Raw genomic sequence first — 55,108 nt, forward strand, 5'->3', positions numbered from 1 at the left:
CAGCCCTGACCAGGCATGGTCGACCTGCACGCCGGCCAGCTGCGGAAACCCCCGCCGCAGGTCCTTCATCAGCAGCTGCCGCACCGCGCGCGGCGATCGGTTGAGCACCGAGATGCGCCCGCCCCAGAGCAGCCGGGTATCCGGCAGCGCGCGGTAGTAATCGAACGCGAAGCGGCTGTCGTAGATCGCCGCGCGCGTATGCAGGCACTCGTCCAGGCGCCGGCCGAGCGGCTCGGTGACCATCACGTAGGTGGCGATCGGCAGGATCGCCCGGTCGACCGGCTTGCGCAGGCCTGCCAGGTAGCCGCCGCAGGCCAGCACCACCTGGTCGGCCAGCAGTTCGCCCTGCGCGGTGCGCACGCGCCACTGCAGGCCCTCGCGGGAGAGGCTGCGCACGCCGCTTTGCTCATGGATGCGCACGCCCTGCCCCGCCGCCGCCGCGGCCAGGCCGATCGCGTAGTTGAGCGGATGCAGGTGCAGCGCGTCGCGTTCGTACAGGCCATCGTGGTAACGCTCGCTGCGGACGAGTGCGCGCAGCTCGGTCTCCGGCAGCCACTGCCAGGAAGCGCCGTAATGCTCGGCCAGCAACTGCTGGCGCTGGCGCAGCACGGCGGGGTCGCGGAACCAGTTGGCCCAGATCACGCCTTCGTCGACCATGTCGCAGGCGATCGCGTAATCGGCAATGCGCCGGCGGATCCGCCCGACCGCCTCGGTGGTGAGCTTGAACAATACCCGCGCGCGCGCCTCGCCCAACTGGTCGAGCAACGACTGCTCGCCCAGCGAATAGCCGGCAAAGACGAAGCCGCCGTTGCGGCCGGACGCACCGAAGCCGACCTGTTCGCGCTCCAGCAGCACCACCTCGCGCACGCCGCGCTCGGCCAGCCCCAGGGCCGTGTTCAACCCGGCAAAGCCGCCGCCGATCACCGCGACGCGTGCGTGCGCGTTGCCCTGCAGCGGGGCGTAGGCGGCATATGGCGTGGCCGTGGCGCGGTAGTAGGAGATGGACGGTTTCATGTCACGACGGTGGCCAGTTCGATGCCCCGGGTCGGGCAGGCACGGGCCTCGAACGGGAACGCCGGCGGCACGCGGCTCATGCGGCGGGCCGGCATGAGCCGCGGCGGATTCAAAGCTGCCCGAGGAATGCGCGCACGGTGGGCGCGAGTTTCGGATCCTGCATCGCCATGTGCATGGTGGCGCGCACCAGGCCTGCCTTGTTGCCGCAGTCGAAACGGATGCCTTCGAAGCGGTAGGCCAGCACCTTGCCCCGTTCCTTCAGCAACGCGTCGATCGCATCGGTGAGCTGGATCTCGCCGCCTGCGCCCGGCGTGGTCTGCTCCAGCAGCTGGAAGATGCGCCCGGGCAGCACGTAGCGGCCCACCACGGCCAGGTTCGACGGTGCGTCGGCCGGCTTGGGCTTTTCCACCATGCTGCGGATCAGTGCGCTGCGGTCGTCGACCGGCGTGGCGTCGACGATGCCGTACTTGTCAGTCTCGTCGTGCGGCACTTCCTCGACGGCGATCACGCCGGCCTGCTGCGCATCGGCCAGTTCGGCCATCTGCCGCAGCGCGCCCTTGCCGGCACCTGCTCCCATCTGGCCGTTCCAGATCAGGTCATCGGGCAGCACCACGCCGAACGGCTCGTCGCCGACCACTGGTTTGGCGCACAGCACGGCATGGCCCAGGCCGAGCGCCTCCGGCTGGGTCACGAAGATCGCCCGCACGTGACGCGGCAGGGTGCCTTGCACCAGCGCCAGCAGTTCATCCTTGCCCTTCTCGTGCAGCTTCGATTCCAGCTCGTAGGCCTTGTCGAAATAGTCGGCGATCGCGTGTTTGTAGCGGTTGGTGACGAAGACCAGGGTATCGGCACCGGCATCGACCGCCTCGTCGACGGCATACTGGATCAGCGGCTTGTCGAGGACCGGCAGCATTTCCTTGGCGACCACCTTGGTCGCCGGCAGGAAGCGCGTGCCGAGCCCGGCCACGGGAAACACCACTTTGCGCAGGGGCTTGCTCACTCATTGATCTCCGGATTGGCGCGGCGGATCGACACCACGTTGTCCGGTTGCGCCGACTCGCTCCAGCGGAACGACGGCAGCAGACTGGACACGCAGCGGCGAAGCTCTTCTTCGTTGAAATCGTCGACCGCCTCGGCGGCCTTGGACAGCAGTGCCCGCAGCAGCTCCCACGACACCTCGCGGTGCTGCGCCAGGAAGATCTTGGCGTGGACGGTGGCGCTGTAGTTTTCCAGCGGATGGAACAGCTCCTCGAACAGTTTCTCGCCGGAGCGCAGGCCGGTGTAGACGATCGGGATCTCGCTGCCCGGCTTCTTGCCGGCGAGGCGGATCATCTGCTCGGCAAGGTCGCGGATCTTCACCGGTTCGCCCATGTCCAGCGCGTAGATCTCGCCACCCTTGCCGATGCTGGCGGTCTGCAGGATCAGCTGGCACGCCTCGGGGATCGTCATGAAGTAACGCGAGATCTCCGGGTGGGTCACGGTAACCGGGCCACCCTCGCGGATCTGCCGGCGGAACAGCGGTACCACCGAGCCGGCCGAATCCAGCACATTGCCGAACCGCACCGTCATGAAGCGCGTATCGGTGTGCGCGTCGAGATTCTGGCAGTAGATCTCGGCAACGCGCTTGCAGGCGCCCATCACGCTGGTCGGGTTGACCGCCTTGTCGGTGGAGATCAGCACGAAGCATTCGACCCCGCTCGCGCAGGCCGCATCGGCCACCGTGCGGGTGCCCAGCACGTTGTTGCGGAACGCCGCGCGCAGTTGCCCCTGCAGCATCGGCACATGCTTGTAGGCGGCGGCATGGAACACCACCTGCGGCCGTACCTCCGCGAACGCCTTTTCCATCGCGGTCTGGTCGCCGCAGTTGGCCAGGATGCCGTCGAAGACCATCTCGGGGAAATCCGCACGCAGTTCCTGGCCGATCCGGTACAGGTTGTATTCGCTCTGCTCCACCACGGTGAGCGATTGCGCGCCCAGGCGGGCAACCTGGCGGCACAGCTCCGAGCCGATCGAGCCGCCGCCGCCGGTGACCAGCACGCGGCGCCCGCTCAGGGTATCGCGGATCGCCGTCCAATCCAGTTCCACCGTGTCGCGGCCGAGCAGGTCCTCGATCGCCACCTCCTTGATCTGGTTGAACTGGGCGCGGCCGGCAACCACGTCCTCCAGCCGGGGCACGGTACGGTACGGCAAATCGGTGGTATCGCACAGCGCAACCACGCGGCGCATCTCGGCCGTCGTGGCCCCGGGCAAGGCGATCAGCAACATGTCGACGGCGGCCTCGCGGGCCACTTCGGGCAACTGGTCGAAACGTCCCAGTACCGGGTGCCCATTGATGATGGCGCCACGCAACCCGGGCTCGTCGTCGACGAAACCGACCACGGCGTAGCGGCTGTCGCGGCGCAGGTCGCGCGAAAGCACTTCGCCGGCCCGATCCGCCCCCACGATCAACACCCGCTTCGCGGACTGGTTGTGCAGCAGGTCGTTGCGGCTGTCCTTCCAATAGCGATAAGCCAGCCGGGGGACACCGAGCAGGGTCGCGAGCAGCACCGGATAAAGCACCAGCACCGAACGCGGCACGCCTTCGAGGCGGTTGTACAGGAACAACGCCACCCCGATGAGCAGCGTACCGATCGCCACGGCACGCACGATGTTCCAGAGGTCCGGCAGGCTGGCGAAGCGCCAGACGCTGCGGTACAGCCCGGTCCAGCGGAAGACCATGCCCTGCACCAGCAACACGATGGGGAATCCGAGCGCGCTGAAGTGGACGACCTCGTCCGGCTTCAGCGCATAGCGCAGCATCTTGGCGATCCACCAGGCAAGCGCCGTCATCACCAGGTCGTGCAGCACGACGGCGATGCGCGGATGGATGAAACCGACGAATCTACGCAGCGACATGACGCCCCTTGGGCTGGTGGCGTCGCAGGCAGCGACGTTTCAGCGACAGCCATGCGGCCGTCGCGCCGAGATAGACCGCTATGGTAATCGGCAGCGCCATGTGCAGATGACTCCGTGCCAACCAGGCCAGTGGTGCGGCGATCAGCAGGTTCCAGCCCAGATAGGCCGTCCCCGCGCCGGCATGCGTTCCCCCGCGACGCACCAGCCATTGGTACAGGTGTTCGCGGTGTGCAGTGTACCAGCGCCGCCCGTGGCGGATGCGTGTCAGCAAGGTCAGGCTGGCGTCCGCCACGAAGGCCGAGGACAGGATCAGCGCCGGCCACAGCAAGGCATGCTCCACCCGCCACAACATCGCGCTGAAGGCGAAGACCAGCAAGCCGAGGCTGCCGCTGCCGACGTCGCCCATGAAGATCCGCGCCGGCGGCCGGTTGAAGCACCAGAAGCCCAGCGCGGCAGCCGCCAGCAGCGCCGCCGCCAGCGCCAGCGCCGGCTGGGCCGCGGACCATGCCAGCAGGCCGAGGCCGGCGCCGACGAAGATCGCCTGCTGCGCCAGCAGGCCGTCGATGCCGTCCATGAAGTTGTGCAGGTTGACGCTCCAGGCGCCAGCGAGCAGCAGCAGCGGCAGCCACCACCACGTCAGGCCGGTTGCCAGCAGGGTCGACGAAAACAGGCCGACGCCCAGCAACTGGGCAGCCAGCCGCGGCAACGCCGGCAGCGAGCGGTGGTCGTCCCACCAACCGGCCAGCGCCACCAGCAGAAGTGCGCCGCACAGGCCCGCGATCACGTTTCCCGGCCACGCCGCCGGCAGACTCCACAGCACGCCCGGCAGGCAGATCAGCATCGCCACGACAATGCCGATGCCGCCGCCGCGGGGAGTCGGCAGGCGGTGCGAGCGCCGCTGTCCGGGCTGGTCGAGCATGCCGCGCCGGCGCGCGTAGACGACCGCGCCGCGTACCAGCAGCACGGTGATCGAGAAGCCGGCCAGCAACCATCCGATGGTCGTGTACATGCTCATGTCACTCGCTGGCGACGCCGTGGATCGGGCGGATCGTGCTCCAGTTCTTGCAGCTCGGGCATTGCCAGTGATGCGCCTTGGCGCCGAAGCCGCAACGGCTGCAGCGGTACATCGCCTGGCCCTCCAGCAGCTTGCGGGTCAGGTCGCGCAGGATCAGGAAATTCTCGCGCGCCTCGCCCTCGATCTTGTCCATGGTGGCGTCGATCAACGCCATCAGGCCGCGCACCGACGGCCGCAGCCGCAACTGCGCGGTGAGGAAATCGACGGCCGCGCGCTCGCCGTCGCGCTGCCGGTAGAGATGGGTCAGCGCCAGCACCGGCGAGACGCCGTGGTAGCGGCCGAGCATGTCGCGCAGGAAACCCTCGGCGCGCTCCATCTGCTGCGACCGGGCGTAGCTGTTGAGCAGCGGCGGCAGGATGTCCGGGGTGAACGCGATATCGGCATTGATCGCGGCTTCGTACGCGGTCACCGCCTCGGCATGCTGGCCGTCTTCGGACAGAAGGCGGCCGGTCAGCATGAACGCACGTACGCAATCCGGCTGGCATTCGAACGCCTGGCGCAGGTAGTCGCGGGCCTCGGCACGCGCACCATGCTGGCGCGAGCGGTCGGCCAGCTCGCAGTAGAACTGGGCGATCATCGGCGCCTCGTCCTCGCCGGTCATCACCTCGAGCCGGCGCGCGTGCTCGATCGCCTTGTGCCAGTCGCGCTCGTGCTGGTAGATCGCGATCAGGTGGCGCAGCGCCGACGGTGCATGCGCGTCCATCGCCACCAGGTCGGAGAACAGCGCCTCGGCGCGATCCAGCAAGCCGGCGCGCATGTAATCCTCGCCCAGTTCCAGCAGGGCCACCGTCTTCATCGCGTCGGTCAGGCCCGGCCGCGAGACCAGGTGCTGGTGCAGCCGGATCGCCCTGTCCACCTCGCCGCGGCGGCGGAACAGGTTGCCCAGCGCCAGGTGCGTCTCGACGGTGTCGCGGTTGTACTCGGCCAGCTTGAGGAAAACCTCGATCGCCTTGTCCTGCTCCTCGTTGAGCAGGTAGTTCAGGCCGCGGAAATAATCCGAGGACAGCTCGCTGACTTCGGCGCCGGAGCGGCGCACGCCGATCTGCCGGGAGGCCCACCAACCCAGGACGAACGCGACCGGAATCAGTGCGGCCAGGACATACAGGTGATTCATGGCGCGAGCGGCGACTTCTGGTCTGCGCGCAGCTGCCGGCGCTGGCGGCGTTGACGCATGCTGACGCCCACCCAGGCGGTAAGCCCGCCCAGCAGCCAGCCGATCACCATGGCACCCAGCAGGGCAGCCCCCTTGGGCAATTGCATCCGGGCGAACGCGAGGTCGTAGTCGACGAGATCGGCATTGAGCGCCCCGAGCACGAGGCCGGCGGCGACGAAGATCACGAGGATGACGATGGCGAGCGGGCGCATGGCGCGACTTTACCCGATTGATGGTGACAGGCACAGGCGGCGCAATCCGTCCATGCGGCAATGATTCATGCCGCCGCGGGCGACCGCGGATTCCGGGCAAAAAGAAGGCAGGACCGACTCGCATCGCCTGCCTTCGGTCTGGTCTGAGCGGTCGGTCAGCCGACCTCCTGCTCCAGATCCAGGTTGACCCGTTCGCGCAGCTCCTTGCCCGGCTTGAAGTGCGGCACATGCTTGCCGGGCAGCGCCACGGCCTCGCCCGTCTTGGGGTTGCGCCCCATGCGCGGCGGCCGGTAATGCAGCGCGAAGCTGCCGAACCCGCGCACCTCGATGCGTTCGCCGTGAGCCAGGGCATGGCTCATCTGCTCGATGACACTCTTGACCGCCATCTCGACATCGGCGAACGCGAGATGGGTCTGGCGCCTGGCGAGCGCTTCGATCAATTCGGATTTAGTCATGGGCCCCAATGTCCGTGACATGGAACGACGGGGCGGCGGTGGGCCGCCGCCCCGCGTCAGGCTGGTATCGACGATCAGTCGGCCTTGTTGAACTGCTCCTTGAGCAGCGCGCCAAGCTTGGTCGTGCCGCTGGCCGCGGACGAGTAATCCGCCGACGTGTCGGGAGCGTCTTCCTCGTCCTTGGCGCGGATCGAGAGCGCCAGCTGGCGCCCCTTGCGATCCATGCCGGTGAACTTGGCCTCGACCTTGTCGCCCACCTTCAGGTGCTGGGTGGCGTCGTCGATGCGCTCCTTGGCGATGTCGTTGGCGCGCAGGTAACCCTCCACGCCCTCGCCCAGGTCGATCACGGCGCCCTTCGCATCGACTTCCTTGACGGTGCCGTTGACGATGCTGCCACGCGGATTCGCCGCCATGAACTGGCCGAACGGATCCTGCTCCATCTGCTTGATGCCGAGGCTGATGCGCTCGCGCTCCGGATCCACCGCCAGCACCACGGCCTCGATCTCGTCGCCCTTCTTGAAGTTGCGCACGAGGTCTTCGCCGGACATCTGCCAGGAGATGTCGGACAGGTGCACCAGGCCGTCGATGCCGCCGTCCAGGCCGATGAACACGCCGAAGTCGGTGATCGACTTGATCTGGCCGGAGACCTTGTCGCCCTTCTTGTGCATGGCGGCGAACGCTTCCCACGGGTTGGAACGCGTCTGCTTGATGCCCAGCGAGATGCGGCGACGCTCTTCATCCACGTCAAGCACCATCACTTCGGTCTCGTCGCCGACCTGCACCACCTTGGCCGGGTTGACGTTCTTGTTGGTCCAGTCCATCTCGGACACGTGCACTAGGCCTTCCACGCCCGGCTCGATCTCGACGAAGCAGCCGTAATCGGTGACGTTGGAGACCTTGCCGAACAGGCGGCTGCCGACCGGGTAGCGGCGGGCGATGGCGACCCACGGGTCGTCGCCCAGCTGCTTCAGGCCCAGCGAAACGCGGTTGCGCTCCTTGTCGTACTTCAGCACGCGCACGTCCAGCTCGTCGCCGACATTGACCACTTCGGACGGATGGCGCACGCGCTTCCACGCCATGTCGGTAATGTGCAGCAGGCCGTCGATGCCGCCCAGGTCCACGAATGCGCCGTAGTCGGTGAGGTTCTTGACCGTGCCCTTGACCACCGCGCCCTCGGTCAGGCGCTCCAGCAGCTTCTCGCGCTCCTCGGAGAACTCGGTCTCGACGACGGCGCGGCGGCTGACCACCACGTTGTTGCGCTTGCGGTCCAGCTTGATGATCTTGAACTCGAGTTCCTTGCCCTCGAGGTAGGTCGGCTCGCGCACCGGGCGCACGTCGACCAGCGAGCCCGGCAGGAACGCGCGGACGTCCTTGATGTCGACGGTGAAGCCGCCCTTGACCTTGCCGGAGATCATGCCCTTGATCGTTTCTTCCTTGTCGAACGCCTGCTCCAGGTCGTCCCACACCATCGAGCGCTTGGCCTTCTCGCGCGACAGCTTGGTCTCGCCGAAACCGTCTTCCAGGGCTTCGAGGGCAACCTTCACCTCGTCGCCCACCTGCACCTCCAGCACGCCGTCCTCGCTCTTGAACTGCTCGATCGGGACGATGCCTTCGCTCTTCAGGCCGGCATTGATCACGACGACGTCGTTGCGGATTTCCACGACGATGCCGGTGACGATGGCGCCGGGCTTCAGCTTGGAGATGGCCTGCTGGCTCTGTTCAAACAGTTCGGCAAAACTTTCAGTCATGTTGATTCCATAGTGGGAAAAGACCTTGGGTCCGTTGCGCTGGGTTGGTGGTTGCGCACGAACTTCCCGGTCCACCGGTTGAGGGTGCCTTCAGGCGGTTCCGCAGAACCGGCCGTCGTCACCATTGGTCAAAACCCCTGCCGCGGCAGGGGCACAGAAACCGCCGCGCAATCCGCTCAGGACTGCACGACGGCAAGTACTTCCGCGACGACCTCGTCGATGCCCATCCCGGTGGTGTCCACCAGCACGGCATCTTCGGCAGGCTTGAGCGGCGCAACCGCACGTGATGCATCGCGGCTGTCACGCGCCTCAATTTCTCGCTGAAGGCCGGCAAGTGTAACGCTGAGTCCCTTTTCCTTCAACTGCTTATAGCGCCTTTTCGCCCGCTCGGCGGCGCTCGCGGTGAGGAAAACCTTGTGTGCGGCATCCGGGAAGATCACCGTGCCCATGTCGCGCCCGTCGGCGACCAGGCCAGGTGCCTTGCGGAAGCCCAGTTGCAGCGCCACCAGGGCCTCGCGCACCGGCGGCATCGAGGCGATCGCCGAGGCCGCCGCACCGGCGGTCTCGGTGCGCAACTCGTCGGTTGCGTCATGCCCGTTGACGATCACCCGGGGCGCGCCACCGTCGCTGGCCGCGCGGAAATGGATCTTCGTGCCCTGCGCGCAGCGGGTCACCGCCTCCACGTCCGACAGATCCAGCCCGGCCGCGCCGGCGGCGTAGCCCACGGCACGGTACAGTGCACCGGAATCCAGCAACCGCCAGCCCAGCCGCTCGGCCACCAAGGCGCTGACGGTGCCCTTGCCCGATCCCGACGGCCCATCGATGGTGAGTACGGGAACGGCGGGAGCATGGCTCATGGCGGAGTCCTGGACTGGCTGGGAGAAACGGCAGTTTAACGCGTTGACCCCACCCGGAACGCGTGCTATCTAGCCGATCTTCCCGTTATCCGGCCGTGCCCGATCTGCCTTATGACCGATCTCCGCCGCGAGTTCGAACAAGCCGCCGGGAACATCCAGCGCCTGTCCAAGCGCCCCGACAACGACACCCTGCTGAAGCTCTACGCCCTCTACAAGCAGGGTTCGGAGGGTGATCTCAAGCGTGCCGCCCAGCCCGGCTTCTTCGACTTCATCGGCACGGCCAAGCACGAGGCCTGGGTGCAGTTGTGCGGCGTACCCGAGGAAGAAGCCATGCGCCGCTACATCGCGCTGGTCGACCAGTTGCTGGCCTGATCCCGGCCGCGTGCGCACGCGGCGCTTGCTTTCAAACACTGAACACCGGCACATTCATACGATCGTTTGAGTCTCGCGTGGATCGCATGAATTACCCGAACCTGTTCGCCCCGCTGGACCTCGGTCACGTCACCCTGCCCAACCGCATCCTGATGGGCTCGATGCATACCGGGCTGGAGGACAAGGCCAGCGATTACGACAAGCTGGCCGCCTATTTCGCCGAACGCGCCCGCGGCGGCGTGGGCCTGATGGTCACCGGCGGCATTTCGCCCAGTATCGAGGGCTGGCTGAAGCCATTCGGCGGCCGGCTCACGATGCCCTGGCACAAGCCGCGCCACCGCAAGCTCACCGGCGCCGTGCACGCCGAGGGCGGGCGCATCTGCCTGCAGATCCTGCACGCCGGCCGCTACGGCTATCACCCGCTGTCGGTGGCGCCGTCGAGGATCAAGTCGCCGATCACCCCGTTCACGCCGCGGGCGCTGTCCGCGCGCGGCGTGGAGCGCACCATCGGCGACTTCGTGCGTTGCGCGCGGCTGGCGCAGGACGCCGGTTACGACGGCATCGAGGTGATGGGTTCGGAAGGCTACCTGATCAACGAATTCATCGCCGCGCGCACCAACCGGCGCAGCGATGCCTGGGGCGGCGACGCGGCCCGGCGCATGCGTTTCCCGGTCGAGATCGTGCGTCGCACGCGCGAAGCGGTGGGCCACGACTTCATCATCATCTACCGGCTGTCGATGCTCGACCTGGTCGAGGGCGGCCAGGACTGGAACGAGATCGCAACCCTGGCCAGGGCGATCGAGGCGGCCGGCGCCAGCATCATCAACACCGGCATCGGCTGGCATGAGGCGCGCATACCGACCATCGTCACCAGCGTGCCGCGCGCCGGCTTCGCCTGGGTGACGCAGAAGCTCAAGGGCGAGGTGGCGATCCCGCTGGTGGCGACCAACCGGATCAACATGCCGGACGTGGCCGAACGCATCCTCGCCGGCGGCGAGGCCGACATGGTCTCGATGGCGCGTCCGCTGCTGGCCGATCCCGCCTGGGCCAACAAGGCGAAGGCCGGGCGCAGCGAGCGCATCAACACCTGCATCGCCTGCAACCAGGCCTGCCTCGACCACGTGTTCCAGAACAAGCGCGCCAGCTGCCTGGTCAACCCGCGCGCCTGCCACGAAACCGAGCTGGAGGTCGAACCGGCCGGCGTGCGCAAGTGGATCGCCGTGGTCGGCGCGGGGCCGGCCGGCATGGCCTGTGCCAGCACGCTGGGCGAGCGCGGCCATGCGGTGACCCTGATCGACCAGGCCGGCGAGATCGGCGGCCAGTTCAACTACGCCAAGCGGATCCCGGGCAAGGAAGAGTTCCACGAGACGCTGCGCTACTTCCGCCATCGGCTGGCGGATACGGGCGTCGACGTCCGGCTCGGCCACGCGGCGGACGCTGCCTCGCTGCGCGCCGGCGGCTACGACGAGGTAGTGATCGCCACCGGCATCACGCCGCGCCAGGTGAGCTTCCCCGGCAGCGACGATCCACGCGTGCTGGGCTATCTCGACGTGCTGGCCCGGCAACGGCCGGTGGGCGCCAGGGTGGCGATCATCGGCGCCGGCGGTATCGGTTTCGACGTGGCCGAGTTCCTGGTCGAACATGCTCCCTCGCCCACCACCGACGTTGCCCGCTGGACCCGCGAATGGGGCGTGGACATGCAGCTGCGGCAACGCAGCGGCCTGCAGCCGGCACAGCCGGAAGCGCCGGCGCGGCAGGTCTGGCTGCTCCAGCGCAGCGAGGGTCGCCCCGGCGCACGTCTCAACAAGACCACCGGCTGGGTGCACCGTGCCACGCTCAAGGCCAAGCGGGTGGCCATGCTGGGCAAGGTCGGCTACGAACGTTTCGATGACCAGGGCCTGCACGTCACCATCGACGGCAAGCCGCAGCTCCTGCCGGTCGACAACGTGGTGGTCTGTGCCGGCCAGGAGCCGAACCGCCGGCTGGCCGACGAGCTGATCGCCGCCGGCATGAAGGTGCACGTGATCGGCGGTGCCGATGTCGCCGCCGAGCTGGACGCCAAGCGTGCGATCGACCAGGGCACGCGATTGGCCAGCGTGATCTAGCTTGCGGCAGCAGATGCGCCGATGCCGCTGCCATCGGGCAGCGGCATCGGTCGCGAAGAAGAAAGCGCCCCGCAGGGAAGACGCATCGACATGGGTTCAGGGGGGAGGTGAACCAGATGTCGTATCTAGCGTCGCTGCGGGGCGAGGGCCGCCGCCACTAGGGGGAGGGAGGGGAAGTGGCGGGACGTGGGTGATTTTATGATCGACGCAATAAAGTATCTAATATATATTTAGATCGTTATTAATATAAAATCACTATATGTTTGATCTCCGCCAGTTGCGCTACTTCGTCGCCGTCGCCGAGGAGCTGAGTTTTACCCGGGCGGCCTTGCGGCTGCACCTGTCGCAGCCGCCGCTGTCGCAGCAGATCCAGTCGCTGGAACAGGACCTGGGCGTGCGCCTGCTGGAACGTACCAAACGCAGCGTGGCCCTGACCGAGCCGGGTCGGGTCTTCCTGGAACAGGCCCGGCAGATCCTGGCCAAGGTCGACGAGGCGCGCAGCCAGGTGGTGGCCGCGGCGGCCGGCTACAGCGGCCAGCTGCGGCTGGCCTATACGGTCTCGGTCTCGTTCCATCCGGCCATGCCGCAGGCCCTGCTGCGCTTCGGCCAGATCGCGCCCAACGTGCGCCTGCAACTCAGCGAGATGTACACCGAGCCGCAGTTCGCCGCCCTGCTCGCCGGCCAGATCGACGTCGGCTTTGTCCGCGACGAACCGCTCCACGCCCAGGACGTTCGCGGCCTGCGGCTCAGCGTGATCGATCGTGAGCCGCTGCTGCTCGCCCTGCCCGTGGGCCATCCCCTGGCCGGCCGCAGCAGCCTGCGCCTGGTCGAGGCGGCCGGGAATGCCTTTGTGTCGCAACCGCGCGAACTCGCCGCCACCCTCTACGACCGGCTGGTGGAACTGGCGACCCGGGCCGGCTTCCGGCCGGAGATCACCCAGCATGCGCAACAGATCAACGGCCTGCTGGCCCTGGTTGCCGCCGGTCTGGGACTGGCCCTGGTCCCGGCCAGCATGCGCGCGGTGCGCCTGGCCGGCGTCTGCTACGCGCCACTGGAAGACCCCGATGCCTTCCTGCTGCTGGCCGTGGCCTGCCGTGCCGACGACCATTCCCCCGCCTTGCAGCAGTTCCTGGCCACCGTGGCGGAAACGGCCGTCGCGCCGGGCTTGTGACAAGTCATTGGAACGGTTAGAATTGCGTGCTTACATTTTTCTTTTTTAGTGTCAGGAGCTGGCCGTGAAGGTGCTTAACTCTTTGAAGTCCGCCAAGGCGCGGCATCGCGACTGCAAGGTTGTGCGCCGTCGCGGCAAGGTGTTCGTGATCTGCAAGAGCAATCCGCGTTTCAAGGCCCGTCAGCGCTGAGCCAGTGCCCGACGGTGCTACGAAAAAAGGCCGCGCAAGCGGCCTTTTTCGTGGATGCCGATCCGCTCCGGCGGACAACGCCGCCGGAAGCCACGGCACTGTTCACTCATAACGGACGTCGACGACCTCGTAGTGCTTGACGCCGTTCGGTGCAGTGAATTCGAAGCTGTCGCCCGCGCTCTTGCCGATCAGCGCACGGGCAATCGGCGAGGACACGGCAATCAGCCGCTGCTTGATGTCCGCCTCCAGATCGCCGACGATCTGATAGGTCACTGCCGCGCCGGTATCCTCGTCCTCCAGGTCCACTGTGGCGCCGAACACCACGCGGCCGCCCGACCTGAGCTGGGCCACGTCGATCACCTCGGCCGTCGACAGCAGGGCCTCCAACTGGGCGATGCGTCCCTCGGTGAAGCTCTGCAGCTCGCGCGCGGCGTGGTATTCCGCATTCTCCTTCAGGTCGCCGTGCGCACGGGCTTCGGCGATCGCCGCGATGATGCGCGGGCGGTCCGCCGACTTCAGGCGCTCGAGTTCGCTGCGCAGGCGCTCGGCGCCGGTCTTGGTGATGGGGGCGCGACTCATGCGCTGAGCTCCTTGTGCAATTCCTGCAGGCTGTGCACGTCCTCGCTGCCGTGGAAATCCAGCGAGTGGACCAGTGCGCGCGCACCCGCGACGGTGGTGGAATAGGTGACGCGCTGCTGCAGCGCCTCGCGCCGGATCGAGAACGAATCCGCGATCGCCTGCTTGCCCTCGGTCGTGTTGACGATATAGACGATCTCGCCGTTCTTGATCAGGTCGACGATGTGCGGACGGCCCTCGATCACCTTGTTGATGCGCTCGCAGGCCACGCCATGCGCGGCAAGGTACGCCGCCGTGCCGGACGTGGCGACGAGGCTGAAACCGCGCTTCAGCACTTCCTGCGCCACCGGCAGCAGGCGATCCTTGTCGGCGTCGCGCACCGACACGAACACCTTGCCCTGCGGCGGCGTCTTGATGCCGGCGGCGTCGTGGCCGCGCGCGAAGGCGGCGCCGAAGCTGCGGCCCACGCCCATCACCTCGCCGGTGGAGCGCATCTCCGGGCCGAGGATGGGGTCGACGTTCTGGAATTTCAGGAACGGGAAGATCGCCTCCTTCACCGAGAAGTACGACGGAATCACCTCGCGGGTGGCACCCTGCTCGGCCAGCGACTTGCCGGCCATCGCCCGCGCGGCGATCTTCGCCAGCGGCACGCCGGTGGCCTTGGACACGAACGGCACGGTGCGCGAGGCGCGCGGATTCACCTCGAGGATGAACACGGTGTCGCCCTGGATCGCGAACTGGGTGTTCATCAGGCCGATGACCTTCAGCTCCCTCGCCATCGCGGCGACCTGGCTGCGCATCTCGTCCTGCACCTCGGCGCTCAGCGAATACGGCGGCAGCGAGCAGGACGAGTCGCCCGAATGCACGCCGGCCTCCTCGATGTGCTCCATGATGCCGCCGATCAGCACGTTGCCGCCGGCGTCGGCGATTATGTCCACGTCCACCTCCACCGCGTGGTCGAGGAAGCGGTCGAGCAGCACCGGCGAATCGTTGGATACCTGCACCGCCTCGCGGATGTAGCGCGAGAGGTCGGCATCGTCGTAGACCACCTCCATCGCGCGGCCGCCCAGCACGTAGCTGGGACGCACCACCAGCGGATAGCCGATCTCGCGCGCCAGCGCCAGCGCCTCGTCGGCGTTGCGCGCGGTGCGGTTCGGCGGCTGGCGCAGCCCCAGCTTCACGATCATCTGCTGGAAGCGCTCGCGGTCCTCGGCCAGGTCGATGGAATCGGGCGAGGTGCCGATGATCGGCGCGCCGGCCGCTTCCAGCGCGCGCGCCAGCTTCAGCGGGGTCTGCCCGCCGTACTGCACGATCACGCCCTTGGGCTTCTCCAGGTCGACGATCTCCAGCACGTCCTCCAGCGTCAGCGGCTCGAAGTACAGCCGGTCGGAGGTGTCGTAGTCGGTGGAGACGGTTTCCGGGTTGCAGTTGACCATGATGGTCTCGAACCCGTCTTCGCGCAGCGCCAGCGCGGCGTGCACGCAGCAGTAGTCGAACTCGATGCCCTGGCCGATGCGGTTGGGGCCGCCGCCGAGCACGATGATCTTGTCGCGATCGGTCGGGTTCGCCTCGCACTCTTCCTCGTAGGTCGAGTACATGTAGGCGGTGGTGGTGGCGAACTCGGCCGCACAGGAATCTACGCGCTTGTATACCGGGCGCACACCCAGCGTGCGGCGCAGGTGGCGCATGGCGGCTTCGCCGGAACCGGTCAGTTCGGCGATGCGGGCGTCGGCGAAGCCCATGCGCTTGAGCTCGCGCATGCGCGAGGCGTCGAGTGCGGTGACGCCCTGCGCCTGCACCTCCTTCTCGGTCAGCACGATGTCCTCGAATGCGGCGAGGAACCAGGGGTCGACGCGGCTGAGGCTGTACACCTCCTCCAGCGTGAGCCCCGCGCGGAACGCGTCGGCGAGGTGGAACACGCGATCCGGCCGCGGCTCGCGCAGCTCGCGCTTGAGCGTGGCCAGGCCCGCCTCGGTGCTGATGTCCAGCCCGGTCGGGTTGAGGCCGGTCTTGCCGATCTCCAGCCCGCGCAGCGCCTTCTGCAGCGACTCGTGGAAGCTGCGGCCGATCGCCATCACCTCGCCCACCGACTTCATCTGGGTGGTGAGGCGCGCGTCGGCGGCCGGAAACTTCTCGAAGGCGAAGCGCGGGATCTTGGTGACCACGTAATCGATGGTCGGCTCGAACGAGGCCGGGGTGAGGCCGCCGGTGATGTCGTTCTTCAGTTCGTCCAGCGTGTAGCCGACGGCCAGCTTCGCGGCGATCTTGGCGATCGGGAAGCCGGTGGCCTTCGAGGCCAGCGCCGACGAACGCGACACGCGCGGGTTCATCTCGATCACCACCACGCGGCCGTTTTCGGCGTTGATGCCGAATTGCACGTTGGAGCCGCCGGTGTCCACGCCGATCTTGCGCAGCACGGCGATCGAGGCGTCGCGCAGGCGCTGGTATTCCTTGTCGGTGAGCGTCTGTGCCGGCGCCACGGTGATCGAGTCGCCGGTGTGCACGCCCATCGGATCGAGATTCTCGATCGAGCAGACGATGATGCAGTTGTCCGCGGTGTCGCGGACCACCTCCATCTCGAATTCCTTCCAGCCCAGCACCGACTCCTCGACCAGCACCTCGTGCACCGGCGAAAGGTCGAGGCCGCGCTTGACGATCTCCTCGAACTCCTCGACGTTGTAGGCGATGCCGCCGCCCGAGCCGCCGAGCGTGAAGCTGGGGCGGATGATGGTCGGGAAACCCACCTTGGCCTGGATCTCCACCGCCTGCTCGAACGACTTGGCGACCGCGGCCTTGGGGCACTCCAGCCCGATCTCGGCCATCGCCACGCGGAACAGTTCGCGGTCCTCGGCCATGCGGATGGCGTCGCGCTTGGCGCCGATCAGCTCGACGCCGTACTTCTCCAGCACGCCGTGGTCGGCCAGGTCGAGCGCGCAGTTGAGGCCGGTCTGGCCGCCCATGGTGGGCAGCACCGCGTCGGGACGCTCCTTGGCGATGATGCGCTCCACCGTCTGCCAGTTGATCGGCTCGATGTAGACCGCATCGGCGGTCTCCGGATCGGTCATGATCGTGGCGGGGTTGGAGTTCACCAGGATCACCCGGTAGCCCTCTTCCTTCAGCGCCTTGCAGGCCTGCGCGCCGGAGTAGTCGAACTCGCAGGCCTGGCCGATCACGATCGGGCCGGCGCCGATGATGAGGATGCTCTTGATATCGGTACGCTTGGCCATCTTAGCGGGCCTCCTGCATCAGCTTGGCAAACCGGTCGAACAAGTAACCGATGTCGTGGGGACCGGGGGATGCTTCAGGGTGGCCCTGGAAGCAGAACGCCGGGCGGTCGGTAAGCGCGAAGCCCTGCAGCGAGCCGTCGAACAGCGAGGTATGGGTGACGCGCACGTTCGCCGGCAGCGTGGCCGGGTCCACCGCGAAACCGTGGTTCTGGCTGGTGATCAGCACGCGGCCGTCGTCCAGGTCCTTCACCGGATGGTTCGCGCCGTGGTGGCCGAACTTCATCTTCAGTGTCCTGCCGCCCAGCGCCAGGCCCATCAGCTGGTGGCCGAGGCAGATGCCGAACAGCGGGATCTTCGCGTCGATGAGCTGCTTGGTGGCCTCGATGGCGTAGTCGCACGCCGCCGGATCGCCCGGACCGTTGGACAGGAACACGCCGTCGGGTTTCATGGCGAGCACTTCGGCAGCGGGCGTCTGTGCCGGCACCACGGTAATGTCGCAGCCCTGTTCGGCCAACAGGCGCAGGATGTTGAGCTTGGTGCCGAAATCGTAGGCCACCACCTTGAAGCGTTTGGACGGCTGGTTGAAGGCGGTGCGATCCAGGTCGTAGCTGCCTTCCGTCCAGCGGTAGGGTCTGGTGGTGCTGACCACCTTGGCCAGATCCATGCCGTTGAGGCCGGGGAACGCGCGCGCCCTGGCCAGCGCAGCCTCGGCGTCCACCTGCTCGCCTGCCGCGATGCAGCCGGCCAGTGCGCCCTTGTCGCGCAGGATGCGGGTGAGCCGACGGGTGTCGATGCCGGCGATGGCGACGATGCCGTGGCGCTTCAGGTAGTCCGGCAGGCTTTCGCTGCTGCGCCAGCTGCTGGCCCGGCGCGGCACGTCGCGCACGATCAGGCCGGCGGCGTGCACGGCGGTGGACTCGGCATCCTCGGCGTTGATGCCGGTGTTGCCGATGTGCGGGTAAGTCAGGGTGACGATCTGCCGGCTGTACGAAGGATCGGTGAGGATCTCCTGGTAGCCGGTCATCGCGGTGTTGAAGACCACCTCGCCGACGGTTTCGCCGGTGGCGCCGACGGCGTGACCATGGAACACGCTGCCGTCTTCGAGGGCCAGCAGGGCAGGTTGAGGCATACGGTAACCGCCTTTTGGATGCAGCAAAGTCCGCAAGCCGCACGATTGCCGGCTTGTGGAGCTTGGGAAGGAAAGGATCTGGGCGGGTGGAAATTGTATGCGGCAATGCCGTTTCTGTCCACCTCACGGAACATGAACCCCACGATGTTCCGCTCTTCCGGATCGATCGGCCAGCGCTACACTAAGCCACTTTTCGCTGGAGTCCGATGTCCCATGAGTGCCGCCGTTCTGCTCGATCCCGCACGCCTCGATCGCCCGGACACCATGGTTCAGCACCAGCCCTTCCCGTTCATGATGGCCCACGGCCAGCTTCCGGACGAGGTGCGCGACGACCTGGAACGCGATTTCCCCCGCTATACCAGCGCCGGCTTCTTCCCGTACGACCCGGACGACTGCGGACCGAGCATCAATGCACTGATCGAGAACATGACCTCGCCGGCGTTTGCACACGCCATCGGGCAACGGCTGGGGATCGACAACCTCGGCCAATACCCGACGCTGGTGACGCTGTGCCGCCTGCTGAACAAGCGGCATGGCACCATCCATACCGACAGCCGGTCCAAGGTGGCCACCGCGCTGATCTACCTGAACACGCGATGGCCGGACACCAGCGACGGTTGCCTGCGGTTCCTGCACCGGATCGACGACATCGACAGCATCGCGGCGCCGGAGCTGATCCCGCTGTACGGCGAGTTCGCCGTGTTCAAGCGCTGCGAGAACTCCTTCCACGGCCACCTGCCCTACGAGGGCGAGCGGCGGGTGATCCAGGTGGCGTGGCTCACCAGCGAGGAGGAAAAGCTGCGCAAGACGAAGCGCGGCAAATTCTCGCGCGCGTTCAAGAAACTGTTCGGCAAGCTGGACACCCGGTTCGGCGCCGGCCGCGACCGCAACGCCTCGCACCCCGACTGAAGCCTTGTGCGCGCCAGCAGCATGGCTGGCGCGCAACAAGGCTTCAGTGAGCGAAGTGCCACGCCACGAATGCGGCAAACACGCCGTACAGCAGCCCGACTGGCAGCAGCCAGCGCGCATCGACGCGGCCGCGATGGAACAGCCACCACAGATAGCCGATGGCGATCGCGGTCAGCATACCGGCCGCGATCAGCGGCGCATCGAACAGCCATGGCGTAGCGAAGATCGCCAACGCGCTGGGGATCGTGGCCTGGATCATCATCGCGCCCGAGATGTTGGCCAAGGCCAGGCGCTCCTTGCCCTGGCGCACCCAGATCAGCGCGTTGAGCGTTTCCGGCAATTCCGTCGCCACCGGACTCAGCAACAACGCGACCAGGTGCGGCGGCAACGAGAACGCCACGCCGATCGCCTCCAACTGGCTGACGAACACCCGCGAGGCGGCCGCGATCACCACCAGCGCCCCCACCGTCTGCGCCACTACCCAGCGCAGGGCCGGGTCGGCATCGCCCAGGCGGAACTTCAGCGGATCCAGCGTTTCATCGTCCGGCGCACTGTCGTCGCTGCGCACCTCGCGCCACACGTACAGCGCGTAGGCCAGCAGGAACAGTACGCCCAGCAGCGGCTTGATCGCGAACGCCACCAGGCCCAGGCCGACCTTGACCGCAAAGATCGCCAGGAACCAGGCCTGATCGTGGGCCAGCCGCCGGTGGTCGACCCGCACCAGCCGGTCGGTACGTTTCAGGCGGCCACGGTTGCACCACAGCGCCACGCCCACCACTGCGTAGGCGATCGTGGCCAGCACCAGCGGCCCGCCCATCGCGGCGCCCACGCCGATGTCGCGTGCCTCCGGTGTCTTGCCGAAGATCACCGCGACGAAGGTCACTGCGCTTTCGGGTAAGGCGGTGCCGAAGGCCGCCAGCACGGTGCCGGTGGCGGTCGCGCCGAGCCTCAGCTTGTGGCCGAACCATTCGACGCCGTTGACGAAGTATTCGCAGGCGAGATAGATCGCGCCGGCCGAACCAAGGAACAGGCAGAAAGTGAGCAGCATGGATTGCACGGGGCCGGGCGAACGGATGAACCGATGGCGCAACGACACCGCTCGCCCGGCCGGGTGAACATGTCGCTGGCCAAAGGTCTCGCCGGGCAAGGCGCCACCTGGTGGCGGCGGCTGCTGTCCGCACCATGGCGCCGGAAACATGGCGGCCAAGTCTGTTGATGCGGACGCCTCTGGGGACGAGGCTGGCTACTCCCCAATGACAGGCCGCCGATGGTAGTGGCCGCCGCCGGGCGTGACAAGGCCGGCGAGCCAGCGGCGCGTTTCAGCGCGGCCCGGCGATCACGTCCTCGAGCTGCCAGTGCCCGGCGCTGCGGCCGGCCAGCCAGTGCGCCGCCTGCAGGGCGCCGCGTGCAAAGATCGAGCGGTCGGTGGCGCGGTGGGCCAGTTCCAGCCGCTCGCCCTGCCCGATCAGCATGGCGGTGTGTTCGCCGACGATGTCGCCGCCGCGCACCACCGCGAAACCGATATTGCCCCCGATCCGCTCGCCGGTCCGGCCCTCGCGGCAGTACACCGCGGCGGTCTCCAGCGTGGTCTGGCGCGCCTCGGCGGCGGCGCGACCGAGCGCCAGCGCGGTGCCCGAGGGTGCGTCCTGCTTGCGGCCGTGGTGCGCCTCGACGATCTCCAGGTCCCACGCCGGCAAGGCCGCCGACGCTTCGCGCAGCAAGCGCGTCAGCACCGCCACGCCGAGGCTGAAACTGGCGGCGCGCAGGATCGCGATGTGCTTGCCGGCATCGGCGAGCCTCGCCTCCAGCGCCGCATCGATGCCGGTGGTGCCACTGACCAGGGCGATGCCGTGCGCCAGGCAGTGGTCGAGCGCCAGCGCCAGGCCGGCGGGGCCGCTGAAGTCGATGATCGCGTCAACTTGAGGCGCCTGGTTCCAGTCGTGCGCATAACGCAGCGAATCCGCGACGCCGGCAAACACGGGCCGGCCGTCGTGGACCGAACCCGGCGCCACCACCGCGTGCACCAGCTCGAAGCGTGCGTCGTCGTCGAGCAGCGCCAGCAGCGCATGGCCCATGCGACCGGAAGCGCCGCTGATGGCAAGGCGTAGGGGGCGGATCATTGGCGCGCTCCAGTCAAAGACGTCGGTCGGCACATGCTAGCGCGTGTGCCCGCGGTCTCACCCGGCGGTCTCACGTGGTGACTTTCGACCAGAACTTCTTCACGCCGTCGACCCAGCCCTTGGCACGCGGCGTGTGCTTGCCGGCGTCGTTGCCGTCGAAGGTGGCCTCCAGCGACGCGAGCAGCTCGCGCTGCTGCCTGGTCAGGCGCACCGGCGTCTCCACCACCACGCGGCAGATCAGGTCGCCGTGGCGACTGCTGCGCACCGATTTCACGCCGCGGCCGCGCAGGCGGAACTGGGTGCCGGTCTGCGTTTCGGGCGGAATGCTGATCGGTACCTCGCCTTCCAGCGTCGGCACCGGCAATTCGGCGCCGAGCGCAGCCTGCGAGAAACGGATCGGCAGCTCGCAATACAGGTCGTTGCCGTCGCGCTGGAAGATCGCGTGCTCGCGCACGTGCACTTCCACGTAAAGGTCGCCCGCCGGCGCCCCGGCCGGGCCGGCCTCGCCCTGCCCGGTCAGGCGGATGCGGTCGCCGTTGTCGACGCCCTCGGGGATCTGTACCGACAGCGTGCGGGTTTCCTCGAGGCGGCCCTCGCCATGGCATTTCCTGCACGGCTTCTCGATTGCCTGGCCGCTGCCGCCGCAGTGCGGGCAAGCCTGCTGGATCGAGAAGATGCCGTTCTGCATGCGCACCTGGCCGTGGCCGTTGCAGGTCTTGCACTTGCTGACCTTGCCGTCCTCCGAGCCGCTGCCGTTGCAGTGGTGGCAGTTGACCTGGGTCGGCACCTCGATCTGCCGGCTGATGCCGAATACGGCCTCCTCCAGCTCCAGCTCCATCACGTAGCGCAGGTCGGCGCCGCGCCGCGGACGCCCGCGACCGCCGCCACCCCTGCCGAAAATATCGCCGAAAATATCGCCGAAGATGTCGCCAACGTCGCCAAAACCGGCGCCGCCACGACCGCCCATGCCGTGCTCGAAGGCGGCATGGCCGTGCTGGTCGTACATCGCGCGCCTCGAAGCGTCGGACAGCACCTCGTAGGCCTCCTTGGCCTCCTTGAATTTCTCCTGCGCGGTGGGATCGTCCGGACAGCGGTCCGGATGGTATTTCATCGCCAGCCGACGGAAGGACTTCTTCAGTTCGATCTCGCTGACGCTGCGTTCGACACCCAGCACCTCGTAGTAGTCACGCTTGCTCATTCATGCATCCACACTGCTTGCCACACCCTGTCCCGATCAGCAAAACAGCCCGCGCCGGGAGGATGCCTGGCGCGGGCTGGTCAGTCGGCCATACCGAAGACGGTGCCGATTATTGCTTGTTGTCCTTCACTTCGGTGAACTCGGCGTCGACCACGTCGTCCGGTTGGGCCGAACCGCCCGGTGCGGACTGCGCCCCCGCATCGGCCGGGCCGCCCTGCGCGGCCGCGTACAGCGCCTGCGCCACCTGCTCCAGCTTGCCGACCTTGGCCTCGATCGCCGCCTTGTCCTCGCCGTCCTTGACCTTCTCCAGGTCGGACAGCGCGCCCTCGATGCTGCTGAGCTGATCGGCCGGCACCTTGCCGCCGTGCTCCTTCAGCGCGCTGCGGGTGGCGTGCACCAGCTGGTCGGCCTTGTTGCGGGTGGCGACCAGTTCGTGGAACTTCTTGTCCTCTTCCTTGTTCGCCTCGGCGTCGGCGACCATCCGCGCGATCTCTTCCTCGGACAGGCCCGAGCCGGCCTTGATCTCGATCTTCTGTTCCTTGCCGGTCTTCTTGTCCTTGGCCGACACGTGCAGGATGCCGTTCGCGTCGATGTCGAAGGTGACCTCGATCTGCGGCATGCCGCGCGGCGCCGGCTCGATGCCCTGCAGGTCGAACTTGCCCAGCGACTTGTTCGCGCTGGCGCGCTCGCGCTCGCCCTGCAGCACGTGCACGGTCACCGCGGTCTGGTTGTCGTCGGCGGTGGAGAAGGTCTGCGAGGCCTTGGTCGGCACCGTGGTGTTCTTCTCGATCAGCTTGGTCATCACGCCGCCCATCGTCTCGATGCCCAGCGACAGCGGGGTGACGTCGAGCAGCAGCACGTCCTTGACCGAACCGCCCAGCACGCCGCCCTGGATCGCCGCGCCCACGGCGACGGCCTCGTCCGGGTTGACGTCCTTGCGCGGCTCCTTGCCGAAGAAGTCCTTCACCGCCTCCTGCACCTTCGGCATGCGGGTCTGGCCGCCGACCAGGATCACGTCGTTGATGTCGGCCACGCGCAGGCCGGCGTCGTTGAGCGCGATGCGGCACGGCTCGATGGTGCGCTTGATCAGGTCCTCCACCAGCGCCTCGAGCTTGGCCCGGGTCAGCTTGATGTTGAGGTGCTTCGGACCGGACGCGTCGGCCGTCACGTACGGCAGGTTCACGTCGGTCTGGTGGTTCGAGGACAGCTCGATCTTGGCGCGCTCGGCGGCGTCCTTCAGGCGCTGCAGCGCGAGCGGATCCTTGCGCAGGTCGATGCCCTGCTCCTTCTGGAATTCCTCGACCAGATAGTCGATGACGCGCATGTCGAAGTCCTCGCCGCCGAGGAAGGTGTCGCCGTTGGTGGCCAGCACTTCGAACTGCTTCTCGCCGTCGACTTCCGCGATCTCGATGATCGACACGTCGAAGGTGCCGCCGCCAAGGTCGTACACCACGATCTTGCGGTCGCCGCCCTTCTTGTCCAGGCCGTAGGCCAGCGCAGCCGCGGTCGGCTCGTTGATGATGCGCTTCACCTCGAGGCCGGCGATGCGGCCGGCGTCCTTGGTGGCCTGGCGCTGGCTGTCGTTGAAATAGGCCGGCACCGTGATCACCGCTTCGGTGATCGTCTCGCCGAGATAGTCCTCGGCGGTCTTCTTCATCTTCATCAGCACCTTGGCGGAGATCTCCTGCGGCGCCATCTTCTTGCCGTCGGAGGTCTGCACCCAGGCGTCGCCGTTGTCGTGGGCGATCACGCCGTAGGGCACGATGTGCAGGTCTTTCTGCACCTCGGAGTCGGTGAACTTGCGGCCGATCAGGCGCTTCACCGCATAGAAGGTGTTCTTCGGGTTGGTCACGCTCTGGCGCTTGGCCGAGGCACCCACCAGCACCTCGCCGTCCTTGGTGAAGGCGACGATGGAGGGCGTGGTGCGATCGCCTTCCGAGTTCTCGATGACCTTGGTGGTGCTGCCGTCCATGATCGCCACGCAGGAATTGGTGGTGCCCAGGTCGATGCCGATGATCTTGCCCATGTGTGCTCTCCGAATTTTTCTTGCGGCCCCCGCGGCCGCGATGGTTTCCAGATGGGGGTCTGCCCGGACGATTCAATGCCGGCAAGGCCCCTTGTGCGATTTCCTGCGCGGCAACCGGCGCGCCCGTTCGGTGCTCAGTCCCTGGCCACCGCGACCAGCGCGGGGCGCAGCAGGCGGTCGTTCAACACGTAGCCCTTCTGCAGCACGTTGACCACGGTGCCCGGCGCCTGGCCCGGCGCCTCGACCATGCTCACGGCATGATGGCGCTCCGGATCCAGCGGCTGGCCCAGCGGATCGACCTGGGACATGCCATGGTTCTCGGCTACCTTGAGCAACGCCTTCAGGGTGAGGCCGAGGCCCTCGCGGATCGAGGCCACGTCGCCGCCCTCGATGGTCAGTCCGCTTTCCAGCCCGTCGTACACCGGCAGCAGTTCGCCCAGCAGCTTCTCGTTGGCGAAGCGACGGGCCTGCTCCAGGTCCCGATGCAGGCGGCGGCGCTGGTTCTCCAGCTCGGCCTTTTCGCGCAGCACGGTCTCGCGCAACTCGGCATTGCTCGCCTCCAGTTCGGCCACGCGCGCCTGCAGCTTCTCCATCTCGATGGTCGACTCGGCGGGCTGGCCCCGGACCGGCGCCTCACCCGGCGACTGCGGATCGTTGTTCTGCATGCATCACTCCAAAAGGAAAGTTCATGGCCGGCAGCGAGTCCGACCGTCCAGATTTGCCAAAAAAACCGCCTCCCGCTGCGGTTATAGGGTCGTGGCGGCGCGATTCAAGGCGTCGCTGAGCAATCCGGCGGTGGCCTGCACCACCGGGATCACCCGCTCGTAGGCCATCCGTGTCGGGCCGATCACGCCGACCGCGCCGAGTACGCGCCCCTGCGCGCCGTAGCTGGCGGTGACCACGCTGCAGCCGTCGAGCGCGGTGAAGCCGGATTCCTCACCGATGAACAGCCGCACGCCCGGCGCCCGGGCGCAGACTTCCATCAGCTGCAGCAGCTCGTTCTTCTGCTGGAACGCCTCGAACAGTTCGCGCAGGCGCTGCAGGTCGGCCAGCTCGGAGTAGCCCATCAGGTTGGTCTGCCCGCTGACCAGCACATCCGGGCCGCTCGGGCCACTGGCCGGCGGCGCGAACGAGGCCGTGGCCAGCTCCACCGTGCTGGCTAGCAGCTGGTTCAGCTCGCTGCCGGTCTTGCGCACCTCGGCCAGCAGGCCGGCGCGGATGTCGTCCACGCGCAGGCCGGCAAAGTGGCTGTTCAGATAGTTCGCCGCCTGCTCCAGCTCGCGGCCGTCCAGCGGCCGGGCCAGCTGCACGATGCGGTTCTGCACCTGGTTGTCGCTGAACACCAGGATCACCAGCACCCGCGCATCCGGCAGCGCCACGAAGTCGATGTGCCGCAGCGGGAAATCGGCCTGGCGCGGCACCGTGACCACGCCGGCGAAATGGGTCATCGCCGACAGCAGGGTCGACACGTTGCCGAGCAGATCGCGCGTGGTGGTCGGCCCCGGCGGCAGCTCGCGCTGCAGGCGGGCCATCTCCGCACGCGGCAGCGGCTGCAGCTCGATCAGGCTGTCGACGAACAGGCGCAGGCCGCGCGGCGTGGGCACCCGCCCCGCCGAAGTGTGCGGCGAGGCGACCAGGCCGGCGTCCTCGAGGTCGGCCATGATGTTGCGGATCGTGGCCGGGCTGACGTCCAGGCCGGACGAACGCGACAGCGTACGCGAGCCGACCGGCTCGCCATCGACCAGGTACTGGGCGATCAGCGTGCGCAACAGGCGGCGGGCGCGGGCGTCGAGGTCGTGGCCATGCGGATTGATCATGCGTCTGTAGCGATCCTTGAGACCTGACAGAAATAAGGTCTGCGCGCGCGGCTTGCAAGTGGAACGTGCCCTGCGTGCACGGCCACGGGCTCCCGCTACAATCCGGTCATCCCACCATCCGCCTGCCCATGCTCACTTCGCTCTACGTCCGCCATTTTGCCGTTGTCGAAGCCGCCGAGGTCGCGTTCGGCCCCGGCCTGACCGTGGTCAGCGGCGAAACCGGCGCCGGCAAGTCGCTGCTGGTCGACGCGCTGATGCTGCTGGCTGGCGCCCGCGCCGACAGCGGCATGGTGCGTGCCGGCAGCGACCGCGCCGAGCTGGCCGCCGAATTCGACCTGGCCGAACTGCCGGAAGCGCGCCAGTGGCTGCGGCGCGAGGAACTGGACGAGGACGGCGGCTGCCAGCTGCGCCGGGTGATCCGTGCCGAAGGCAGCTCCAAGGCCTGGATCAACGGTCGCCCCGCCAACGCCCGCCAGTTGGGCGAACTGGCCGCCCTGCTGGTCGAGATCCACGGCCAGCACGAGCACCAGGCGCTGCTGTCGCGCCCGCACCAGCTGGCCCTGCTGGATGCCTACGCCGGCCACGACGATTTGCTGGCGCGGGTGCGCGACAGCGCCGTGCAGTGGCGCGAGCTCGGCGCGCGCATGCGCAAGCTCAGCGGCGGCGACGATCGCGACCGGCGCATCGAGATGCTGCGCCACGAGCTCGGCGAGCTGGAGCAATGGGCGCTGCCGCCGGCCGAACTGGACGAACTGGAGGCCAGCCACAAGCGCCTCGCCAACGCCGGCCGGCTGGCCGAGGGCACGGCCGGCGTGGTCGAGCTGCTCGACGGCGACAGCGAATTCGCGCTGCGCCGTGCACTCGGCCGCGCCCACGCCGAACTGGGCAAGCTCGCGGCGATCGACGGCAAGCTGGCCCCGCTGCTGGAGCTGCTCGACAACGCCGGCATCGAACTCGGCGAAGCCGCCGACGGCCTGGTGCGCTATGCGCAGGATGTCGATCTCGACCCGGAGCGCTATGCGGAAGTGGACCAGCATCTGGCGCGCCTCCACGAACTCTCGCGCCGGCACCGGCTGCCTCTGGCTGAACTGCACGACCGGCTCGACGCCCTGCGCCTCGAACTGGGCGAACTCGAAGGTGCCGGCGATGCGCTGGAAAAGCTCGCTGCGCAGCGCCAGCGCCTGCAGCACGATTACACGGCCGCGGCGACGCAGCTGAGCGAGGCCCGCGCCGACGCCGCTGCCCGGCTCGGCGAAGAGGTGAGCGCGCTGATGGCCGAGCTGGGCATGGCCGGCGGCGTGCTGCGCATCGAACTGGAGGCGGCCGGCGGCGACGAGCCGGATCCACAGGGCCGCGAACGCTGCGAGCTGCTGGTCAGCGCCAACCCGGGCCAACCGCCGCGGCTGCTGCGCAAGGTGGCCTCCGGTGGCGAACTGGCGCGCATCAGCCTGGCGATCGAGGTGGCCACCCTGGGCAAGGACACCGTCGGCTGCATGATCTTCGACGAGGTCGACACCGGCATCGGCGGCGCGGTCGCCGAAGTGGTCGGCCAGAAGCTGCGGGCGCTGGGCGCCAGGCGCCAGGTGCTGTGCGTCACCCACCTGCCGCAGGTGGCGGCGCAGGGCCACGCGCATCTCAAGGTCAGCAAGCACAGCGACGGCGATTCCACCCGCACGCGGATCGAACGGCTCGATGCCGGCGGTCGCCGCGACGAACTGGCCCGCATGCTGGGCGGCGTGGAGATCACCCGCGAGACGCGGGCGCACGCGAAACAGATGCTGGATCGGGCGCAGACCGCCTGAGTGCGGCGAACCGCCCGGCCCGATCAGCCCGCCGACGCCAGCATCCCGCGCTCGCTCGCCATCCGGTACAGGTCCAGTTCCGAACCTGCGGCCAGCTTGCCCATCAGGCTGGCGCGGTGGATGTACACGGTTTTCTGGCCGATGCCCAGCTCCGCCGCCACCTGCTTCGGCGTGCGGCCGCCGGCCAGCAGCAGGAACACCTCGCGCTCGCGCGCCGTCAGCCGGTTGATCGGATCCAGCGCCGCATTCGGCCGCTCGGCGCGGCGCTGGCGCAGGTCGGAGCTGAGGAAACACTCGCCCTGCATCACCGCGCGCAGGCCGGCCACCAGTTCTTCCGGCGCCACGCCCTTGGTCACGTAGCCGCTGGCGCCGCGGCGCAGCGCCTCGGACACGTACGGCTCGCCGTCGTGCATGCTCAACACCACCACATGCGTCTGCGCATGCACGCTGAGCAGGTGCTCGATCAGCGGCAACCCGCTGCCGTCGGGCAGGGACAGATCCAGCGCCACGAGATCGGGGCGCCAGTGGTTGACCGCTTCCACCGCGTCATCGGCGCTGCGGCACTCGGCCACCACATCGAGGTCCGCCTCCATCTCGATCAGCCGCTTGAAGCCCTCGCGGACGATGGCATGGTCGTCGACCAGAACAATGCTGTACATCCCGCTACTTTACACAGGGATTCCGTTCCGCGCCCGACATCCCCGCCGACACGGAAAGCGGACACCCCGGCGGATCGCGCATGTACCATCCGCGCATGCGCCTGAACCCCCTCCGCCTGCCCGATTCCGGTCCCCTGCTCGCCGTCGGCTACCTGCTGCTGTGGCTGCTGCTGTGGCCGACCGTGCAGCCTTACTGGATGTTGCCCTACGGCCTGCGCTTCGGCGCCCTGCTGCTCACCCCGGTGCGCTGCTGGGGCTGGCTGCTCGGTGCGGAACTGACCGCAACCGCCGGCATCAGCCTGGCCCATGGGCTGCCCCAGGGCTGGGCCGGCTTCGCCCTCGGCGAGCTGCCCGAGCCGCTGGTGATGGCCGCCGCGCTATGGCCGTTGCGGCGGCTCGACCTGCACGCCAGCCTGCACACTCCGCAGGACGTGACCCGGCTGCTGCTTTCGGCGGTGCTGGTGGTGACGGCGACCACCGTCGTCGACGCCGCCCTGCTGGCCCTGGTCAGCACGCCGGGTTCGCCGGACCTGATGGTACGTGTACTCGGCGAGGAACTGCTCAGCCATTACCTGGGCATCCTGCTGGTCGTCCCGCTGATGATCATGTTGCTGCGCACCCGGGTGGAACAACGGGCCCTGGCCGGCCTGCTCGTGGACGGCGTGCTGGTGATGCTGCCGTCGATGGTGATCCTGCTGGTGCTGTCCGAACGGGCCGCGCCGCAACCGCAATTTGCCCGGGTGCTGTCGCTCGCGCCGGTGCTGTTCTTCGCGTTCCGTCACGGCTGGCGCGGCGCCAGCCTGGCCATGCTCATCACCAGCCTCGGCATGACCCTGGCCGACCAGCACCTGGGCCACGCGCCATCGACGGCCGCGGCCTACCTGTTCCTGGCCGTGGCGGGAACCGGTGCGCTGATGCTCGGCTCCGCCACCGACGCCCTGCGCCGAAGCAGTGAACGGGTCGCCGAGCAGAACGTCTACCTTGGCGCGGTCAACCGCCGGCTCGACCAACTCGCCCATCAGCTGCGCGATGCCGCCCGCGGCAACCTGCAGGCGGATGAGAACCAGCGCCGGCACCTGGCGGCGGAGCTGCATGACGAACTGGGGCAGAACATCACCGCGATCCAGACCCACGTGAAACTGGCCCAGGCCCGCCTGTACCAGGCCGGCATGGAAGACATCAGCACCTCGATCAATGCCATCCTGGCCCACATGCGGCGCGCGCTGCACCGCCTGCTGGACGACCTGCGCCCCGCCGTACTGGACGAGTTCGGGCTGCTGCGCGCGCTCGACGAAGGCCCGATCCGCGATCTGCTGAACGCCGCCGGCATGGTCTATCGCACCGAATTGCACGGCGACCCGCGCCTGCTCGACGACGACACCCGCACCGCGATCTACCGACTGGCCCAGGAAAGCGCGACCAATGCCGTCAAGCACGCCAAGGCCAGCGAGTTCCGGCTGCGCCTGCGGATCGGCGAGCGCCAGGGCATTGCGGTGGCCATGCTCGACCTGCGCGATGACGGTACCGGCCTGCCTAGCCGGCTACCCCGCGGGGGGCGCGGCCTGCAGGGGATGCGCGACCGGGTCACCTCGCTCGGCGGCCAGTTCCGCCTGCGCCCCTCGCCTGCCGGTGTGCACTTGCGGATTTTGCTGCGCAGCAACAGCCGACCGGAAGGTCATCGGCAACCCTAGGAATTTTTCCGATACCGGAAAAGTGAAGGGCTCGTTAGGATGGCCTATCGATGTGGGGGAGCCACCATCGCAAGATGGTGGATCAGGGTCTCCGTGGGGACGGGGCCCCTGAAAAACGGCAGGAAGCCGTTTCGCCGCTACCTGGCGAGGAACACGGGCATACGCGAGCCATTCGCCTATGCCGACCGACAGGTAGGGGAGCAAGCCGCGGGCGGACAGGAGTCCTCCCCGCGGCTTTTTTCATGCGCGCCACCCGGTGCGCACCGCCATGCCGGACGATGCGCGGCTCAGCTCTTGCGCTGACGATGCTTCGGCCGGACGTACAACACCAGGCTGTGATCCTCGATCACATAACCGTGCCGTGCGGCGATCTCGTGCTGCAGGCGCTCGATCTCCTCACTGACGAACTCGATCACTTTCCCGCTGTCCACATCGATCATGTGGTCGTGGTGCTTGCCGCGATCGAGTTCATAGACGGCCTGGCCGCCTTCGAAGTTGTGCTTGACGACGATGCCTGCCGCCTCGAACTGGATCAGCACGCGGTACACCGTAGCCAGGCCGATGTCTTCCTGGTGGGCAAGCAGCTTCTTGTAGACATCCTCAGCGGTGAGGTGATGTCCCTCCTCCTCGTCGAAGATCTGCAGGATGCGCATCCGCGGATGGGTCACCTTGAGGCCGACCCGGCGCAGCTCTTTGGTTTCCTGTTCCATAGATCCACTCCCCGCACACGGCGTTTTCAGGCCGGTAGTGTATCATCCGACACCTTCACGATCCGGACGCAACACGCATGCAAAAGCTGATCACCCTGCTGGTTTTCGCCGTGCTGGCGCTCTCCATCACCGGCTGTCACCTCGTCTACACGCCCGATGTGCAGCAAGGCAACCTGCTCGACAAGAAAACGGTGGATCAGCTCAAGCCCGGCATGACCAAGCATCAGGTGCTGGTGCTGATGGGCACCCCCTCGGTCAGCACGCCGTTCGAGCAGAGCCGCTGGGATTACGTCTCCACCCAGTCCCACCGCGGCGGCCCCATCAAAGTGCGCACGTTCACGCTGACCTTCAACAACGACACGCTGGTGCACACCGAAGGCGATTTCTTCGCGCAGGATGCCCAGCAGTTGGTCAAGGACAGCAAGAAGTACAGCGCCGGCTATCCGGCCACCGAGACCAAGGGCGACAAGAGCACGTCCCCGGACGACAAGAAGAACGACGGCGGCTTCGGTCAGGGTAGCCAGGACGGCCACTGATCGGACACCGGATGCGGCGCCGCCGCGACGTTCAGCGGGCGCGGCGGCGGCGCGCTTCCATCGGATCGAGCATGAGCGGGCGGTAGACCTCGATCCGATCGCCCTGCCGCACGATCCGGTCCGGCGGCACCTTGCGCGCGAAGATGCCCAGGCGTGACGGGTCGATCGCCCCGCCCGGAACCACCGCGGCCAAACCCGCGGCGTCGATCGCCTGCATCACCGTGCTGCCTTCGGCCAGTTCGATCTGGCGTACGACCGGGCGCCCGGTCCCGGCGTAGACCACCTCGACGCGGATCGTGCGCTCAGCCATGGATGCGCTCGGCCTCGCGGCAGAAATCGTCCACCATGCGCCCGGCCAGCCCCTGGAAACCCAGCTTCAAGGCACCGCCGCCGAGCCGGCCGGCGTAATCGAAATCCAGCGCGAACGCGACCTTGCAGCCGGCATCGCCCAGCGCGATGAAATCCCACACGCCCTCTAGGCTGCGGAACGGACCGTCGACCAGATCCATCTGCAGGCGCCGCGGCGGGTCGACCGTGTTGCGCGTGGTGAAACTCTGGTGGAACCCGGCAAACTTGAGATCCAGCCGCGCCACCAACACGTTGTCCCGGCGATCGAGGACCGCGGCACCGGCGCACCAGGAGAAGCGCTTTGGGTATGCTTCCACATCATTGACCAGGTCGAACATCTGCGCCGGCGAATGCTTCACCAGTGCACTGCGACGAATTTCGATCACGGCGACCTCGGCGATTCCTGCATTCATCCGTGAATGCGAAGATCAAAAAGCATCCATCAATGGATGCACTCGGTGGTTTCTGCATTCATCCATGAATGCGAAGATCAAAAAGCATCCATCCGTGGATGCACTCTCAATAGACGCCGCCCTTTGATGGGGCTGGCAGGCAAAGTGGCCGCCCAGTGCCGCGAAGTTTAGCGGACATGGCCAAGGCAAAGGACAAGGACAACAAGGGCAGCGGCACCATTGCGCTCAACAAGCGCGCGCGTTTCGAGTACCACATCGACCAGCGCTTCGAGGCCGGCATCGCGCTGCAGGGTTGGGAGCTGAAGGCGCTGCGCGCGGGCCGGATCAACTTCGGCGACAGCTACGCAATCGTCCTGAAGAACGAGATCTTCCTGGTCGGCGCCTCGATCCCGCCGCTGATCAGCGCATCCACCCACGTCATCGCCGAGGACCGGCGCACCCGCAAACTGCTGCTGCATCGCAAGGAGATCGACCAGCTGGTCGGCGCGGTCGAGCGCAAGGGCTACACCCTGGTGCCCACCGCGATGTACTGGAAGGGCAACAAGGTGAAGGTCGAGATCGGGCTCGCCCGCGGCAAGCAGGAACACGACAAGCGCGACACCGAGAAGCAGCGCGACTGGCAGATCGAGAAACAGCGCACGATGCGCTCGCACAACCGCGCAACCTGATCCGCTGCGGCCACCAGTCCTGAAAAAAAACCCCCGATCGCTCGGGGGTTCTGTGTTGGTGGAGGTGGCGGGAGTCGAACCCGCGTCCGAAGGCGTTCAACGCCCGGATCTACATGCTTAGCTCATCGTTCGATCTCGTTCCGCGACAAGCACGATGGGCGAGGCGCACCGCGGAACCAGCCTGATTGATTTGACCTAGTACCGCCAGGCGGCAGTCTTCGGCGATCCCGTGATAATGACCCTACACCGACGAGCACGAGCACAAGTGGGTTCGGGGCTAGGCCTTAAGCGGCCAGAGCGTAGTTGTCGTCGTTGGCAACTATGAGTTTGCTGCTGGATTAACGAGGAAAGCTGCCCCCTCGGCATGCACCAGGTCATCTCACTACCCCCGTCGAAGCCAGGACACCCCCGGGGAAAACGATCTGACTGCGCCAGTATATGGGGGCGCGGATCGCAACGGCAATGCCGCATGCTGAAGGCGGCCCTATCGAATGCGCGCTGCGCAAACATTGACCAACGTCAAGCCGAGTGTTGTTAGGGCGTAAACGCAACGTCTATACTTGGTGACTTGCGTGCTCCCGTATCCGTCGCACTCGTGGGAATGATCTCGATGACTCGATTGCCATTGCTCGGCCTGACCGTGGCCACAGCCCTCTTCGCCGCCACCAGCGCCCATGCCGAAGGCGACAAGGCCGCCGGACGTGCACTGATCTACACCTGCGCCGGTTGCCACGGCGTGCCCGGTTACACCAACGCCTACCCGCAGTACCCGGTGCCGAAGATCGCCGGCCAGAACGAGCTCTACATCGTCAATGCGCTGCACGGCTACCAGAGTGGCGACCGCAAGCACCCGACCATGGATGCGCAGGCGCAGAGCCTGTCCGACACGGACATCCAGAACATCGCCGCCTATCTCTCCAGCCTCGCCAAGTAAGTTGCCAAGGATTCCCCGCATGAAACGTGTGCTTACCCTGCTTTCATTCGGCGTCGCGCTGGCGCTCGCCTCCACCTCGCTGCTGGCCAACGGCAATATCGAGAACGGCAAGCAGAAGGCCGCCACCTGCTTCGCCTGCCACGGCACCGACGGCAACTCGGTCGATCCGCAGTATCCGCGCCTCGCCGGCCAGTACAACCTCTACCTGCAGCGCGTGCTGCACGAGTACAAGGACGGCCAGCGCGACAACCCGATCATGAAGGGCATGGTGGCCACCTTGTCCGACCAGGACATCGAGGACGTTTCCGCGTACTTCTCCAGCCTGCCGAGCAAGCTCGACACGCTGAAGGGCCACGTCAGCGGCAGCAAATAAGTCCGTCGCAAACCGTACGCTCGCCAAGGCCCGCTCCCGCGGGCCTTGGTTTTTCACGCCGCTAGGCGATCGCCGACTTGCCTTCGGCCTTGCTGTAGTACGGCTTCTTGCCACCGGAATGATCGGTGGCGTCGCGCACCGCGGTGACCTCGGGCACCCGTTCGCGCAAGGTCTTCTCCACGCCCTGCTTCAGCGTCACGTCGACCATGCCGCAGCCGTGACAGCCGCCGCCGAACTGCAGCAGCACCGCGCCGTCGGCATCGATCTCCAGCAGGCTGACCCGGCCGCCGTGCGAGGCCAGCTTCGGATTGATTTCCGCTTCCAGCACGTAGCGCACGCGCTCGATCAGCCCGGCTTCGACGCCGGGCACGTCACCCTTGATCTTCGGCGCACGGATATTCAGCTGGCCGCCGGTGGCATTGGGTTCGAAGTCGATGCTGGCCTGGTCCAGCCAGCTGGCGCTGTCGCCATCGACATGGAAATCGAAGCCGGCGCATTCGATCGTCCATTCCCCGCCGGCAAGATCCTCCTGCTCGCAGAACTCCAGCTCGCAGTTGGCCGCCGGCGTCCCCGGTGAGGTCACCCGCAGGCGAATGCCCAGCCCGTCGATGCCCTGCTGGGAAAGAAGCCGCAGGAAATGCTGCTGCGCGCGCTCGGAAATCTCGATCATGCCTGCTCCACTCTCGCCATTGACGGGTGCCGGCGAACCTCGCCGTTGAATCAGCACCATTTTAGTCCTGTTTTGAAAACGATGCGCGCTTTGACTTTTTCACGCGCAACTTCGACGCTTCGCATCCGACTTTCAGCCCACAGGGAGCTCCCATGAACGCCAACGACCTGGCCAACCGGCATTGCCAGCCGCGCAAGGGCAAGGAACACGCGCTGGATGCCGCACAGGTGGCCGAACTGCTGCTGCAGCTGCCGCCAGGCTGGCAACTGCGCGGTAATGGCGCGGCGATCGCCAAGGATTTCCGCTTCGCCGACTTCCGCCACACGCTGGGCTTCATCAATGCGGTGGGCTTCATGGCCAACCAGGAGGATCACCATCCGGATCTCGAGGCCGGCTACGGCCACTGCCAGGTGCTCTGGTCGACCCACGACGTGGGCGGCCTGTCGCTGAACGACTTCATTTGCGCGGCACGGGTCGAAGCCCTGCTGGCGCGCTGATCAGAAGTCGGTGCGCGACTTCTCCTGCATCCATACCAGCCGTTTGCCTTTCACTGCCAGCACGTCGAGGAAATCCTTGAGGTCGTCGGGCAGCGGCGCGGAAAAGCTGTAGGAACGCCCGTCCAGGTCGAAACTCATGTGCGAGGCATGCAGGAACATCCGGTTCAGGCCCATCTCGCGGTAGCGTTTGTTCATCTCCCGATCGCCGTATTTCGGGTCGCCGGCCAGCGGATGGCCGATATGCGCCGCATGCACGCGGATCTGGTGGGTGCGGCCGGTACCCAGCGTGGCCTGCATCAGGCGGGCGCTGGGGTACTGCTCCATCTCGCGGAAAAACGTCAGCGACGGCTTGCCGTTGTCGGACACCCGTACCATCCGCTCGCCGCCCTGCATCACCGATTTCAGCAACGGCGCGTTGACGTCGAACTTCGCCTTGGAAGGGTGGCCGAGCATCAGGCACAGGTACTGCTTGGTGACTTCGCCGGCGCGGATCGCCGCCTGCAGCCCGGTCAGCCCGGCCCGGGTTCGGGCGAACACCAGCACGCCGCTGGTGTCGCGGTCCAGCCGGTGCACCAATTCCAGGTGCTCCTGCGGGCGGGCCGCACGCAACAGTTCGATCGCGCCGTGGCTCACCCCGCTGCCGCCGTGGCTGGCCACGCCGGCCGGCTTGTCGATCACCAGGAAATGCTTGTCCTCGAAAATGACCGCGTCGGCCACCTCCGCCACCTGGCCGGTCGGCGGCCCTTCCCGCTCCGGCCGTTCCGCCACCCGCACGGGAGGAATACGCAGGGTATCACCCTCGACGAGACGGGTGTCCGGCTTGGCCCGCTTGCCGTTCACGCGCACCTGGCCGGTACGCAAAAGCCGGTAAATCATGCTCTTGGGCACGCCTTTAAGCAGGGTCACCAGCGCATTGTCGATCCGCTGGCCGTCCCGCTCCGGGCCGATCTCGACTTGACGTACACCGTGAGGTGCGTCATGGGAAGTTGCCGTCTGCATTGAAAAAAACCTGATGAAATAGGATACTCGGCGGGCGCCACATTCTGCCCGCCGAAGTCTGGATCGGGTCGAGTGCCCGCCCGTAACGTCGGCGAGGATTGCTCCGGTTGCCTTCGGGCGGCCAGTCGCGACTCCCTTTCATCGTAACGGTTCGGGCTGCTGTTTGTCCGATGCGATCGAGGCATCGGGGCGGCAGGCGTAGCTGACCGAATCATCCCGACGCCGGAAACGGTGCCGTTTTATTGCCGCTTAACCGCAGCGGCGCGATCCCCGGCAGGCCGCCACTGCGGCGCCACCGCGGCACGCGACGCGCGGCCAAGCCGAGGATTACCACCATGAAACGCATGTTGATCAACGCGACTCAGCGTGAAGAGTTGCGCGTGGCCATTGTCGATGGCCAGAACCTGTACGACCTGGACATCGAAATCCCTTCGCGGGAACAGAAAAAGTCCAATATTTACAAGGGTCGAATCACTCGGGTTGAGGCTTCACTCGAAGCCTGCTTCGTCGAGTACGGCGCCGAGCGCCACGGCTTCCTGCCGCTGAAGGAAATCTCCCGCGAGTATTTCACCCCGGGCCTGGACCCGCACAAGGCGAACATCCGCGAACTGATCAAGGAAGGTCAGGAAGTCGTCGTCCAGGTGGAGAAGGAAGAGCGCGGCAACAAGGGCGCCGCCCTGACCACGTTCATCAGCCTGGCCGGCCGCTACATGGTGCTGATGCCGAACAACCCGAAGGCCGGCGGCGTCTCGCGCCGGATCGAGGGCGAGGACCGGCAGGCGCTAAAGGAGGCCCTTGACCACGTCACCGTGCCGGATGACGTCGGCCTGATCGTACGCACCGCCGGCCTCGGCCGCGACGCCGAAGAACTGCAGTGGGACCTGGACTACCTGCTGCAGCTGTGGAAGTCGATTTCCGAGGCGGCCAGCAAGCAGAAGGCGCCGTTCCTGATCTACCAGGAATCCAAGCTGTTCATCCGCGCGTTGCGTGACTACCTGCGCAGCGACATCGGCGAAATCCTGATCGACGAGGAATCGCTGTACAACGACGCCCGCGACTTCATGCAGCAGGTGATGCCGAACGCCCTGCGCAAGCTCAAGCTGTACAAGGACGACACCCCGCTGTTCACCCGCTACCAGATCGAGACGCAGATCGAGAGCGCGTTCGACCGCCAGGTGAGGCTGCCGTCCGGTGGCTCGATCGTGATCGACCAGACCGAAGCGCTCACCGCGATCGACATCAACTCCTCCAAGGCCACCAAGGGCAGCGACATCGAGGAGACCGCGTTCAACACCAACTGCGAGGCGGCGGTGGAAATCGCCCGGCAGTGCCGCATCCGCGATGCCGGCGGCCTGATCGTGATCGACTTCATCGACATGGACAGCCCCAAGCACCAGCGCGAAGTGGAAGACCGCCTGAAGGAGGCGCTGAAGCAGGATCGCGCCCGCGTGCAGATCGGCCGCATCTCGCGCTTCGGCCTGCTGGAGATGTCGCGCCAGCGTCTGCGCCCCAGCCTGGGCGAAGCCACCCAGATCGTCTGCCCGCGCTGCGAGGGCCACGGCCATATCCGCGGCGTGGAATCGCTGTCGCTGTCGACCCTGCGCCTGGTCGAAGAACACGCGATGAAGGACAACACCGGCCAGGTGCTGGTGCAGGCGCCCACCAGCGTCGCCAACTTCCTGCTCAACGAGAAGCGCGCCAGCGTGGTCGAGATCGAACTGCGCCACAAGGCGCACGTGGTGATCGTCGCCGACGAGAAGCTGGAAACCCCCCACATCGAGATCCAGCGCATCCGCGAAGCGGACATGGGCGAGCACAGCAAGCCCAGCTACGAGCGCCTCACTGCGGTGGAACCCGCCGAACTGCCGAAGATGGGCCAGGCCCTGGGCAGTGGCGAACAGCCCGCGGTGAGCGGCATCGTGCCGGCCAGCCCCGCCCCGGTGCGCGAGGAAATCGTCGCTGCCCCGGTTGCACCGGCGCAGCCCGCCGCACGCCGCCAGCCCGCAGCCGCCCCGCCGGCGGCCCACGTTGCGCCAACCGGGGGCATCATCTCGCGCCTGCTGGGCTGGTTCCGCAGCGCCGAAACGGCGTCGCCCGCCCCGACTCCGGCGGCGAAACGCGCCGATGCCGGCAACGACACTGGCCAACGCAACCGTCGCGACGAGCGCGGCAACCGCAACGCCAGTGGCGCGAACGTCTCATCGTCGCGCCAGCCACGCCGCGATACGGCGCAGCAGCCGGCATCACCGAAACCGGCAACTGCCCAGCAACAGCCGCGCGGCAACCGCCAGCGCAGCAACGAAGCATCACCACGCCCGTCACAGCAGGCTCCGGCACAAGCCGGCAAGGCGGAGCGCCAGCCCAGGCCCGTCGGCGAAAACAGCCCGGCGCGTACCGAGCGCAAGCCGAATCCGCCACCGCAGCCCAAGGCCGAACGGCAGCCACGCGTAGCCGCCAATGACGAACGCCCGGTCACCGCGCCTCTGGATGACGCCGCCAAGGAAACCGAGTTGCTGCTCATGCCGCCGGTTACGTCGACGGCGCCGGAATCCGCCGAGCAGGCGATGGACGCCGACGGCGGCCAGTCGCGCCGTCGGCGCGGCCGGCGCGGCGGCCGCCGCCGTCGCCGTCACGACGAAGGCGCTGCGAGCGATGCGCCGCTCGACAGCGTGCAGGCCCAGGCGCTCGACGACGAGGATCGCGACGAGGAATCCGCCGAGGCGTCGGCAGCAGCCACTCCGGCCGCTCCCGAAAAATCGCCACGTGAACCGGCACCGCTGACAGCCTCTGCAAACGGCAGCCACACGGCCGCTCCGATCAGCCAGCCCGCGGCCGACAAGCCCGCCGCCACGATCGACGGCCAGCCGCTGGCGATCGCCACGTCCGCGGCAGCCGTCGCAACGGCATTCAACCTGCCCGTCCTGCCGCCGATCCCCGACCATGCGCAATCCCCGGCGGCGGACGCCGGGCAGGATACGATCACGATTCACCCTGCTGCCACATCGGTACCGGCATCTTCCGATGCGTTGCCGACCGGACCGGCAACGGCGACCCGCGCGGGCGAGGCCGTGGCGACGACCACGATCGCATCCACCACGCCGGCAGTCGCCATCGTGACTGAGGCGCCCGCCATCACGCTCGACCGACCGGCTCCCGCGGCGGCGCAGCAACACGCGGTGACGGTCGCGGTGCAGCCAACGTCGACAGAACCCGCAACTGCGGCGACGGCGGAACCGACGGCGACCACTCCAGCGGTGCCGACGGACCACCAGGTTGGCCACCCCGCGGGTATCGCGACGACAGCTTACGCCGCAGGTGCGCCCGACCAGCCGGTCGATGCCGGCCCGGTCGTCCCGTTGCCCAGGCAGGGCGACCTGCTGGCCAGGGCGGCAACGCCGGCAGCGACGAGTGACGAGGAAGACAAGCGTGCGTCCGTGCCGCCGCAGGACGAATCCGGCGTGCAGAAGAACGATTCGCTCGGCTGATTCGTCGCCGCACTGCCCAGGCGAAAAAAACCGGACTCGCGTCCGGTTTTTTTTAGCTTCTGGCGATGCCTTCCGCCTGCCACGCCGTCCGGGCTCAGTTGCCGACGTGATGGTTCGGCGTATCGATCAATCCGTGCACGGTCATCAGGTGCGCGAGGCTGAGCACGTGATCCACCTGCAGCTTTTCCATCAGCCGCTGCTTGTAGGTGGACACGGTCTTCGGGCTGAGGCTGAGTTGCTCGCCGATGATCGTCAGCGGTTTGCCGCGCACCAGCATCATCGCCACCTCCAGCTCGCGGCTGGACAGCACATCGAACGGCGAGGCACTGCCGTCGAGCGTGGCCAGCGCCAGTTGCTGGGCCACCGCCGGAGCGAGATAACGCCGCCCGCCGGCCACCTGGCGCACTGCCGACACCAGCTCGCCGGCACTGCAGCCCTTGGTCAGGTAGCCGAGCGCGCCGGCGTCGAGCAGCCGCTTGGGGAACCGCGCATCGTCGACCACCGTCACGATGACGATGTGCGTGGACATCTTCGATCGGCACACGCGCTCGGTAAGCTCGATCCCGCTCATGCCGGGCATGTGCACATCCACCAGCGCGATGTCCGGCGCCAGCGTACGGATCAGGTGCAGGCCCTCTTCGGCACTGCCCGCCTCGCCGGCGACATTGATGTCGGTCTGTTGCTGCAGGATCATCCGGAAGCCGGTGCGAACCAGCTCGTGATCGTCCACCAGAATCACGTTGATCACTATGACGCCCTCCCTGGTTGGGCTGCATGAAATTAGGCCGCACGGAGCCCCATTGCAAGCCTTCGGCACTTCGTGCGCGAGACGATGCGGCTGGCCGCATGCAACGTCGCCGACGGCTTGCAACCACCGCCAGCTTCCGCATCCTGACGCGATGCAACGGGCCAATCCGCGCGAGATTCAAGCCGCCAGCGTGCCGTCCGCCGGCCGGCCGGCGTAGCGCGCCAGCACGATCGCGGCAACCGGCCCGGGCATCTCGACGCAAACCTGGTGCCCCATGCGCCGATATTCATCGCGAGCTACTTCCCTGGCCAGCGTGATCGCCGGTCCCAGCTGCAGGTCACCGAACAGCTTGACGTGGTAACGGCAGATGCTCCAGTCGCCTGCGGCCGATTGCTTCAGCGAAATAGTCACCATGGCAGCTATTTCCTCTTCCCATCAACCAGTCCAAGGTGCCACATGCGGGAATGACCGATATGTCGTCCCATGCCTACAGCATGTGTGGGGAAATCACCGCGTGGTGTGGGTACGACCCGCTGCCTCCATTCATCGAAACACGAAAACGAAAAAACCGCCCGAAGGCGGTTTTCCCGTTTCCTGCAACTTCGGTGGAATTCGCCGAAGCCACGCATGTGGTGCCCAAGAGGGGACTCGAACCCCTACGCCTTGCGGCGCTACCACCTCAAGGTAGTGCGTCTACCAGTTCCGCCACCTGGGCAGGTGTGTTGCTCAGCGCTTGGCCGGCGGCGCAGGGGCTGCCGGCACCTCGCCCTGACCCTGGGTCGGAGCGGGGGTTGCCGCCGGCTGTGCGGCCGGGACGGCGTTGTTGGTTGCGGCCGGGACTTCCGAGCCGGTCGCCGGTGCGGCCGGAGCCGGCTTGCCGGCGGCGGGATGCTTGTCGGCCAGCGCGGCCATCACACCCAGATCTTCCGCATTGGTGTGCGGCGCGCCATTGCCGTGCAGATAGATGCCCATGCCGAGGCTGAGCAGGAAAAACAGGCCGGCCAGGACGCCGGTGGCGCGGGTCAGGAACGTGGCCGAGCCACGCGCGCCGAACACCGTGGCCGACGCGCCGCCGCCGAAGCCGGAACCGGCATCGGCACCCGCGCCGTTCTGCAGCAGGATCAGCACGATCATCGCCGCTGCAATCAGGATGTAGAACACGCTGAAAATGACGAACATAAGGTTTCTATCGAGCCTGTGGCGCCTGATGCGCCGCGGCGCAGATTCCAAGGAAGTCGGATGCGGCCAGGGAGGCCCCGCCGATCAGCCCTCCATCCACGTCCGCCTGCGCGAACAATTCCGCGGCATTGGCCGCCTTGACGCTGCCGCCGTAAAGCAGTCGGGTCAGATGGGCAATCATAACATCTTCTTTTTCCAGTTGGCTACGAATGAAGGCGTGCACCTGCTGCGCCTGTTCCGGGCTGGCGGTATGGCCGGTACCGATGGCCCAGACCGGTTCGTAGGCGATTACCGCCGTGTCGAAGCTGGCCGCGCCGTTGAGTGCCAGCACGGCCTGCAGCTGTCGCGCGACGACCGCTTCGGTCTCGCCGGACTGGCGCTGCGCCAGTGTCTCGCCCACGCACAGGATCGGGGTCAGGCCACCGGCACGGGCCGCGGCGAACTTGCGTGCCACCAGCTCGTCGCCCTCGCCGTGGTACTGGCGACGTTCGGAATGGCCGACCAGCACCCACTGCGCGCCGACATCGGCGAGCATGGCGGCGGAGACTTCGCCGGTATACGCGCCTTGCCCCTCGTGCTCGCTGACGTCCTGCGCGCCGATGCCCACACGGGAGCCGGCATGCTGCCAGGCCAGCTCGGCCACATAGGGAAACGGCGGAAACACGGCCACGTCGATGCCGTTCGGCATGCCGGCGGCGATGTCGTCCACCAGGGATTTGGCCATCGAACGGCTGCCGTGCATTTTCCAGTTGCCGGCGACGAGCTTCTTGCGCATGGGCTGCTTCCGCTGCGGTCAAACGGCAAGCTTACCGAGGGCCTCCCCGATGGGCAAACCGGCGGACCACTGGCGTCGGTTCGCCGGCGCGGTCAAGAATGGCGGCTCGTCCGCAGGAACTCCGCATGACTGCCTCCCGTCCGCTTAGCCTGGTCACCGGCGCCTCGTCCGGCATCGGCGCCGCGTTTGCCCGACAACTCGCCGCACTTGGCCACGACCTGGTGCTGACCGCGCGTCGCGCCGATCGGCTGGAAACCCTGGCCGCCGAACTCCGTGAACAACATGCCGCCCAGGCCATCGTGCTGCCGCGCGACTTGGCCGACCCGGCCACGCCGCGAGCACTGTGCGACGAGCTGGACCGGCGCAGCCTGCAGGTGGATTGGCTGGTCAACAACGCCGGCTACGGCGTGCCCGGCACCTTCGTCGCCAACGACTGGACGACCCACGCGGACTTCCTGCAGGTGCTGCTGACCGCGCCGACCGAACTGGCCTGGCGGCTGCTGCCCGGCATGCGCCAGCGTGGCCACGGCCGCATCATCAACGTCGCCTCGCTGGCCGGTCACGTTCCCGGGCCGGCCGGGCATACCCTGTACGCCGCCAGCAAGGCCTACCTGATCAAGTTCTCTCAGTCGCTGGCCTTGGAGAACCGCGCGGCCGGCGTGAATGTCTGCGCGCTGTGTCCGGGCTTCACCTGGTCGGAATTCCACGACATCACCGGCACGCGCGACAAGATGAACCGGCTGCCCGGCTTCATGTGGCTGAGTGCGGAAGAAGTGGTGCGCCAGGGACTCGCGGCGGTCGAGCGCGGCGATGCCGTATACATTCCGGGCCGGGTCAACCGCACCATCAAGACGCTGGTGCATCTGCTGCCAGACCGGCTGGCCCTGTGGCTTTCGGCGCGTGAATCGAAGCGCTACCGGAACACCTAGGCCTAGCCGACCCTGCCGCCTCCACAATCGTTGCCACGATCCGGCCACAGCCTCCACACATGTCCCTGTTCCCGACCCAGATGCATCCGCTGCCCTACCGCAAGCCCGTGGAGAGCCGTGACTACTGGGTGGTGGACGACGTGCTGCCGAACGCCGACGAAGTGCGCACCCGCTGCCTGGCGAAGACCGATTGGGAGATGGGCTATCCGCATACCGGCGAGGTCTGGCCGGGCATGCGCGCCACGTCCGCCCTGCTGGGCGACGAGCTGGCCGCGCTGAACGTGAGGGTGTGCCGGCTCACCGGCGCGAAGAAGCTGTGGGTCGAGCAGCCCGAAGCCGGCACCCGGCTCAACCACAACTGCGTGCAGGTGGTCGGCGCGGCCGAAGGCACGGTCAAACCGCATACCGACTCGTCGGACCTGTGCCGCTACGCCGCCGTGCTGTACCTCAACCCCGGCGTGCCCGAACGGTGCGGCACCAGCTTCTTCCGCCAGCGCATGCCCGGCGGCCGGCTCGGCGGCAACATCGCGCTGCCGCCGCATCGCAACCTGGCCGAAGCGCTGGGCAACCGCTTCGTGCAACCCGACGCCTTCGTCGAGGACGTGCGCGTGGCGCACCGCTACAACCGCCTGCTGGTCTACAAGGCCAACCTGATCCACAGCGCCAGCGCGTACTGGGGCCTGGAAACGGCAGCCAAACGCATGACCGCCGTGTTCTTCTGGATGGCGTGAAACCTCAGATCAGCTTGATCTCGCGCAGGCGTTGCAGCAGGTACTCGTGCGAGGTGATCGAGGTGTCGTAGCGGCGCGGATTGTCCGGCGTGATGCACGAATCCAGCGGGTCCAGCACCACGTCCGGGTTCGGGTGCAGGAAGAACGGCACGGAATAGCGCGGCTTGCGCGCGTTCTCGTTCTTCGGGTTGACCACGCGGTGCGTGGTGGACGGAAACACGTGGTTGGACAGCCGCTGCAGCATGTCGCCGATATTCACCACGATCGCGTCGCCCTCGGTGGTGATCGGCAGCCACTCGCCCTCGCGGGTGAGCACTTCCAGACCTTCCGCGCTGGCGCCGACCAGCAGGGTGATGAAATTGATGTCCTCGTGTGCGCCGGCACGCACGTTCGGGATGTTCTCTTCCGTGATCGGCGGATAGTGGATCGGCCGCAGGATCGAGTTGCCGACGTCGGTCTTGTCCTCGAAGAAGTTCTCCGGCTCGCCGATGTGCAGGGCCAGTGCGCGCAGCACGCGGGTGCCGAGCTGGTCCAGCGCCTCGTACAGGCCGTAGCCGTACTGCTTGAAGTCCGTCACCTCGACCGGCCAGATGTTCGGCGGCATCACGCCGGCGAATTTCGAATCGCGCGGAATCTCGCGACCGATGTGCCAGAACTCCTTGAGGTCGGCGTACTGGCTGTCCTTGGCGGTCTCCACCTTGAACGGGGTGTAGCCGCGTGCACCGCCGGCACCGGCGACGTGGTACTTCATCTTGGTGTCGGTGGGCAGCGCGAAGAAGCGCCGGAACACGTCGTACGAGCCGTCGATCAGCTCGCGTGCAATGCCGTGGCCGCTGATGCAGCAGAAGCCGAATTCGCGATAGGCCGCGCCGATCTCGGCGACGAAGGCGTCGCGGTCGGTGTCGTAGCGGCGGATGTCGAGGGTGGGAACATTCTTCATGGGCTGTAGTCACCAGGTTGGCGTGCGGTCGGTTCATCCGCCACCGCAGGAGGCGCGGCACGTCGGGCCATTCCATGGCGACCCGGTACAGCTACAGGTTCACGAGCGTTCGGCGGCGGATTTTACCGTCCCGGCGAGCCTTTCTGCCAACTGCTGCACTTCCGCCGCATCGGCTCCCTCGATGGTGACACGCACCAGCGGCTCGGTGCCGGAGGCCCGCAGCACTACCCGGCCGCGGCCGTGCAGGGCCTGTTCCACTTCGGCCAGTGCCTGCCGCACCTGGTCGCTGGCCAGCGCCTCGCGGGCACCGGCCGCACGCACGTTCAACATCACCTGGGGCAATTTCTTCAAACCCTGCCGCGCCGTCGCGAGATCCTCGCCGGATCGCACCAGCGCTTCCAGCACGGCCAGCGCGGCGATGATGCCGTCGCCGGTGGTGGCGCGGTCCAGGCACAGGATGTGGCCGGAGGTCTCGCCGCCGAGCACGCCGCCGTGTTCCTTCAGCTGCTGCAGCACGTAGCGGTCACCCACGTTGGCGCGGATCAGCGGCACGTCGAGCCCAGCCAGCGCCAGCTGCAGGCCGTAGTTGCTCATCAGGGTGCCGACCACCGGCCCCCGTAGCCTTCCCTGCGCATGCCAGCTGCGCGCCAGCATGTAGAGAATGTCGTCGCCGTCGGCGAGCACGCCGTTCCGGTCGACCAGCTGCACGCGGTCGCCGTCGCCGTCGAACGCAATGCCGATGTCGGCGCCATGCGCCAGCACGGACTGCTGCAGGGCCTGCGGATGGGTCGAGCCGACCTCGCGGTTGATGTTGAAGCCGTCCGGCTTGTCGCCGATCGCCACCACCTCGGCGCCCAGCTCGGCAAACACCTTCGGCGCCACCTGGTAGGTCGCGCCATGGGCGCAGTCCAGCACCAGCCGGAATCCGTGCAGGCTGAAATCCTTGGCCACCGTGGACTTGCAGTACTCCGCGTAACGGGCCACCGCATCGTCGATCCGGCGCGCCTTGCCGAGCCGATCGGACGGCACCGTGACGAACGCGGCGTCGACCTCCCGCTCGATCGCCAGCTCGACCTGGTCGGACAGCTTCTCGCCGTCGGCGGAGAAGAACTTGATGCCGTTGTCGTGATGCGGGTTGTGCGAGGCGCTGATCACGATGCCGGTCTGCGCGCGCATCGAGCGGGTCAGGTAGGCCACCGCCGGCGTCGGCATCGGGCCGAGCAGGCCCACGTCGGCGCCGGCCGCGACCAGGCCCGCCTCCAGCGCGGACTCGAACATGTAGCCCGAGATGCGGGTGTCCTTGCCGATCAGCACGTTCGGCCGCTTGGTGCCGTCACGCGCCAGCACGCTGCCGACGGCGCGCCCCAGCTTCAGCATGAAATCCGCGCTGATCGGCCATTGGCCGACGAGTCCGCGAATGCCGTCGGTGCCGAAATACTTGCGTTGAGTCATGGGCTGCCTGGTGGCGATGAAGGGGTGGGAGGAAAGAGGGAGCTGCCGCTCAGTCGTCGTCCGGCCAGCGCGGCATGGCCGGCCTGTCGGCACGCCGCGGCATGGCATCGACCGCATGCACCGCCTGCCACACCGCCAGCGCATCGACGGTGGCGGCCACGTCGTGCACGCGCACCATGCGCGCGCCGCGCTGCACGGCGATCAGCGCCGCCGCCACCGAACCGGCGGCGCGCTCGGCCGGCACCGTCCTGCCGGTCATCTCGCCGATCATCGTCTTGCGCGACAGCCCGATGTACGCGCCGCTGCCCAGGTCGGCGAAGCGCTCCAGCGCGCACAACAGCGCCAGGTTGTGCTGCAGCGTCTTGCCGAAGCCGAAGCCCGGGTCGACCATCACCTTGCGCCGGTCGATCCCGGCCAGTTCGCAGGCGAACAACCGGTCGGTGAGGAACCGGTGCACCTCGCCCACCACGTCATCGTAGTGCGGCTCGGCCTGCATGCCGCGCGGTTCGCCCTGCATGTGCATCAGGCACACCGGCACGCCCAGCTCGGCTGCGGCCTCCATCGCGCCGTCGCGGCGCAGCGCGTACACGTCGTTGATCATGCCGGCGCCGGCGGCCACCGCCGCGCGCATCACCTGCGGCTTGGAGGTGTCGATCGCGATCGGCAGCGCGGTGCGCGCGACCAGTTGCTCGATCACCGGCAGCACCCGGCGCAGTTCCTCCTCGGCCGGCACGTCGGCCGCGCCGGGGCGGGTCGACTCGCCGCCGACGTCGATCATGTCGGCACCCTCCTCCGCCAGGCGCAGGCCGTGCGCCACGGCCGCTTCCACGCTGTCGTGCGTGCCGCCGTCGGAGAACGAATCGGGAGTGACGTTGAGGATGCCGACCACCCGCGCGCGGTCGAGCAGCAACGGGCGCCCGGCGCAATCCAGCACCGGCGCAAACAGATCGTTCGACATGCTCATGGCCTCATCAATATCCGGAAGCGGCGCTCAGACCTCGACCTTGCCGCCCAGCTCGCCCATGTAGCGGCGATAATGGCGCAGTTCGGCGATCGAGTCGCGGATGTCCGACAGCGCGGTATGCGCCGATTCCTTGCCGACGCTCTTGGCGATCTCCGGCGCCCAGCGCCGGGCCAGTTCCTTGAGCGTGGAGACGTCCAGGTTGCGGTAGTGGAAGTAGCGCTCCAGCCGCGGCATCTGCCGGTGCAGGAAGCGGCGGTCCTGGCAGATCGAATTGCCGCACATCGGCGACTTGCCCGGCGGCACCCACTCGCGCAGGAAATCCACGGTGGCCTGCTCGGCCATCGCGTGGTCGGTCTCCGAGATCAGCACCTGTCGCCACAACCCCGACTTGTGATGCTGGTTGGAGTTCCAGCTGTCCATCGATTCCAGCCGGTCGATCTCGTGGCGTATCGCGGACACTGGTCCTTCGGCCAGCACGTTCAACTCCTTGTCGGTGACAATCGTGGCGATCTCCAGGATCGAGTCGTTGTCGGTGTCAAGGCCGGTCATCTCCAGATCGATCCAGATCAGGTTGTCTTCGTGGGCATGGCTCATGGGCTCTCCTTGTGCGACGGAGTTTATCAGCCTTGCCCGCATGCGATGATCCGGCCCATGCAGACCTTCTTCTGGCACGACTACGAGACTTCCGGCGCCGATCCGCGGCGCGACCGCCCGCTGCAGTTCGCCGGCATCCGCACCACCCTGGAACTGGAAATCGTCGGCGAGCCGGTGATGCTCTACGGCAAGCCGCCGCTGGAGATGCCGCCCCACCCCGATGCCTGCCTGATCACCGGGATCACCCCGCAGCAGGCCGAGCGCGAAGGGTTCGGCGAGGCCGAATTCGCCGCGCGCGTGCATGAACAACTGGCTGCGCCGGGCACTTGCGGCGTGGGCTACAACTCGCTGCGCTTCGACGACGAATTCACCCGCCAGATGCTGTACCGCAACTTCTACGAGCCCTACGGCCGCGAGTGGGAGAACGGCAACTCGCGCTGGGACCTGATCGACCTGGTGCGCATGTGCCAGGCGCTGCGGCCCGAAGGCATCGTCTGGCCCACCCGCGAGGACGGCTCGCCCAGCTTCAGGCTGGAGCACCTGGCCAGCGCCAACCAGCTCACCCAGGAGCGTGCCCACGACGCGTTGTCGGACGTCCATGCGCTGATCGAGCTGGCCCGGCTGATCCGCGTGCGCCAGCCGCGGCTGTGGGACTGGTACTACGGCCTGCGCCGCAAGCAGAAGGTGTTCGAGCTGCTCGACGTGGTGAACATGACGCCACTGGTGCACGTCTCCTCGCGCTACCCGGCCAGCCGGCACTGCCTGGCCGTGATCGCACCGCTGGCGCCGCACCCGAGCCGCCCCGGCGAGGTGATCGTGTACGACCTCGCCACCGACCCCGCCACGTGGCTGGAACTGGACGAGGACGAGATCGCCGACCGCATCTTCACCGCGCGCGCCGACCTGCCCGAGGACGTCGAACGCATCCCGCTGCGCACCGTGCGCGCGAACCACGCGCCGGCGTTGGCGCCGCTGTCGGTGCTGCAGGGCGTGGACCTGGAACGCCTGCAACTGGACCTGGCCCGCTGCCAAGCCCACCGCGACGTGCTGCATGCCGTCGACGGGCTCGCCGAAAAGCTGCGCCGCGTGTTCCAGCGTGCGGCCGAACTGCCACCGCCGGAGGACCCCGAACTGGCCTTGTACGGCGGCGGTTTCCTGCCCGATGCCGACAAGCGCCTGCTGGCCCAGGTGCGCGCCACGCCGCCGAACGAACTGGGCACCCGCGCGCTCCCGTTCCGCGACCCGCGCTATCCGGAGCTGCTGTTCCGCTACCGCGCGCGCAACTGGCCCGAGACGCTGGATGCCGGTGAACACGCACGCTGGGAAAATTTCCGCCGGACCCGCCTCACCCGGCACACGCCGCTGACCGGGCTCACCCTCGACGACTACTTCGCCCGCCTCGACGAATTGCGTCGCGATCCGCTGGCGCGTGACAAACTGGTCCTGCTCGACCAGTTGCAGGCCTGGGGCGAACAGCTCGCCGCCAGCATTGACGACAATCCCGCCACGTAGGGCGGGCACCGCCCGCCTCCGCAGCATGCCGAAAATCCGGCGGGCACTGCCCGCTCTACCGAACTTTTTGACGAACCGCCATGCCCCAGAGCTATTTCACCCCCGCCACCTTCCGCTTCCTGCGCGCCGTCGGGCGCAACAACAACCGCGAATGGTTCCACGCGCACAAGGACGACTACGAGCGGCACGTGCGCGAACCGTTCCTGCGGCTGATCACCGACCTGCAGGCGCCGCTGGCGAAGATCAGCCCGCATTACCGCGCCGACCCGCGCAAGAACGGCGGCTCGCTGTACCGCATCTATCGCGACACCCGCTACTCCAACAACAAGCTGCCGTACAAGTCCTGGCAGGGCTCGCGCTTCTTCCACCAGCGCCGGCACGAGATCCAGGCACCGGGGTTCTACCTGCACATCGAACCCGGCGAGTGCTTCGCCGGCGGCGGCATGTGGCACCCGGAACCGGAGGCGCTGAAGCACATCCGCGAGTTCCTGGTCGACAACCCGGCCGCGTGGAAGCGGGCCACCCAGAGCAAGACGTTCCGCGAGCACCTGCAGCTGGGCGGCGAGTCGCTGACCCGTCCGCCGCGCGGCTACGCCCCCGCGCATGAACTGATCGAGGACCTCAAGCGCAAGGACTTCATTGCCACCACCAACCTCAGCGAAACCCTGGCCTGTTCCGACGAACTGCTGCCGTGGACGGTAGCCGCGTTCAGGCAGGTCGCACCGCTGGTCGACTACCTGTGCGCGGCACAGGAACTGGAGTTCTAGACCAGAGCCATCGTGACGCTGCTGCGCCGCGCGGCCAGCAGCGTGGCCGCCACGGCGATTCCGATCATGGCGGTGAACGCCACGTAGTGGGCCGGCGCGAGCGGCCCGAACTGCTTCACCAGCAGGCCGATCAGCGGCGGCGTGAGCCCGCCGAACAGCGCATAGGCGATGTTGTACGAGAACGACAGGCCGGAGAAACGCACCGCTGGCGGAAACGCCACCACCATCAGCGCCGGCACCACGCCGACCACGCCCACGGCGAAACCGGCCAGTGCGTACCACGCGACGAAATGGGCCGCACCGGCCTGCAGGTCCAGGTACAGCGCATAGCCGCACACCAGCAGGCCGATCGCACCGGCCAGCAGGGCGCGTGCATGGCCGACGCGGTCGGCCAGCCAGCCGTAGAAGAGGCAGCCCAGCGCCAGCGCGAACGAAGCCACGCTGTTGCCGAGGAACGCGCGCGCCGGCGCCACATGGAACACCGACTGCGCCAGCGTCGGCGTCATCAGGATCAGCACCACGATCGCCGCGGTAAGCATCCAGGTCACCAGCATCGACAGCAGCACGCCGGGCAGGTGCCGCTCGAACACCTGCCGCAACGGCAAGCCCGCGGCCAGCTCCTTGCGCGCATGCATCGCCTCGAACACCGGCGTCTCGCTGAGCCAGCGGCGCAGCCACACCGCGAAGAAACCGAACACGCCGCCGACCAGGAACGGCAGCCGCCAGCCATGGTCCAGCACCTCGGCCGGACTCATCCGGCCGTTGATCGCCGCGGCCACCAGCGAGCCGATCAGGATACCCACGGTGAGTCCCGAAGTGAGGCTGGCGCAGGCAAAGCCGATCCGCTTCGGCGGCACGTGCTCGGCCACGAACACCCACGCGCCCGGCACTTCGCCGCCCACCGCAATGCCCTGCACCACGCGCAGCAGCAGCAACAGCAGCGGCGCCAGCATGCCCACCTGCGCGTACACCGGCAGCAGGCCGATGGCCAGGGTGGGCACCGCCATCAGGAACACGCTGAGCGTGAACATCCGCTTGCGCCCCAGCGTGTCGCCGTAGTGCGCCATCACGATGCCGCCCAGCGGTCGCGCCAGGTAGCCGGCGGCGAAGATGCCGAACACCTGCAGCTGGGCCAGCCACGGCACCGTGCCGGGCGGGAAGAACAGGTGGCTCAACGGGATCGCGAAGAACACGAACACCACGAAATCGTAGAACTCCAGCGCGCCGCCCAGCGCCGACAGCAGCAAGGTCTTCACGTCACGCCCTCGCAGGCGGTCCCGGTCGACTACGGACGACGCATTCATCAACGGACGGTCCCGGCGGTGGAAGGCGTGCCACCTTACCGCAGATCGCCCCGCGTTCGCGGCAACGGCGGCATCCGGCATGGTGGACGGCACCCCGGGTGTGCTTGACTTGGCGCGCCATGCGTTGCCTCGGCATGCGCATGGACACGCCAGGTATCTCCTTCCCTTCGCAGCAGGAGTTTCCACGATGAGCATGAGCAAGCGTCTCGGTGCCGAATTCTTCGGCACGTTCTGGCTGGTGTTTGGTGGTTGCGGCAGCGCGATCTTCGCGGCGGCGTTCCCCGAGCTGGGCATCGGCTTCGCCGGGGTGGCGCTGGCCTTCGGCCTCACCGTGCTGACCATGGTGTATGCGGTCGGCCACATCTCGGGCGGGCATTTCAACCCGGCGGTCACCGTGGGCCTGTGTGCCGGCGGCCGCTTTCCGGCGAAGGACGTGGTGCCGTACGTGGTGATCCAGGTGCTCGGCGCGATCGCCGCCGCTGCCGTGCTGTACATCATCGCCAGCGGCAAGCCCGGTTTCGACATGAACGCCGTCAGCTTCGCCTCCAACGGCTACGGCGAGCACTCGCCCGACCATTACTCGCTGCACGCGGCGATCGTGGCCGAGCTGGTGCTCACCGCGTTCTTCGTGATCGTGATCCAGGGCGCCACCGACAAGCGCGCGCCGGCCGGTTTCGCCGGCATCGCGATCGGCCTGTCGCTGACCCTGATCCACCTGGTCTGCATCCCGATCACCAACACCTCGGTCAACCCGGCCCGCTCCACCGGCGTGGCGCTGTTCCACGGTGGCTGGGCGGTCGACCAGTTGTGGGTGTTCTGGCTGGTACCGCTGGTCGGCGGCGCCCTCGGCGGGCTGATCTACCGCTACCTGCTGGAAAGCAGGGACTGACATCCGGCAGCGCACTGTCCCCGCCGTCCGGCGGGGACAGCTTCAGGCACTGGAGCGCGCGCCCTGCTCGTACAGCTCTATCGGCAAGCCGTCCGGATCGGCGAAGAACGTGAAGCGCCGGCCGGTGTATTCGTCGACGCGCACCGGCTCGCAGGTCACGCCGCGACGCTGCAGTTCCGCGATCGTCGCCTCCACTTCCGGTACCGCAAACGCCAGATGGCGCAGCCCCTGCGCCTCCGGCCGCGACGGGCGCGGCGGCGGCGCCGGGAACGAAAACAGTTCCAGCTGCACGCCGGGGCTGACTTCCAGATCCAGCTTCCAGGAATCACGCTCGCGCCGATAGGCCTCGTGCACGATGCGCAGGCCCAGCGTCTCGCTGTAGAACGCCTTCGAGCGCGCGTAGTCGGAGCAGATCAGCGCCACGTGGTGGATCGCCGGCAACAACGGGTTCGGCAAGGCCATCTCATGCCTCCGCAAAGGGAAAAGCCAGCACGTCGGCGATCGCGTCGGTATCGGCCAGGCACATCAGCAGGCGCTCCATGCCCAGCGCCACGCCGGCGCAGCCGGGCATGGCGTCGAGCACGCCGAGCAGGCGCTCGTCGAGTGGAACCTCGCGCCGGCCGCGCGCGCGGCGTACCGCATTGTCGCGCTCGAAGCGTGCGCGCTGCTCGGCGGCATCGTTCAACTCGTGGTAGCCGTTGGCCAGTTCGTAGCGGCCCAGGTACAGCTCGAAGCGCTCGGCCAGCGGCGGCTCGCCGGGACGGATCCTCGCCAGCGCGCACTGGCTGGCCGGGTAGTCGTGGATCACCGTGATGCGGTCGCGCGGAAACGCCGGCTGCAGCCTGTGCGTGATCAGCAGGTCCAGCCAGTCGTCGTGGCCGAGGCCCTCCGGGGCGATGCCGGACCCGGCCATCAGGACACGCAGATCGTCGACCGGGGCATGTGCCGGGTCGATGCCCAGCTCGTCCAGGAACAGTTGCCGGTAACTCGTCACCACCACCTCGGCGCGCCGCCCCACCATGGCCAGCGCGGCTTCGACCAGATCGATGGTTTCCTGCATCAGCCGGCGATGGTCCCAGCCGACCCGGTACCACTCCAGCATGGTGAACTCGGGGTTGTGCCGCCCGCCCGCCTCGCCGTTGCGGAACACCCGGCCCAGCTCGTAGCAGTCGCCCACGCCAGCGGCAAGCAGCCGCTTCAGCGGATACTCCGGCGAGGTGCGCAGCCAGCGCTCGCGCGCACCGGCGTCGATGTGGCCGCTGAAGCGCGTGCTGAAGCTCTCGATGTTCGGCTCGGTATTGCCGGCCTCCGACAGGATCGGCGTCTCCACCTCCAGCACCTGGTGCTCGGCGAAATACGCACGCACCAGCGCGTACAGCCGTGCACGCAGGCGCAGGGCGGCGAGTGGTTCGGCGCCCATCAGCCCGCCTCGTGCCTGCCGAGCAGGGCGAGCAACTGCGCCTCGTCCCACACCGGCACACCCAGTTCCTGCGCCTTGTCCAGCTTGGAGCCGGCCGCTTCGCCGGCGACCACCGCGCTGGTCTTCTTCGACACCGAGCCGGAGACCTTGGCACCCAGCGCTTCGAGCCGCTCCTTCGCCTCGTCGCGGCTGAGCGAGGCCAGCGTGCCGGTGAGCACGAAGGTCTGCCCTTCCAGCGGAGCAGCTGCGGCCCTGGCCGCGTGCGGGATCGCCTTGAGCAGGCGCTGCATCGCGGCCTCGGCCTCGCGCAGTCCGGCCAGGGCAGCCGGATCGGCAAGGTGGCTTTCCAGGCTGGTCGCCGCCGCCTGCGGCACGCCGGCGATGACCCAGTGCGCCGGTCCGCCGGCCAGCAGGCGGTCGAGCGTGGAGAAATGCTGCGCCAGCAGCGCGCGGCTCTTCGGGCCGAGCTTGCTGATATCGGCCATGCCCAGCAACACGCCGAGATCCAGGCGTTCACGCAGCTTCGGCGACGGCGCGCCCTCGTCGCTGAACGTGATGCCGGCTTCGAGCAGCGCGTCGACCACCCGCTCGTTGCCCGCCTGCGCGAAGAAGCCGGCGGTCGAGGTGGCCACTTCGCCGCCGATGTCCGGCAGCACGCGCAGCACGGCGGCCGGCATGCTGCGCACGAACTCCAGCCGGCCCAGCCAGGCCGCCAGCGTCTTCGCCGTGCTTTCGCCGATGTGCATGATGCCCAGCGCATACAGGAAGCGCGCCAGCGTGGTGTGCTTGCTGGCCTCGATCCCGGCCACCAGGTTTTCCGCCCACTTGGTCGCCACCTTGCCGGCCTTCACCGTCTCCGGCGTGGTCCCG

Annotated in this window: 54 protein-coding genes, 1 tRNA gene, 1 other RNA gene and 1 riboswitch (1 of these 57 cut by a window edge); of the genes, 18 read left to right on the plus strand and 38 right to left on the minus strand. The window is 67.5% G+C overall.

Annotated elements, in window-relative coordinates:
* The 9 genes from RHOFW104R8_RS00305 to cmk form a co-directional block, all read right to left on the minus strand.
* A partial coding sequence (locus tag RHOFW104R8_RS00305; RefSeq protein ID WP_068205417.1) for an FAD-binding oxidoreductase occupies positions 1–1,014 on the minus strand: 1,014 nt, incomplete at its 3' end.
* A 109-nt stretch (positions 1,015–1,123) separates the two neighbouring features.
* A complete protein-coding gene (galU, locus tag RHOFW104R8_RS00310; RefSeq protein WP_068090360.1) occupies positions 1,124–2,014 on the minus strand; it encodes a UTP--glucose-1-phosphate uridylyltransferase GalU in 891 nt (296 codons plus the stop codon).
* Entirely contained in the window at positions 2,011–3,909 is a 1,899-nt protein-coding gene (locus RHOFW104R8_RS00315) for a nucleoside-diphosphate sugar epimerase/dehydratase (protein WP_068090362.1), read from the minus strand. Before RHOFW104R8_RS00315 ends, galU begins: the two co-directional genes overlap by 4 nt.
* Positions 3,896–4,918 carry a glycosyltransferase family 4 protein gene (locus RHOFW104R8_RS00320; protein WP_068090456.1) on the minus strand — a complete coding sequence of 341 codons (1,023 nt, stop codon included), beginning with the start codon at positions 4,916–4,918 and terminating at the stop codon, positions 3,896–3,898. The genes RHOFW104R8_RS00315 and RHOFW104R8_RS00320 overlap by 14 nt, the downstream gene beginning before the upstream one ends.
* A gap of 7 nt (positions 4,919–4,925) precedes the next feature.
* Positions 4,926–6,098, minus strand: a complete 1,173-nt coding sequence (gene lapB, locus RHOFW104R8_RS00325) for a lipopolysaccharide assembly protein LapB (RefSeq protein ID WP_068090364.1) — start codon at positions 6,096–6,098, stop codon at positions 4,926–4,928.
* Positions 6,095–6,349, minus strand: coding sequence for a lipopolysaccharide assembly protein LapA domain-containing protein (locus tag RHOFW104R8_RS00330; RefSeq protein WP_068090366.1), 255 nt, complete (start codon positions 6,347–6,349; stop codon positions 6,095–6,097). The genes lapB and RHOFW104R8_RS00330 overlap by 4 nt, the downstream gene beginning before the upstream one ends.
* Before the next feature lie 155 nt (positions 6,350–6,504).
* On the minus strand, positions 6,505–6,804 hold the full coding sequence (locus RHOFW104R8_RS00335) for an integration host factor subunit beta (RefSeq protein WP_068090368.1): 300 nt from the start codon (positions 6,802–6,804) through the stop codon (positions 6,505–6,507).
* Between the two features lie 74 nt (positions 6,805–6,878).
* On the minus strand, positions 6,879–8,552 hold the full coding sequence (gene rpsA, locus RHOFW104R8_RS00340) for a 30S ribosomal protein S1 (protein ID WP_068090371.1): 1,674 nt from the start codon (positions 8,550–8,552) through the stop codon (positions 6,879–6,881).
* Positions 8,553–8,728: 176 nt separating this feature from the next.
* Positions 8,729–9,409 (minus strand): (d)CMP kinase, encoded by a 681-nt coding sequence (gene cmk, locus RHOFW104R8_RS00345; RefSeq protein WP_082823470.1) that lies wholly within the window; start codon positions 9,407–9,409, stop codon positions 8,729–8,731.
* 111 nt (positions 9,410–9,520) lie between these two features.
* Here cmk and RHOFW104R8_RS00350 point away from each other — a divergent pair, with 111 nt between their 5' ends.
* The 4 genes from RHOFW104R8_RS00350 to ykgO all read left to right on the plus strand — a co-directional run bounded on the left by RHOFW104R8_RS00350 (position 9,521) and on the right by ykgO (position 13,247).
* On the plus strand, positions 9,521–9,781 hold the full coding sequence (locus RHOFW104R8_RS00350) for an acyl-CoA-binding protein (protein ID WP_068090373.1): 261 nt from the start codon (positions 9,521–9,523) through the stop codon (positions 9,779–9,781).
* Between the two features lie 86 nt (positions 9,782–9,867).
* Positions 9,868–11,886, plus strand: a complete 2,019-nt coding sequence (locus tag RHOFW104R8_RS00355; protein ID WP_068090375.1) for an NADPH-dependent 2,4-dienoyl-CoA reductase — start codon at positions 9,868–9,870, stop codon at positions 11,884–11,886.
* Between the two features lie 259 nt (positions 11,887–12,145).
* Positions 12,146–13,057 (plus strand): LysR substrate-binding domain-containing protein, encoded by a 912-nt coding sequence (locus RHOFW104R8_RS00360; RefSeq protein WP_068090380.1) that lies wholly within the window; start codon positions 12,146–12,148, stop codon positions 13,055–13,057.
* A gap of 64 nt (positions 13,058–13,121) precedes the next feature.
* Positions 13,122–13,247: a type B 50S ribosomal protein L36 gene (ykgO, locus tag RHOFW104R8_RS00365; RefSeq protein WP_007508267.1), complete on the plus strand. Its 126-nt coding sequence runs from the start codon at positions 13,122–13,124 to the stop codon at positions 13,245–13,247.
* Between the two features lie 102 nt (positions 13,248–13,349).
* Here ykgO and greA read toward each other — a convergent pair whose 3' ends face one another.
* Genes greA through carA form a run of 3 tightly spaced genes read right to left on the minus strand, consistent with a single transcriptional unit; the run spans position 13,350 to position 18,179 of the window.
* Positions 13,350–13,826, minus strand: coding sequence for a transcription elongation factor GreA (gene greA / locus RHOFW104R8_RS00370; protein ID WP_068090385.1), 477 nt, complete (start codon positions 13,824–13,826; stop codon positions 13,350–13,352).
* The gene (gene carB, locus RHOFW104R8_RS00375) at positions 13,823–17,050 is read right to left on the minus strand and encodes a carbamoyl-phosphate synthase large subunit (protein WP_068090387.1); all 3,228 of its coding nucleotides are present in this window, start codon (positions 17,048–17,050) and stop codon (positions 13,823–13,825) included. Before carB ends, greA begins: the two co-directional genes overlap by 4 nt.
* A gap of 1 nt (position 17,051) precedes the next feature.
* Entirely contained in the window at positions 17,052–18,179 is a 1,128-nt protein-coding gene (gene carA, locus RHOFW104R8_RS00380) for a glutamine-hydrolyzing carbamoyl-phosphate synthase small subunit (protein WP_068090388.1), read from the minus strand.
* A 213-nt stretch (positions 18,180–18,392) separates the two neighbouring features.
* On the opposite strand from carA, the gene RHOFW104R8_RS00385 reads away from it, so the two are divergent.
* Positions 18,393–19,088 carry a 2OG-Fe(II) oxygenase gene (locus tag RHOFW104R8_RS00385; RefSeq protein ID WP_068090389.1) on the plus strand — a complete coding sequence of 232 codons (696 nt, stop codon included), beginning with the start codon at positions 18,393–18,395 and terminating at the stop codon, positions 19,086–19,088.
* 43 nt (positions 19,089–19,131) lie between these two features.
* Here RHOFW104R8_RS00385 and RHOFW104R8_RS00390 read toward each other — a convergent pair whose 3' ends face one another.
* The 6 genes from RHOFW104R8_RS00390 to hrcA all read right to left on the minus strand — a co-directional run bounded on the left by RHOFW104R8_RS00390 (position 19,132) and on the right by hrcA (position 26,249).
* Positions 19,132–20,136: a sodium:calcium antiporter gene (locus RHOFW104R8_RS00390; RefSeq protein ID WP_068090391.1), complete on the minus strand. Its 1,005-nt coding sequence runs from the start codon at positions 20,134–20,136 to the stop codon at positions 19,132–19,134.
* A 25-nt stretch (positions 20,137–20,161) separates the two neighbouring features.
* Positions 20,162–20,352, minus strand: a riboswitch (yybP-ykoY riboswitch).
* Between the two features lie 55 nt (positions 20,353–20,407).
* Positions 20,408–21,208 (minus strand): 4-hydroxy-tetrahydrodipicolinate reductase, encoded by an 801-nt coding sequence (gene dapB / locus RHOFW104R8_RS00395; RefSeq protein WP_068090393.1) that lies wholly within the window; start codon positions 21,206–21,208, stop codon positions 20,408–20,410.
* Positions 21,209–21,278: 70 nt separating this feature from the next.
* Positions 21,279–22,406, minus strand: coding sequence for a molecular chaperone DnaJ (gene dnaJ / locus RHOFW104R8_RS00400; RefSeq protein ID WP_068090395.1), 1,128 nt, complete (start codon positions 22,404–22,406; stop codon positions 21,279–21,281).
* Positions 22,407–22,515: 109 nt separating this feature from the next.
* Positions 22,516–24,432: a molecular chaperone DnaK gene (dnaK, locus tag RHOFW104R8_RS00405; protein WP_068090397.1), complete on the minus strand. Its 1,917-nt coding sequence runs from the start codon at positions 24,430–24,432 to the stop codon at positions 22,516–22,518.
* Positions 24,433–24,566: 134 nt separating this feature from the next.
* Positions 24,567–25,097, minus strand: coding sequence for a nucleotide exchange factor GrpE (gene grpE, locus RHOFW104R8_RS00410; protein WP_068090399.1), 531 nt, complete (start codon positions 25,095–25,097; stop codon positions 24,567–24,569).
* An 81-nt stretch (positions 25,098–25,178) separates the two neighbouring features.
* The gene (hrcA, locus tag RHOFW104R8_RS00415) at positions 25,179–26,249 is read right to left on the minus strand and encodes a heat-inducible transcriptional repressor HrcA (protein ID WP_068090401.1); all 1,071 of its coding nucleotides are present in this window, start codon (positions 26,247–26,249) and stop codon (positions 25,179–25,181) included.
* Between the two features lie 128 nt (positions 26,250–26,377).
* Between hrcA and recN the strand changes: the two genes are divergently transcribed.
* Positions 26,378–28,051 (plus strand): DNA repair protein RecN, encoded by a 1,674-nt coding sequence (gene recN / locus RHOFW104R8_RS00420; protein ID WP_068090402.1) that lies wholly within the window; start codon positions 26,378–26,380, stop codon positions 28,049–28,051.
* A 23-nt stretch (positions 28,052–28,074) separates the two neighbouring features.
* Here recN and RHOFW104R8_RS00425 read toward each other — a convergent pair whose 3' ends face one another.
* Positions 28,075–28,710: a response regulator transcription factor gene (locus tag RHOFW104R8_RS00425; RefSeq protein ID WP_068090403.1), complete on the minus strand. Its 636-nt coding sequence runs from the start codon at positions 28,708–28,710 to the stop codon at positions 28,075–28,077.
* Between the two features lie 95 nt (positions 28,711–28,805).
* Here RHOFW104R8_RS00425 and RHOFW104R8_RS00430 point away from each other — a divergent pair, with 95 nt between their 5' ends.
* On the plus strand, positions 28,806–30,401 hold the full coding sequence (locus tag RHOFW104R8_RS00430) for an MASE1 domain-containing protein (RefSeq protein WP_068090460.1): 1,596 nt from the start codon (positions 28,806–28,808) through the stop codon (positions 30,399–30,401).
* Positions 30,402–30,688: 287 nt separating this feature from the next.
* On the opposite strand, the gene fur is transcribed toward RHOFW104R8_RS00430, so the two are convergent.
* Positions 30,689–31,111, minus strand: a complete 423-nt coding sequence (gene fur, locus RHOFW104R8_RS00435; RefSeq protein ID WP_068090404.1) for a ferric iron uptake transcriptional regulator — start codon at positions 31,109–31,111, stop codon at positions 30,689–30,691.
* 77 nt (positions 31,112–31,188) lie between these two features.
* On the opposite strand from fur, the gene RHOFW104R8_RS00440 reads away from it, so the two are divergent.
* Positions 31,189–31,647, plus strand: coding sequence for an outer membrane protein assembly factor BamE (locus RHOFW104R8_RS00440; protein WP_068090405.1), 459 nt, complete (start codon positions 31,189–31,191; stop codon positions 31,645–31,647).
* A gap of 31 nt (positions 31,648–31,678) precedes the next feature.
* Here RHOFW104R8_RS00440 and RHOFW104R8_RS00445 read toward each other — a convergent pair whose 3' ends face one another.
* Both RHOFW104R8_RS00445 and RHOFW104R8_RS00450 read right to left on the minus strand, forming a co-directional pair.
* Complete coding sequence (locus RHOFW104R8_RS00445) at positions 31,679–31,957, minus strand: RnfH family protein (RefSeq protein WP_068090406.1); 279 nt, start codon at positions 31,955–31,957, stop codon at positions 31,679–31,681.
* Entirely contained in the window at positions 31,950–32,381 is a 432-nt protein-coding gene (locus RHOFW104R8_RS00450; protein WP_082823472.1) for a type II toxin-antitoxin system RatA family toxin, read from the minus strand. The genes RHOFW104R8_RS00445 and RHOFW104R8_RS00450 overlap by 8 nt, the downstream gene beginning before the upstream one ends.
* A 203-nt stretch (positions 32,382–32,584) precedes the next feature.
* Between RHOFW104R8_RS00450 and smpB the strand changes: the two genes are divergently transcribed.
* Positions 32,585–33,076, plus strand: a complete 492-nt coding sequence (gene smpB, locus RHOFW104R8_RS00455) for an SsrA-binding protein SmpB (RefSeq protein ID WP_068090409.1) — start codon at positions 32,585–32,587, stop codon at positions 33,074–33,076.
* Positions 33,077–33,132: 56 nt separating this feature from the next.
* Here the strand turns inward: smpB and ssrA are convergent.
* Positions 33,133–33,486, minus strand: a transfer-messenger RNA (tmRNA) gene (gene ssrA / locus RHOFW104R8_RS00460).
* 200 nt (positions 33,487–33,686) lie between these two features.
* Here ssrA and RHOFW104R8_RS00465 point away from each other — a divergent pair.
* Together RHOFW104R8_RS00465 and RHOFW104R8_RS00470 are read left to right on the plus strand one after the other, a co-directional pair.
* Positions 33,687–34,010, plus strand: a complete 324-nt coding sequence (locus tag RHOFW104R8_RS00465) for a cytochrome c (RefSeq protein WP_068090462.1) — start codon at positions 33,687–33,689, stop codon at positions 34,008–34,010.
* 19 nt (positions 34,011–34,029) lie between these two features.
* Entirely contained in the window at positions 34,030–34,383 is a 354-nt protein-coding gene (locus tag RHOFW104R8_RS00470; RefSeq protein ID WP_068090411.1) for a cytochrome c, read from the plus strand.
* Positions 34,384–34,444: 61 nt separating this feature from the next.
* On the opposite strand, the gene RHOFW104R8_RS00475 is transcribed toward RHOFW104R8_RS00470, so the two are convergent.
* The gene (locus tag RHOFW104R8_RS00475; RefSeq protein ID WP_068090413.1) at positions 34,445–35,053 is read right to left on the minus strand and encodes an NfuA family Fe-S biogenesis protein; all 609 of its coding nucleotides are present in this window, start codon (positions 35,051–35,053) and stop codon (positions 34,445–34,447) included.
* 152 nt (positions 35,054–35,205) lie between these two features.
* Between RHOFW104R8_RS00475 and RHOFW104R8_RS00480 the strand changes: the two genes are divergently transcribed.
* Positions 35,206–35,550, plus strand: coding sequence for a 4a-hydroxytetrahydrobiopterin dehydratase (locus RHOFW104R8_RS00480; RefSeq protein ID WP_068090415.1), 345 nt, complete (start codon positions 35,206–35,208; stop codon positions 35,548–35,550).
* Here RHOFW104R8_RS00480 and RHOFW104R8_RS00485 read toward each other — a convergent pair whose 3' ends face one another.
* Positions 35,551–36,549, minus strand: coding sequence for an RluA family pseudouridine synthase (locus RHOFW104R8_RS00485; protein ID WP_162840136.1), 999 nt, complete (start codon positions 36,547–36,549; stop codon positions 35,551–35,553). It abuts the gene before it with no gap.
* A gap of 335 nt (positions 36,550–36,884) precedes the next feature.
* Here RHOFW104R8_RS00485 and RHOFW104R8_RS00490 point away from each other — a divergent pair, with 335 nt between their 5' ends.
* Positions 36,885–40,034: an Rne/Rng family ribonuclease gene (locus RHOFW104R8_RS00490; protein WP_068090417.1), complete on the plus strand. Its 3,150-nt coding sequence runs from the start codon at positions 36,885–36,887 to the stop codon at positions 40,032–40,034.
* Positions 40,035–40,128: 94 nt separating this feature from the next.
* On the opposite strand, the gene RHOFW104R8_RS00495 is transcribed toward RHOFW104R8_RS00490, so the two are convergent.
* The 5 genes from RHOFW104R8_RS00495 to tpiA form a co-directional block, all read right to left on the minus strand.
* Complete coding sequence (locus RHOFW104R8_RS00495; protein WP_068090418.1) at positions 40,129–40,782, minus strand: response regulator; 654 nt, start codon at positions 40,780–40,782, stop codon at positions 40,129–40,131.
* A 177-nt stretch (positions 40,783–40,959) separates the two neighbouring features.
* Positions 40,960–41,196 carry a hypothetical protein gene (locus tag RHOFW104R8_RS00500; RefSeq protein WP_068090420.1) on the minus strand — a complete coding sequence of 79 codons (237 nt, stop codon included), beginning with the start codon at positions 41,194–41,196 and terminating at the stop codon, positions 40,960–40,962.
* A gap of 216 nt (positions 41,197–41,412) precedes the next feature.
* A tRNA-Leu gene (locus RHOFW104R8_RS00505) sits at positions 41,413–41,497 on the minus strand.
* Positions 41,498–41,508: 11 nt separating this feature from the next.
* Positions 41,509–41,961 carry a preprotein translocase subunit SecG gene (secG, locus tag RHOFW104R8_RS00510; RefSeq protein WP_068090422.1) on the minus strand — a complete coding sequence of 151 codons (453 nt, stop codon included), beginning with the start codon at positions 41,959–41,961 and terminating at the stop codon, positions 41,509–41,511.
* Positions 41,962–41,968: 7 nt separating this feature from the next.
* Positions 41,969–42,736, minus strand: coding sequence for a triose-phosphate isomerase (gene tpiA, locus RHOFW104R8_RS00515; RefSeq protein WP_068090424.1), 768 nt, complete (start codon positions 42,734–42,736; stop codon positions 41,969–41,971).
* Positions 42,737–42,861: 125 nt separating this feature from the next.
* On the opposite strand from tpiA, the gene RHOFW104R8_RS00520 reads away from it, so the two are divergent.
* The gene (locus RHOFW104R8_RS00520; protein WP_068090426.1) at positions 42,862–43,665 is read left to right on the plus strand and encodes an SDR family oxidoreductase; all 804 of its coding nucleotides are present in this window, start codon (positions 42,862–42,864) and stop codon (positions 43,663–43,665) included.
* Positions 43,666–43,724: 59 nt separating this feature from the next.
* Positions 43,725–44,396: a DUF6445 family protein gene (locus RHOFW104R8_RS00525; RefSeq protein WP_068090431.1), complete on the plus strand. Its 672-nt coding sequence runs from the start codon at positions 43,725–43,727 to the stop codon at positions 44,394–44,396.
* Positions 44,397–44,400: 4 nt separating this feature from the next.
* Here RHOFW104R8_RS00525 and RHOFW104R8_RS00530 read toward each other — a convergent pair whose 3' ends face one another.
* The 4 genes from RHOFW104R8_RS00530 to orn form a co-directional block, all read right to left on the minus strand.
* Positions 44,401–45,336 carry an isopenicillin N synthase family oxygenase gene (locus RHOFW104R8_RS00530; RefSeq protein ID WP_068090433.1) on the minus strand — a complete coding sequence of 312 codons (936 nt, stop codon included), beginning with the start codon at positions 45,334–45,336 and terminating at the stop codon, positions 44,401–44,403.
* A gap of 99 nt (positions 45,337–45,435) precedes the next feature.
* Positions 45,436–46,788, minus strand: coding sequence for a phosphoglucosamine mutase (gene glmM / locus RHOFW104R8_RS00535; protein ID WP_068090436.1), 1,353 nt, complete (start codon positions 46,786–46,788; stop codon positions 45,436–45,438).
* Between the two features lie 49 nt (positions 46,789–46,837).
* Complete coding sequence (folP, locus tag RHOFW104R8_RS00540; RefSeq protein WP_068090438.1) at positions 46,838–47,752, minus strand: dihydropteroate synthase; 915 nt, start codon at positions 47,750–47,752, stop codon at positions 46,838–46,840.
* 27 nt (positions 47,753–47,779) lie between these two features.
* A complete protein-coding gene (gene orn, locus RHOFW104R8_RS00545) occupies positions 47,780–48,346 on the minus strand; it encodes an oligoribonuclease (protein ID WP_068090440.1) in 567 nt (188 codons plus the stop codon).
* A 57-nt stretch (positions 48,347–48,403) separates the two neighbouring features.
* Between orn and sbcB the strand changes: the two genes are divergently transcribed.
* The gene (sbcB, locus tag RHOFW104R8_RS00550; RefSeq protein ID WP_068090442.1) at positions 48,404–49,858 is read left to right on the plus strand and encodes an exodeoxyribonuclease I; all 1,455 of its coding nucleotides are present in this window, start codon (positions 48,404–48,406) and stop codon (positions 49,856–49,858) included.
* Positions 49,859–49,938: 80 nt separating this feature from the next.
* Positions 49,939–50,625, plus strand: a complete 687-nt coding sequence (locus RHOFW104R8_RS00555) for a DUF2461 domain-containing protein (RefSeq protein WP_068090443.1) — start codon at positions 49,939–49,941, stop codon at positions 50,623–50,625.
* On the opposite strand, the gene RHOFW104R8_RS00560 is transcribed toward RHOFW104R8_RS00555, so the two are convergent.
* Entirely contained in the window at positions 50,622–51,929 is a 1,308-nt protein-coding gene (locus tag RHOFW104R8_RS00560; protein ID WP_068090444.1) for an MFS transporter, read from the minus strand. The two genes, RHOFW104R8_RS00555 and RHOFW104R8_RS00560, sit on opposite strands and share 4 nt — an antisense overlap.
* Before the next feature lie 187 nt (positions 51,930–52,116).
* On the opposite strand from RHOFW104R8_RS00560, the gene aqpZ reads away from it, so the two are divergent.
* Positions 52,117–52,818 carry an aquaporin Z gene (aqpZ, locus tag RHOFW104R8_RS00565; RefSeq protein ID WP_201028760.1) on the plus strand — a complete coding sequence of 234 codons (702 nt, stop codon included), beginning with the start codon at positions 52,117–52,119 and terminating at the stop codon, positions 52,816–52,818.
* Positions 52,819–52,860: 42 nt separating this feature from the next.
* Here the strand turns inward: aqpZ and RHOFW104R8_RS00570 are convergent, their stop codons facing one another.
* The 3 genes in view from RHOFW104R8_RS00570 to ligA are tightly spaced (at most 1 nt apart) and all read right to left on the minus strand, a layout consistent with a single transcriptional unit that may run on beyond the window.
* Complete coding sequence (locus RHOFW104R8_RS00570; protein ID WP_068090447.1) at positions 52,861–53,280, minus strand: VOC family protein; 420 nt, start codon at positions 53,278–53,280, stop codon at positions 52,861–52,863.
* Between the two features lies 1 nt (position 53,281).
* Positions 53,282–54,238: an EF-P lysine aminoacylase EpmA gene (gene epmA / locus RHOFW104R8_RS00575; protein WP_068098916.1), complete on the minus strand. Its 957-nt coding sequence runs from the start codon at positions 54,236–54,238 to the stop codon at positions 53,282–53,284.
* Positions 54,238–55,108, minus strand: the end of a protein-coding gene (gene ligA, locus RHOFW104R8_RS00580) for an NAD-dependent DNA ligase LigA (RefSeq protein WP_068094839.1). It continues 1,556 nt past the right edge of the window; 871 of the gene's 2,427 nt are visible here — the last part of the coding sequence; its start codon lies beyond the right edge, outside the window; it ends in the stop codon at positions 54,238–54,240. The genes epmA and ligA overlap by 1 nt, the downstream gene beginning before the upstream one ends.

Source organism: Rhodanobacter sp. FW104-R8, from assembly GCF_001617365.1.
In the GTDB taxonomy this organism is placed as follows: Bacteria; Pseudomonadota; Gammaproteobacteria; order Xanthomonadales; family Rhodanobacteraceae; genus Rhodanobacter.

Coding starts and splice junctions, on each gene's coding strand:
- RHOFW104R8_RS00465 (WP_068090462.1), top strand. CDS start 33,687: ATGACTCGATTGCCATTGCTCGGCCTGACCGTGGCCACAGCCCTCTTC.
- RHOFW104R8_RS00390 (WP_068090391.1), bottom strand. CDS start 20,136: ATGCTGCTCACTTTCTGCCTGTTCCTTGGTTCGGCCGGCGCGATCTAT.
- RHOFW104R8_RS00500 (WP_068090420.1), bottom strand. CDS start 41,196: ATGGTGACTATTTCGCTGAAGCAATCGGCCGCAGGCGACTGGAGCATC.
- dapB (WP_068090393.1), bottom strand. CDS start 21,208: ATGATCCGCCCCCTACGCCTTGCCATCAGCGGCGCTTCCGGTCGCATG.
- RHOFW104R8_RS00355 (WP_068090375.1), top strand. CDS start 9,868: ATGAATTACCCGAACCTGTTCGCCCCGCTGGACCTCGGTCACGTCACC.
- RHOFW104R8_RS00570 (WP_068090447.1), bottom strand. CDS start 53,280: ATGGCCTTGCCGAACCCGTTGTTGCCGGCGATCCACCACGTGGCGCTG.
- carB (WP_068090387.1), bottom strand. CDS start 17,050: ATGGCCAAGCGTACCGATATCAAGAGCATCCTCATCATCGGCGCCGGC.
- RHOFW104R8_RS00320 (WP_068090456.1), bottom strand. CDS start 4,918: ATGTACACGACCATCGGATGGTTGCTGGCCGGCTTCTCGATCACCGTG.
- RHOFW104R8_RS00555 (WP_068090443.1), top strand. CDS start 49,939: ATGCCCCAGAGCTATTTCACCCCCGCCACCTTCCGCTTCCTGCGCGCC.
- dnaJ (WP_068090395.1), bottom strand. CDS start 22,406: ATGAGCAAGCGTGACTACTACGAGGTGCTGGGTGTCGAACGCAGCGTC.
- RHOFW104R8_RS00445 (WP_068090406.1), bottom strand. CDS start 31,957: ATGGCTGAGCGCACGATCCGCGTCGAGGTGGTCTACGCCGGGACCGGG.
- cmk (WP_082823470.1), bottom strand. CDS start 9,409: ATGAGCCATGCTCCCGCCGTTCCCGTACTCACCATCGATGGGCCGTCG.
- fur (WP_068090404.1), bottom strand. CDS start 31,111: ATGGAACAGGAAACCAAAGAGCTGCGCCGGGTCGGCCTCAAGGTGACC.
- smpB (WP_068090409.1), top strand. CDS start 32,585: ATGGCCAAGGCAAAGGACAAGGACAACAAGGGCAGCGGCACCATTGCG.
- lapB (WP_068090364.1), bottom strand. CDS start 6,098: ATGAATCACCTGTATGTCCTGGCCGCACTGATTCCGGTCGCGTTCGTC.
- RHOFW104R8_RS00360 (WP_068090380.1), top strand. CDS start 12,146: ATGTTTGATCTCCGCCAGTTGCGCTACTTCGTCGCCGTCGCCGAGGAG.
- recN (WP_068090402.1), top strand. CDS start 26,378: ATGCTCACTTCGCTCTACGTCCGCCATTTTGCCGTTGTCGAAGCCGCC.
- RHOFW104R8_RS00335 (WP_068090368.1), bottom strand. CDS start 6,804: ATGACTAAATCCGAATTGATCGAAGCGCTCGCCAGGCGCCAGACCCAT.
- RHOFW104R8_RS00315 (WP_068090362.1), bottom strand. CDS start 3,909: ATGTCGCTGCGTAGATTCGTCGGTTTCATCCATCCGCGCATCGCCGTC.
- RHOFW104R8_RS00425 (WP_068090403.1), bottom strand. CDS start 28,710: ATGTACAGCATTGTTCTGGTCGACGACCATGCCATCGTCCGCGAGGGC.
- RHOFW104R8_RS00490 (WP_068090417.1), top strand. CDS start 36,885: ATGAAACGCATGTTGATCAACGCGACTCAGCGTGAAGAGTTGCGCGTG.
- orn (WP_068090440.1), bottom strand. CDS start 48,346: ATGAGCCATGCCCACGAAGACAACCTGATCTGGATCGATCTGGAGATG.
- RHOFW104R8_RS00430 (WP_068090460.1), top strand. CDS start 28,806: ATGCGCCTGAACCCCCTCCGCCTGCCCGATTCCGGTCCCCTGCTCGCC.
- RHOFW104R8_RS00440 (WP_068090405.1), top strand. CDS start 31,189: ATGCAAAAGCTGATCACCCTGCTGGTTTTCGCCGTGCTGGCGCTCTCC.
- RHOFW104R8_RS00520 (WP_068090426.1), top strand. CDS start 42,862: ATGACTGCCTCCCGTCCGCTTAGCCTGGTCACCGGCGCCTCGTCCGGC.
- hrcA (WP_068090401.1), bottom strand. CDS start 26,249: ATGATCAATCCGCATGGCCACGACCTCGACGCCCGCGCCCGCCGCCTG.
- RHOFW104R8_RS00330 (WP_068090366.1), bottom strand. CDS start 6,349: ATGCGCCCGCTCGCCATCGTCATCCTCGTGATCTTCGTCGCCGCCGGC.
- RHOFW104R8_RS00475 (WP_068090413.1), bottom strand. CDS start 35,053: ATGATCGAGATTTCCGAGCGCGCGCAGCAGCATTTCCTGCGGCTTCTT.
- aqpZ (WP_201028760.1), top strand. CDS start 52,117: ATGAGCATGAGCAAGCGTCTCGGTGCCGAATTCTTCGGCACGTTCTGG.
- grpE (WP_068090399.1), bottom strand. CDS start 25,097: ATGCAGAACAACGATCCGCAGTCGCCGGGTGAGGCGCCGGTCCGGGGC.
- RHOFW104R8_RS00350 (WP_068090373.1), top strand. CDS start 9,521: ATGACCGATCTCCGCCGCGAGTTCGAACAAGCCGCCGGGAACATCCAG.
- carA (WP_068090388.1), bottom strand. CDS start 18,179: ATGCCTCAACCTGCCCTGCTGGCCCTCGAAGACGGCAGCGTGTTCCAT.
- RHOFW104R8_RS00485 (WP_162840136.1), bottom strand. CDS start 36,549: ATGCAGACGGCAACTTCCCATGACGCACCTCACGGTGTACGTCAAGTC.
- dnaK (WP_068090397.1), bottom strand. CDS start 24,432: ATGGGCAAGATCATCGGCATCGACCTGGGCACCACCAATTCCTGCGTG.
- RHOFW104R8_RS00470 (WP_068090411.1), top strand. CDS start 34,030: ATGAAACGTGTGCTTACCCTGCTTTCATTCGGCGTCGCGCTGGCGCTC.
- glmM (WP_068090436.1), bottom strand. CDS start 46,788: ATGACTCAACGCAAGTATTTCGGCACCGACGGCATTCGCGGACTCGTC.
- RHOFW104R8_RS00530 (WP_068090433.1), bottom strand. CDS start 45,336: ATGAAGAATGTTCCCACCCTCGACATCCGCCGCTACGACACCGACCGC.
- epmA (WP_068098916.1), bottom strand. CDS start 54,238: ATGGGCGCCGAACCACTCGCCGCCCTGCGCCTGCGTGCACGGCTGTAC.
- greA (WP_068090385.1), bottom strand. CDS start 13,826: ATGAGTCGCGCCCCCATCACCAAGACCGGCGCCGAGCGCCTGCGCAGC.
- sbcB (WP_068090442.1), top strand. CDS start 48,404: ATGCAGACCTTCTTCTGGCACGACTACGAGACTTCCGGCGCCGATCCG.
- RHOFW104R8_RS00385 (WP_068090389.1), top strand. CDS start 18,393: ATGAGTGCCGCCGTTCTGCTCGATCCCGCACGCCTCGATCGCCCGGAC.
- RHOFW104R8_RS00560 (WP_068090444.1), bottom strand. CDS start 51,929: ATGAATGCGTCGTCCGTAGTCGACCGGGACCGCCTGCGAGGGCGTGAC.
- rpsA (WP_068090371.1), bottom strand. CDS start 8,552: ATGACTGAAAGTTTTGCCGAACTGTTTGAACAGAGCCAGCAGGCCATC.
- RHOFW104R8_RS00480 (WP_068090415.1), top strand. CDS start 35,206: ATGAACGCCAACGACCTGGCCAACCGGCATTGCCAGCCGCGCAAGGGC.
- folP (WP_068090438.1), bottom strand. CDS start 47,752: ATGAGCATGTCGAACGATCTGTTTGCGCCGGTGCTGGATTGCGCCGGG.
- tpiA (WP_068090424.1), bottom strand. CDS start 42,736: ATGCGCAAGAAGCTCGTCGCCGGCAACTGGAAAATGCACGGCAGCCGT.
- secG (WP_068090422.1), bottom strand. CDS start 41,961: ATGTTCGTCATTTTCAGCGTGTTCTACATCCTGATTGCAGCGGCGATG.
- RHOFW104R8_RS00525 (WP_068090431.1), top strand. CDS start 43,725: ATGTCCCTGTTCCCGACCCAGATGCATCCGCTGCCCTACCGCAAGCCC.